Below are 52,750 nucleotides of genomic sequence, written 5' to 3' on the forward strand. Positions count from 1 at the left end.
TGACGGTGACGCGGGCGGGGGGGGGGGGGGGGGGGGGGGGGGGGGCCGCCGGCCGGGGGGGGGGGGGGGGGGGGGGGGGGGGTGGGGGGGGGGGGGGTGCGGGCGGCGCGGCGGACGGAGGCGGGACGGGCGCGGATGCGGATGCGGCGTCGGGACGCGAGGCCGGCGCCGGCGCCGCGTCGGGACGCGGGGACGCGGGCACGGCGACCGTGGGGGCGTCGCGGTCCGGGTGCGCGGCCGGGGCGGCGGCACCGGCGACTGCGGCGGCCGCGCCGACCGCGCCGACGGTCGGGAGGACGCGCGTGCGGTCCTCGTCGCCGTCCTGCTCGGGATGGTCGGCCTCGGTGACGCGGCGGTCCGCGTCCTCGTCATCGTCGACATCGCCGAAGAGGAGCGCGATGGCGTCGACGGGCTCGGCGTCGGACGCGACGGGATCGCGGTCGTCACGGTCGTCGGCGACGGGCGAGCCCGGGGCGTCACGGTGCTCGTCGGCGTCGGCCGGGGCGGGATCGCCGTCGGACGGGCGGGCCCCGTCCGCGACGGGAGCGGGGCCCGACGACGCGGCGTCCGCCGGGGCGACAGCGGCGACAGCGGCAGCGGCGGCTTCGGACGGAGCGGGCGCCGCCACCGGGGCACCGGCGGCCCACGCCATGGCGGCGGCACGCGCGGCTGCGGCGGCGGGCGCGAGCGGGGCGGAGGCGTCGTCGCGCTCCGCTGCGTCACCGTCAGCAGCGGCAGCGGCAGCGGCAGCGGCAGGCTCGGCGTCCCCGTCGTGCGCCGCCTCGATCGCGGCCGGCCCCGCGGTGTCGGCGCGGCCGGCGGCATCCGCCGCGCCCACCGGATCGTCGACGACCCCGGCGTCCTCGTCGAGGCCCTCGTCGACGCGGGGCGTGAGGTCCACGAGGTCGTCGGCGGGCGTCTCCGCGGGCATCTCGGCGGCCGGCTCCTCGACGAGCTCGGCGTCCACCACGGCGGACTCCACGGCGCCGTCGGCATCGGGCTCCGGGAGGCGCTCGACGCCGTCCCCGTCCGCGATGGGCTCGAGCACGAGCTCGGCGGTCGCGTCGTCGACGGGCTCGGGATCCGACTCCAGCTCGCCGGACAGCACCTCGCCGGACGGCGGCGCGTCGGACGTCGGCGCATCCGGCAGCGTGGCATCGGACGGCGGCGCATCCGCCGGCACGGTCCCGGCGGGCAGGTCCACGGGCGCCGGGACGTACCCGGGGTCGGGCTCGCCCGCGAACTCGAGCTCGTCGGCGATGCCGGGTGCCGCGGCGATCTCCGGCTCGGGCGCCGGGCCGGGCGCGTCGTCAGCGGGGTCGGCCTCGGCGGAGGCGTCCGCCTGGTCGAGCGGGGCGATCCGGTCGGCGTCCTCGGTCGCGTCGAGCGGGGCGATGCCGGCGAGGATGTCGTCCGCCGGGGCCTGCGGCGCGTCGGCGGGAGCGGGGTCGATGCCCTCCTCCTGCGCGGCGGCGATCTCATCGGCCTCCGCCTGCTCCGCGTCGTCGCGGTCGGCGGGCTCGGGCTCGACGCCCTCGATGCCGCCCCAGCCGGTCGGCGCCAGCGGGCGGACGGGCCGCTCCCGGTCGGCGTCCGTCGCGGGACGGACGGCGAAGGGGTCGTCGTCGCGGTCGCGGTCGCGGCCGGATCCGCCGCCGGGAGGCGCCTGCCCGTCCACTACGCGAGCCCCAGGTCCTCGAGGCCGATGGCGTAGAGGTAGCGGTGGCCGGCGGCCTCGATGACCGCGCGGGCGTCGGTCGAGCGGTCGACGACCACGGCGACCGCGGCGATCTCCGCGCCCACCTTCTCGAGCGCCTCGATGGCCTTCAGCGGGGATCCGCCGGTGGTGGAGGTGTCCTCGACGACGATGACGCGCTTGCCCTGGAGGTCGGGCCCCTCGACCTGGCGGCCGCGGCCGTGGTCCTTGGGCTCCTTGCGGACGACGAACGCGTCGTAGCCGCGGCCGACCGCGGCGCCCTGGTGAAGGATCGCGGCGGCGATGGGATCCGCGCCCATGGTCAGCCCGCCGACGGCGGCGACGTCGGGCACCTCGGCGATGAGGTCGAGCATGACCTGCCCGATGAGCGGCGCGACGCGGTGGTCGAGGCTCACGCGGCGCAGGTCGACGTAGTAGGTCGCCTTCTTGCCGCTCGTCAGGGTGAAGTCGCCGTGGAAGACGGCGTCCTCCTTGATGTGGGCGATGAGCTGCTGGCGCGCGTCGGAGGTCGTCACGCAGCCGATCCTACGGGCGGGGGCCCGCGCCGACAGGTGCGACGGGCGGGCGCGACGCGACGCGGATCAGCTGCCGGATGCGGTCGGCAGGCCGAACACCGTGCCCACCGCCGCCACGTCGTCGCCGCCGTGGCCCGCGGCGGACGCCTCCGCGTACGTCTCGCGGAGCGCCTCGAGCATCGCGGTGTCGAAGTCGTGCGCGTCGGCGCCGTCGAGCGCGGCGAGCATGAGCGTCACGTCCTTGAGCAGGCCGTCGAGCGCGAACGACGGCGCGAGCTCGCCCGCGAGCATCGACCCGCCCTTGAGGTGCGCGTACGGGGTGTCGGCGGCGCCGCCCGCGATCGCGTCGAGGAAGAGGCGCGGCTCGACGCCGAGCAGCTGCGCGAGGCCGAGCGACTGGCCCGTCGCAGCGGTGATGGACGCGATCCAGGCGTTGCAGGCGAGCTTGAGGGCGGATCCGGGACCGGCGGTGGACCCGGCGACCACCGTGCGCGAGCCGGTCGCCTCGAGGACGGGGCGCGCGACGGCGAGGTCGTCCTCGGATCCGGAGACGAGGTGCACGAGGAGGCCCTGCTCGGCGGGGCCGCGCGTGCCGAGGACGGGCGCGTCCACGAACCGGATGCCGTGCTCGGCGGCGAGCGCGGCGATCCGGCGGGTGCCCTCGACGCCCACGGTGGACGACTGGAGCACCACGGCGCCGGGGCGGAGCGCGGGCGCGACGTCGGCGAGGACCTCGAGCACGGCGTCGTGGTCGAACAGCATGACCACCACGATGTCGGCGTCGCGCACCGCGTCGGCGGCGCTCTCCGCGACGGTCGCGCCGTGGTCCGCGAGGGGCGCGGCCCTCTCGGCGCTGCGGTTCCAGACCGTGAGCGGGAGGCCCGCGCGGAGGATCGAGCGGCTCATGCCGGAGCCCATCACGCCGGTGCCGAGCAGCGCCACGCGGGGCGGCCCGTCAGATGCGGGGGCGGAGGCGGGCGCGGCAGCGGTGTCGTCGGTCATCCCCCGACGGTACGCCCGCCGGATCGGAGACCATCGCGCCCGCGCATGACGACGGGCCGCCGATCGCGGGGATCGACGGCCTGTCGGGCGGTGCGGACGGCTCAGACCGCGGGCGCCTCGGCGTCGTCGTCGGAGCCCTCGCCCGGCAGCACGATGTCGGCGATCGTCACGTCGACCCGCGTGACCGGCCGGCCCACGAGCTCGGTGACGGCGTCCGTGATGGCGGCGCGCACGTCGGCGGCGACCTGCTGGAGCGGCACGCCGTATTCGGCGACGAGCGTCACCTGGAACGCGACGCCGGACTCTTCGGTCTCGACCGAGACGCCCTGCGTGAGGTCGGTCTGGCCGATGCGGTCGCGGAGCTGGCCGATGACGCGGGCCGCGCCGCCGCCGAGCGCGTGCACGCCGGGGATGTCGCGGATCGCGAGGCCCGCGACCTTCGCGACGACGCCGTCGGCGACGACCGTGTCGCCCTCGGCGAGCGCCCCGGAGGAGACGGTGCCGGAGGATGCCGGCGCGACGCGCGTGACGTCGGCCGGGGTGGGAGCGGGGGTGCTGGGGCTGGTGCTGGGGTTCGTGTCGCTCATGCGGTTCCTCACCGTCGGGGCCCGTCGGACGGGCGTCTGCTGTGGTACTCATGGATCAGACGCGGCTCGTCCCCGGTTCGTCACGGACCGGACCCGGACCCGGCTCGTCTCCCAGCGCACACGGAGGTACGGCATGGCCCTCTCCTCCTCCCTGCAGGACGCGGGCGACGGGATCCTCGCCGAGCGCGCGGCCGACGGCGACACCCGGGCCTTCGAGGTCCTGGTCCGCCGGCACGCCTCCTACATGCGGGCCTTCGCCATCCGGCTCACCGGATCCCGCGCCGACGCGGACGACGCGGTGCAGGAGGCGCTCATCACCGCGTGGGACCGGCTGCCCACGCTCGAGAAGCCGGACCGCGTGAAGAGCTGGCTGCTGCAGATCGTCAGCCGCAAGTCCCTCGACCGGATCCGTGCGCGCCGCCCCGCCGACGACATCGACGACCACGAGATCGCCGACCGGCTCACCTCGCCGGAGCGCGATGCCGAGACGTCGTCGCAGATGCGCGCGCTGGCGGTCGTCCTCGACGCCCTGCCGCGCGAGCAGCGCGAGGTGTGGATGCTGCGCGAGGTGGGAGGCTTCTCCTACGAGGAGATCGCCGAGAGGCTGGGCGCGACGCCCTCGACCATCCGCGGCCGGCTGTCCCGGGCGCGCACCACGGTGATGACGAGCATGGAGGCGTGGCGATGAGCGGCACCGGACCGCACGGGGGACCCGCCCTCGACGCCGACGGCGAGCCCCTCGACATGGCTGCCCTCGCCGACTACCTCGACCGCGGGCGCACCCCGCGCATCGCCGCGTACGAGGACGACCCCGACATCCGCAACGCGCTCCGCGCCCTCGAGCACATGCGCGACCTCGGCCGCGAGCTCGTGGAGGCCGAGGCCGAGGAGGCCGAGGCCCCGGGCGACGACTTCTTCCGCGGCGTGCTCGCGCACATCAGCCGCGAGTCGCGCGCCGGACGCGACATCCCGCTCTCCCACCCGGATCCGGGGGTCAGCCTCGCGCTCACCGAGGGCGCCGTGCGCACCCTCGTGCGGCAGGCGGGCGACGAGGTGCCGGGCGTGCTCATCGGCCGCTGCACGCTCGACGGGGACGTGACGCGCGCCGGCGAGCCGGTCCGGGTCGCGCTCACCATGAGCGTCGTGTGGGGGGATCCGCTGCCCGAGCTGGCGCAGCGCGTGCGCGAGCGGGTCCACGCGGCCCTGCTCCGGCACACCGAGCTGCGCGTCGAGGGCATCGACGTGACCGTGGTGGACGTGCAGGCGCCACCCGCGCCCGAGGAGGAGGCAGCACGATGACCCTCGACGACGACGCGTCCGCGGCGCCCGGCACCGGCCCGCTCCCGGACCCCGCCGCCCTGTCCCGCGACCTCACCACGGTGCTCCGCGGGGTCGCGGGCGTCGCCGACGTCTTCGCGCCGCGCTCGCCAATGCTGCTCGCCGCCCAGCAGGTCGTGGAGGGCGTCGTCGCCGGATCCTCGACCGCGACCGAGCAGCTCGTCACCGTCGAGACCGGCGAGGGCACCGTGCTCGTGCAGGCGTCCATCGCGGTGGATGCGGCGGGCCGCGCCAGCGACACCGCGCGCGCCGCCGTCGACGCGATCCGCGCGCGCCTCGCCGAGGCCGTCGGCGCGGACGCCGCGGCGCTCGCGACCGTCACGGTGCGCGTCGGCAGCATCGGCTGATCACGAGGACGTCGTCAGAGGGTGACACCAGCTAGTCCGACGGTTTCTCCGCGTACACGGGGACTCGGCGGAGATAAATACGCCCGAAAGTAGTGCCGCGCAGCACCTCCACTGCCCTGAGGCAGTCCTTTGCTTGCGAATGCCGTCTTTCCAGCGCCGCGAGTTGCTGATCTCTCGCCGCGAGCTGCTGTTCTCTCGTCGCAAGCTGCTGTTCTCTCGTCGCAAGCTGCTGCTCTCCCGTCGCAAGCTCGATCTTCATCTCGTCAAGGCGACATGTCGCTTTCGCGAGATCTCCTTCAACGATCGAGGCGGAGCGAAGGGCAGCGTCACGCTCCTCGATCCTGTCTCGGATCTCTCTGCCCAGAGCACGGTTCCGACGCACGAGCGCCTGCATCATCTGAAGCCACTTACCGGTGCTGGCCCAGCCGTAATAGGCCGTGCGCTCCACGCCACCGGCGATGTCGTGGTGGAGCTTCCCTGCCAGGTACTGCTGGAGCACGAGCGCTAGCCCGAACTGACTGACTGCGGGCTGACGCAGCATCTGATGCCGATCGGGCTGGAGGATCCCGGCGTCGACTATCGCGCTCAGGCCGCCGACGTCGAGCGCGTCCTCCGGCCGGGAGGTGTCGGTCACGAGCCGCACTCCGAACGCGGGGATGCGCGTGTCGACCCAATGGCAGTCGTATGTCAGCCATAGAACCCTGGTGGAGCGCTGGGGCTCCCTGTACCGCCGGATGATGTCGTGCTCGCGGGCAGCTTCCTCCCCCTCGACGTTCTCCAGCTCGATTCGGATGAGGTGAAGTACCTGCGGCGTGCGCACAAGGAGATCGACATGCCCCGCCGCCAACTTCGGCGCGACGACGGTCTCGTATCCGAGGGAGCGCGCATGCTCGTCGACGGCGGAGACCAGCGCCCTCTTCCACCCTCCCCCTCGTCGTCTTCCGCGCATCTCCGCACACTGCTCCTCCGCGAGGCCCGGGCCCTCGTCCGGTCGCGGTGTGTGGGCCAGGATGTCGCGTTGAGAAGACGTCCCTCGATGAAGACGCCTCGGGTGCACAGGTCGATCGCAGTCCATGCATCTCAAGCCTTCGCGGGACTCCGTGGAATGCCAGCGGTCATACTGCCCAGGTCTGCGTATGTCGATCGCGGTCCCTCCGGGTCCGATCGCCACGACCATGTTCTGGGGATCCGCCCATCTGCTCATGCCCCTCATCAATAACGGAGACGACCGACAGTCCGTGTGTTCTGTCGACCGGGCACGCGCGCGGCCGGGCCGGTCCCCCGCTCCCGGTACCGTGGACGCATGCGCGTCGCCACCTGGAACGTCAACTCCATCCGCACCCGCGTGGGCCGCGTCGTCGACTGGCTCGTGCGCGAGGACGTCGACGTGCTGGCCATGCAGGAGATCAAGTGCAAGCCCGAGCAGTTCCCGATGGCGGCGTTCGAGGAGGCCGGGTACGAGGTCGACGTGCACGGCCTCAGCCAGTGGAACGGCGTCGCGATCGCGAGCCGCCTGCCGCTCGAGGACGTCGTGACGACGTTCGAGGGGATGCCGAGGTTCGGCAAGCCCGACGCGACCGGCCAGCCGCCGCTCGAGGCACGCGCGATGGGCGCGACCGTCGCGGGCATCCGCCTGTGGAGCCTCTACGTGCCCAACGGCCGCGGGCTCGACGACCCGCACTACTCCTACAAGCTCGAGTGGCTCGAGGCGCTGGCTGCCGACACGCGCGCCTGGCTCGCGGCGGATCCGGAGACGCCGCTCGCGCTCATGGGCGACTGGAACGTGGCGCCGCTCGACACCGACGTGTGGGATCCGGCGCTCTTCGAGGGCAAGACGCACACCTCGGAGCCCGAGCGCGCCGCGTTCGCCGCGTTCCTCGAGGCCGGGCTCGCCGACGTCGTGCGCCCGTCGATCCCCGAGGGCTACACGTACTGGGACTACCAGCAGCTGCGGTTCCCGCGCGACGAGGGCATGCGGATCGACTTCATCCTCGGCAGCGCGCGGTTCGCGGAGCTCGTGGACGCGCCCCGCATCCACCGCGACGAGCGCAAGGGCGACGGCCCGAGCGACCATGTGCCGGTGGCCGTCGACCTCGACGTGGAGACCGAGCTCGACGACGACCGGCCGATGATCTTCTGATCCGCGCCGCGGCCCCGGCCGGACCCGCGAGCCGATGGCCGCTCCCGATTCCGATTCCGGCGCCCAGGGGCGTGCCCCGTAGTCTCGTGGCGTGACCTCCGACGACGACGCGACCCCCGAGCGCGGTCGCCGCGCCGACCGCGGACGCCGCTCCGCCGTCGCGCCCGCCCGCGCCCGACGCCTGCCGACTCCGCCGAAGGCGGCCGTCCCCGCCGTCCCGCGCCGGACGGTCCGGGACCCGGCCGAGACCGAGGTCATCCGCCGCCCGTCGGAGCGGGACGTCGCGCGCGACGCCACCCGCGACCGCCGCGACGCCGCCCGCCACCGCCGCGACGAGGACCTGCCGGGCCCCGCCTGGCTGCCGCGCTGGATCCGCCGGGTGGACCGCCGCGTGCTCGTCACCACCGCGGTCGGCATGCTCGTGGCCGCCCTGATCGGCGGGGCCGTGGCCGCGTACGGACTGGGCCTCATCTTCGTCACCGACGCCTGCGACGTGGACGCGTACGTCTGCGACGACACCCTGTTCACGCTCGGCTACGGGCTCGCCGTCGCCGGCCCGCTGCTCCTCACGGGCATCGCGCTCCTCGTCGCCCTCGTCGGCATGATCCGGGGGCGCACCCGGCCGTGGCTCGTGCTCCTGATCGGGGTGGCCGCGTCGCTCGCGGCGTACGTCCTCGGCGCGGTGCTCGTGCTCGTGGCCGTGCCCGGATCCTCGCCCGTCACCTGACCCGGGAGCCGCATACACCGTCCCGAGCGGGCGCTCCGGCGGCGCGGGCGCCGCACCGCCGTTCCGCTAGCGTGGGAGGCCGGACGCGCTCGACGCGGATCCGGGGGATCGGCCGCACCACGCGGCATGCGAGGGGGCGTAGTGGACAGCGGACGAGTGGCTCTGGTCATCGAGGACGACGGCGACATCCGCCAGCTGCTCGAGGTGGTCCTGCGCCAGGGCGGCTTCGCGGTGCACTCCGCCGGGACCGCGTCCGAGGGCGTCCGCCTCGCCGCGGAGGTCGCGCCCGACGTCATCACGCTCGACGTGGGCCTGCCCGACTTCGACGGCTTCGAGGCCGCGCGCCGGATCCGCCTCGTGAGCGACGCGTACATCGTCATGCTCACGGCGCAGGGCGAGGAGGTCGACACCCTGCTCGGCCTCGAGGCCGGCGCCGACGACTACATCGTGAAGCCCTTCCGGCCGCGCGAGCTCCGCGCCCGCATCTCGGCGATGATGCGGCGCCCGCGCGGCGGCGGCGACTCCCCCGCGGCTCCGGCGGCTCCCGCCTCCCCGGCCGCCGACGCCGCGGATCCCGCGGACGAGCCCGTCCAGCCCGCCGCGTTCGCCACCACCACGACGGTGTCGCCCGCGCTCCCCACCGACGCCGCGCCCGACGACGACGCGGACGCCGACGTCCTCCGCCACAACGGCCTCGTGCTCGACGGGGGCACCCGCCACGTCACGGTCGACGGCGAGCAGGTCGACCTCACCCGCACGGAGTTCGACCTGCTCGCCTCCATCCTCGCGAGCGGCGGCCGGGTGCGCACCAAGGGCGACCTCGTGCGCGACATCCGCGGCGGCCCGTACGCCGTCTCCTCCTCCACCGAGCCGGAGGAGCGCGCCGTCGAGGTGCACCTCGGCAACCTCCGCCGGAAGCTGCACGACGACCCGCGTCAGGCGCGGTGGGTCCAGACGGTGCGCGGCGTCGGCTACCGGCTCGCGCCGCCGCGCGACTGACACCGGGGCGACCGGACGCGGGCGCGCGAGGCCGCCGCGGAGCCGGTGGGCTCCGCGGCGGCTGCGCCGTGGATCGGGGTCCCCTCGGGTGGGATCCCGGTCCCGTCATCCGATCCGGCCTGTCGCGGGAGCCGGTCGGGCGTGCACCTCGACCGTCGGGTCGGCCGCGGGCACGGGTCTGGTGGGGCGGCCTCAGTCGGGCGCGGCCCCGGACGAGGCGCGGATCCAGGACCGCATCGCGTCCATGCTCCGCTCCCCCGTCTCGCCGATGCCGGCGAGGAGGAACCGCGCCGCCTCCGGACGCCCGCCGCGGATGGCCGACTCGAGCTGGGCGGCCGCCGCGCTCAGGCGGAGCGCGCCCACCATCGCGGCCGAGGACTTGACGCTGAGGCAGGCGTCGAGGGCCGCGTCGCGGTCGCCGTCGGCCACCGCGTGCGCGAGGCGGTCCCAGCGGCTCGGCCACAGGTCGACGTAGAAGCGCAGGAAGGCGATGCAGGCGTGCTCGGCGTCCGGGAGCGCGTGCGGCTCGGCGGCCTGCAGCGCGCGCGAGGGGGCGCCGACCGGGCGGGGGGACCCGGCCGGCGCCTGCCCGCGTCCCGGTGCGGGGGCACCACGGGACGCGAGGCGGTCGTCCGGACGGGGGGATCCGGACGACGGGTTCCCGCGGCGCGGCTCGGGGTGGCCGCGCTGCGGGGTCACGTCTCCTGGTGCGGGTACGCCGGGAGACGCAGCGGGGGTGTCCGTCGGGGGGACGACGGACAGTCGGGCGGGACCGGGCACGTCCGACAGCTCGACCAGCAGCTGCTCCAGGACGCGGACGTCGAGGAGCGGGGGGAGCTGCGGGGCACGGGCGGCATGGGCGTTCACGCCCGGCCGCCGACGAGCGGAGCGGAAGGACCGGCCAGGCCGACGGCGGGTACCGTCAGCGCATCCGCGGACCCGGTACGGCACCCGGTGCGCGCGGCTCGGGTGCCGCTCGCGGGGTGGTCGTGGGGGGTCATCCGGTCCTTCGATCGCTCGTGTCGGACGGGTGGGAGGCCCGCCGTGGCACGAGCCTGCCAGCGCCGCATGCCGGTTCGACTCAAGTTGTGGACAAGATCAGCTCAAGTCGGCGCGCCCATGGCAGGGCGGACCGAGGCGGGGCACGCCGGGGCTCAGGATCCCGGGGCCGGCGGCCGGACGCGGAGCGGGATCCGGACCCGCATGGTGGTGCCGACGCCCACGGCGCTCTCCACCTCGATCCGCCCGTCGTGCGCGTCGACGATGGAGCGCGTGATGCTGAGGCCGAGCCCGACGCCCGCGACCGTGCTGGCGCGCGCGGAGCTGGTGCGGAAGAAGCGCGTGAAGAGCTGGGCCGTGTCGTCCTCGGACATGCCCACGCCGTCGTCGCTCACGCAGAGGTGCAGCTGGTCGCCTTCCACGCCGACCTCGGTCGTGACCGTGCCGCCCTCCGGCGTGTACTTCACCGCGTTGCTGAGGAGGTTGTCGAGCACCTGGCCGATGCGCACGGCGTCCACCTCGGCCACGAGCTCCTCGTACTCGGGCTCCACGAGCGCGACGCCGCTCGAGCGCGCATGCGGCCGGATCACGTCGAGCGCGTTCTCCACGATCTCGCCGACGTCGACGAGGTTGCGGTTCACGGCGAGCCGGTGCTGCGCCGCCGTGAGCAGGTCGCCGATGAGGCCGAGGAGGCGCTGCGCGTTCCGCTCCACGATGGCGAGGCGGGCCGCCGTGATGCGGTCCTCCAGGTCGTCCTCGACCAGGTCGTCGGCGATGAGCTCGATGTAGCCGAGGATCGAGGTGAGCGGCGTCTTCAGCTCGTGCGAGACGCTCGCCACGAACTCCTCGCGCTCGGTGACGGCTAGGGCGAGGGCCGTGACGTCGGTGCTCACGACGACCATGCCGAGGGAGCGCCCGTCCGCGGCGACGAGCGGCGAGACGGAGGCGAGCACGGCCTTCTGCGCGCCGCCGTCGCCCACCCAGTACACCTGCCGCGCCATGGCCTCGCCCGCGCGGGCCCGCGCGACCATCTGCCGCTCGGGCGGCACGACCGTGGTGCGGTCCTCCTCGTAGACCAGGCCGCCGATGATCGGGTCGGCCGGGTCGAGGGGGTCGGCGAGCGTCATCAGCTCCACCGACGCCCGGTTCCGCAGCATGATCCGCCCGGTCGGGTCGAGCACCACCACCGTGTCGTCGATGGCGTCGAGCACACCGTCGATGATCGTGTTCCGCTGCTGCAGGTCGTCGAGCGTGGCGGTCAGCTCGCGCTCGATCTCCTCCAGGCGCGCGTGCTGTCGGAACAGCTGCTGCGCGAGGAGGTTCACGGCGACGGCGACGAGCAGCATCACGACGGGCAGCACGACGAGGTGCGACCACTCGGTGGTGTTCGAGGGCAGCGAGCCGGATCGGATGAAGGGGAGCGCGAGGACCACCGCCGTGCCGATGGCGCCCAGCCAGAGCACGTGCAGCGCGAACGCGTACGCGAGCCAGACGACGGGGAAGACGAGGAGGAACGACGTCGACGGCACCTGCGCGCGGATGGCGTCGTGGCAGAGGGCGAGCGCGACGAAGTCGAGCATCGGCAGGAGCGCGACCCAGCCCCCGTCGACGCGGTGCCACGGCACGGCCGCGGCGGCCACCGTGACGAGGACCGCGATCACGGCGCCCACCACGAACCCCGGGTCGGCCACCGAGGCGAGGTCGCCCAGGCCCGCGACGAGCCCGACGACCGCGAGGCTCAGGATGAAGGGCATCTGCGCGTGCAGCGGCTTCGAGAGCGTCATGCTGCGGAGCGCGGCGGGGAGGCGGGAGGCACGGTCGCGCCGTACGGCGGAGGGGGCCTGCTCGCTCACGTGACCCCCCGGTTGCGGTCATCCCCGTGCCGCTCGTCGATCCTAACCGGCGGTGGAGGATCCGCCCCGGACGCCTGTACCCCGTGATAAGGGGGGCCGTAGGGTCGACGGATGACCGATCTGCCCCACGAGCGCCGCGTGGAGATCGCGCACCTCGTGGCCTCCCCCGTGCACCGCCTCGAGGGGCGGCCGGCGGACGGCCCTCGGGACGAGCCGGGAGAGCCCCCGTCGCGCCGCAGCGTGCGGATCCGGGCCGGCCTCGGAATCGTAGGCGACCGCTACTTCGGCCAGCGCGCGCACCGCACAGCCGCGGTCACGGTGATGGCGGTCGAGGCGGTGGAGCGCGTGGCGGAGGAGCTCGGTGTCGAGAGCGGACTGGATCCGGTCGAGACGCGGCGGAACGTGCTGCTCCGCGGCGCCCCCGTCGACGCGCTCCGCGGCATGCGCTTCAGCCTCGACTCGGGCGACGGACCCGTGGAGTTCCAGGGGCACCGGCCCGCGAACCCGTGCGCGTGGATGGACGTGATGCTCGCGCCCGGCGCCTTCCGCGCGCTGCGCGGCCGGGGCGGCGTGCGCTGCGAGCCGCTCGGGGACGGGATCCTCACGGTGGGACCCGCCGTCCTCCGCACCGAGCGGCCTGTGGAGGGCGTGCCCGGCGAGCCCGCCCCGCGCGGAGCGACCCGCGGGGACGCGCCGCGCGGGGACGCGCCGCGCGACGGGGTGCGCCTGTTCTGACGCGCCCCGCCGCGCGGCGGCCGACGCCCGTGCGCCGCGCCGCGCGGTTCCGCGGATCCGCCCTAGTGGACGGGCGTGCCGCCCGTGACCGCGATCGTCTCGCCGCTCGTGAAGCTCGACTCCTGGCTCGCGAGGAACACGTACGTCGCCGCGATCTCCGCCGGCTGGCCGGGGCGGCCGTAGACCGACTGGGATCCGAACTCCTCGACGTCCGACGCCGACTGGCCGACGGGCTGGAGCACCGTCCAGAACGGGCCGGGCGCGACCGAGTTGACGCGGATCCCCTTCGGCGCGAGCTGCTGCGCGAGCCCCTGCGTGAAGTTGCGGATCGCGCCCTTCGAGACGGCGTAGTCGATCTTGTCGGGGCTCGGCTGGTACGCCTGCGACGAGCTGGTCGTGATGATGCTCCCGCCCTTGGGCAGGTGCGGGATCACGGCCTTGCTCAGCCAGAACAGCGAGTAGACGTTCGTCTTCATCGTGCGGTCGAGCTGCTCGGAGTCGAGGTCGAGGATGTCGTCCTCGTTGCGCTGGTAGCCGGCCACCATCACGAGGCAGTCGAGGCCGCCGAGCGCGTCGACCGAGGCCTGGACGATGTCCTGGCAGGTCGTCTCGTCGGAGATGTCGCCGGGCACGAGCGCGGCGGTGCGCCCGTCGGCCTCGATGGTGGATGCGGTGTCGCGCGCGTCCTCGAGCTCCTCGTCGAGGAAGTTGAGCGCGATGTCGGCGCCCTCGCGCGCGAACGCGATGGCGACGGCCTTGCCGATGCCGGAGTCGGCGCCCGTGATGAGCACCTTGCGGCCCTTCAGGCGGCCGAAGCCGACGTAGCTGTCCTGGCCGTGGTCGGGGGTCGGCTCGAATCTCAGCTCGTCGCCGGGGCCCGTCTGCTCCTGCTGCGGGAACGGCGGGGACGGGTACTGCGCGATCGGGTCCTGGATCTCGTACTGGTTGCCGCCGTTGCGGATCTCGCTCATGGGATGCGCCTTCCTTGGTCGGTCGTGGGGTCCCTTCCACCCTGGCCCGGCGAGCGCGCGGCGTCCGGGGGAGGCGGAGGGGTCGTCGGCCGTGCGCTCCTACGATCGGTGCATGACGACGACGCCCGAGTCCGACCTCCCGACCGTCGAGTTCGCGTTCCCGGGGCCGCTGCGGGATCAGCTCGTGGCGGCGATCGTGTCGGGCGAGAAGACCTCGACGAGCTCGCTGCTCATCCAGTACGCGGTCGACGGCGAGGAGCTGCCGGTCGTCGGATCCCGCGGCACCGTCATCGACTCGGAGGGGCGGCCGGTGCTCGTGACCGAGACGACGGCCGTGGAGATCCGCCGGCTGGCCGACGTGCCGCTCGCGCACGCGGTGGACGAGGGTGAGGGCTTCACGACGGTCGCCGAGTGGCGGGACGGCCACGAGGAGTTCTGGACGTCGCCCGAGGTCGTGGCGGAGCTGCCCGCGGGGTTCCGCCTCGACGACGACACCGAGATCGTCATGGAGCGCTTCCGGGTGGTGGGCACGGCGGATCGACCCGCCTAGGGTCGGGTCATGCGCCCCCTCCTCTCCGCCGCCCTCGTGACTGCCGCTCTCGTCGCCCTGTCGGGCTGCGCGTCCGCGGATCCGCGCCCGGCCTCGGCCCCGACCGGCGAGGCCCGCTCGGCCCCGGCGACCGGCGTGCTCGCGACGGAGACCACCGTGGGCATCACCCTCCCGCCCGTGGGGACCGGCTTCGACTACCAGCTCGGCGGCGCCTCCCCCGTGCCCGCGGGCGCGGGCATCGTCGTGCGCGACAGCACGGACGAGCCCGCCGCGGGCGCGTACGGCGTCTGCTACGTCAACGGGTTCCAGACGCAGCCGGGCGAGACCTGGCCCGACGACCTCCTGGTGCAGGGCGACGACGGGCCGCTCGTCGACCCGAACTGGGACGACGAGTTCCTCCTCGACACCTCGACCGCCGCGAAGCGCACGGCCATCGCCGCCCGGCAGGCGACGGCGGTCGATCGCTGCGCCGACGCCGGCTTCCAGGCCGTGGAGTTCGACAACCTCGACTCGTGGAACAGGTCCGAGGGGGCGCTCGACGAGGACGACGCGCTCGCCCTCGCGACCCTGCTCGTGGATCACGCGCACGGGCGGGGCCTCGCCGTCGCGCAGAAGAACACCACCGACATCGGCGCGCGCGGCCGGGACGAAGCCGGCTTCGACTTCGCCATCGCCGAGGAGTGCGACCGCTGGAAGGAGTGCGCGGCGTACACGGCCGTCTACGGACCGCACGTGCTCGACGTCGAGTACACCGACGACCTGCGCGACACGGTCGAGGGCGCGTGCGCGCGGATCCTGGCGCTGGACCCCGCGCCCCGCGCCATCGTGCGCGACCGCGACCTGGTGCCGGCGAGCGAGGACGGATACGCGTTCGCCGCCTGCTGAGCGGATCCCGGCGCCCCGTGACACGATGCGGGGATGGACGACGACGACCGGCGCGCGGAGATCGCGGAGCTCGTGGAGCTGCGCCGCCGGGTCTTCGGGCCGGACGCGGAACCGGGCGACGCCGACGCGCTCGCGCGGCTCCGGGAGCTGGAGGGGCGCGGGCGCGCGCGACGCGAGCGGACGGCGGATCCCGAGGCCGGCGACGGCGACGATCCGCGCACGGATGACCCGGGCACCGACGACGACCCGCACGTCGACGACGCCCGCGACGGCGGACCCGCGGACGCGCCGCCGCGTCACGGTGCGCGCCGGCCGCGCATCCGCCCGCGCCTCGCCGCCGTGTGGGCCGCCTCGGTCGTGATCGCCGCGCTCGCCTCCGCGGGCGCGACCGCGTGGTGGCTCGACGACGATCGCGACACGGTCGCGGAGCTCGCGCTGGAGCCGCCGCCGGTGCCCGACAACGCGACCTACCTGTCGGTCGACACCGGAACCATCGCGAAGGGCTCCCTCTTCGCGCCGTTCCACGGGATCTCGGTGGCGCGCGTGCCGATGATCGAGTCGTCCACGGGGGTCGAGGAGATCTGCCTGGTCGCCGGGCCCGCGGAGCAGGACGGGGCGGTGAGCGGTCCGGCCGGCTGCGCGACCGGCGCCGTCCCCGCCCGCACCGCGATCGTCATCACGGCCGACCAGCCGCAGGAGCTCCGCGACGCGTTCCCGCTCGGCACCACGCTGACCTTCGAGCTGGAGGCCGACGGCGAGACGGTCCGGATGCGCACCGTCGGGTGACGCGGGACCGCGTCGTCCTCTCCCGATCCGCGGACCGGCGAGCGACGGCGGATGCGATAGGTTGTGTGCTGTTCGGGGAGCGCGCCTATCGGGGCGCCTCGTCTGGTTCGATTTCCGGAGCTCTCCACCACTGGCCGCCGTTGCGGCGCGCGCGCCCGCCGAACCGGATCCGGAAGGGGTCGGCTACTCCTCGGGTCGCGCGTACGAGACCGGCAGCAGGTCGCGGATCGCGACCATCTCCGGCCCGTCGGCACCGGGCACGGCCACGCGGATGCCGGGCTGGAGGTCCAGCATCACCTGGCGGCAGCGACCGCACGGCGGGGCGACGCCGCGACCGCCGTCGCCCACGGCCGCCATCGCCACGAGCGGTCCGGCGTGCGCCGCGACGGCGGCACCCAGCGCGACGAGCTCCGCGCACGGTCCGCCCGTGAAGTGCAGCACGTTGACGCCGAGGTGGATGCGGCCCGCCGCGTCGAGGGCCGCGGCCGCCATGGTGTGGTCCGGGTCGGCGCCCAGCGTCCGGGCGAGCGCCTCGGCCGCGTCGATCAGGCGGGCCTCGGAGTCGTGGAGGGGCATGCGCACATCCTGGCGCACGGGTGCGCGCCCCGCGTCACTTGTCGCCGACCCGCACCGGCGGCAGTCCGCGGTCGGCGCGCTCGGCGTTCACCAGCTCCTCCACGAGCGCGGTCTTGCCCGCCGTGTAGGCGAGCCCGTCCTCGGCGGTCGCGGCGAGCCGCGCCTTGAGCGCGTCGTAGCGGCGCCGGGCGTCGGGATCGCGCAGGAGCCGGTCGCGGAGGAGGCGCTGCGGGCACGTCGCCCACGTCTCGGCCGCGAACACGTGGAGGATGTGCGTCCGCACGCCACCCGCCATCCGCACGTGCACGCCGTGGTTCCGCGGGCCGGTGCGGTGCTGCGCGTAGCCGAGCGGATGCAGCTCCGGGTCGAGCCCGAACGGGTCGACGCCCGGTGCGGCGGCGGCGGCCAGGTCGAGGACGGGCTTGGCGCGGAGTCCCGGCACGGCCGTGCTGCCGATGTGCTCGACGGCCGTGAGCGCGTCGCCGGCGGCCCCGCGGATCCGCTCGGCCTCGGCGCGGAACGCCTCCGCCCACGCCGGGTCGTGCTCCTCGAGGCGGATCATCGCGCCCACCCTAGCGACGGACCCGGCCGCCCCTAGGCTCGACCACCATGCCCTCCTCCCCCTCCGCGCGGCGCGCGCTCCTGCTCGGCGGCACCGGCGCGATCGGCGGCGCGACGGCCGCCCGGCTCGCGCGCGACGGCTGGACGGTCGACGTGACCGGCCGGGATCCGCTCGGCATGCCCGCCGAGCTGACCGCGCTCGGCGTCCGCTTCCACGCGGTCGACCGCGCCGACGCGCGCGGCATCGAGCGGCTCGCGGGCGACGGGGTCGACCTGCTCGTCGACCTCGCGGCCTTCACCGCGGCCGACGTCGAGGCGCTGCTCCCGGTGATGCGGGCGAGCGGATCCGTGGTCGTCGCGTCCTCCCGCGCGGTGCACGTCGACGCGGAGGGCCGGCACGTCAACGGCGACGAGCCGCCGCGCTTCCCCGTGCCGATGCCGGAGTCGACGCCCACGCTCGCGCCCGCCGCGCCCGGCACCGACCCCTTCACGCGCGAGGGCTACGCGCCGTCGAAGGTGGCCGTGGAGCGCGCGGCGCTCGACAGCGGGCTCGCCGTCACGGTGATCCGGCCCTCCAAGGTGCACGGCCGGTGGGCGCGGAACGCCCGCACGCGCGGCATCGTCGAGCGGATGCTCGGCGGCGCCGGGACCGTCGAGCTCGCCGACCGCGGCGCCTCCGTCGACCACCTCACGGCCGCGGCCAACGCGGCGGCGCTCATCGCGCGGGTGGCCGACGTGCCGGGCGCGCGGATCCTGAACTCGGCCGACCCGGATCCGCTCACGGCCGCCGAGATCGTCCGGGTGATCGCCGATGAGCTCGGCTGGCGCGGCCGCATCGTGCCGCTGGAGCCGGGTGCCGAGGGCGGGGCGCACCCGTGGGCCGCGCCGCACCCGATCGTGCTCGACACCCGGGCGTCCCTCGCGCTCCGCTACGCGCCGGTCGGCCCGGGCGCGGAGCTCCTGCGCGAGGAGGTCGCGTGGGTCCGCGACGGGGTCCGTCGGCGCGACTGAGCGCGCATCCACGCGGTCGCGAGGCGCGGTCGCGGGGCGCGGGGCGCAGCCCGTGGACGCCCGACCCGTCGCCCGCGCCGACCTGCCACGATGCCGGCATGCCCGTCGTGACCGTGCGCCCCCAGACCCCGACCGAGCTCGCCGAGATGCTCCTCGCCGCGGAGGAGGACTACGCCGAGCGCCAGGTCGAGGCGGGGATCTGGTCCGCCGCGGACGCCCGCCGCCTCTCCGCCGCGGAGACCGCCCGGCTGCTCCCCGAGGGGATCGCGACGCCGCGCACCCTGCTCCTGCGCGGGCTCGACGAGGACGGCGTCGGGGTCGGCAGCGCCTGGGTCGCGCTCGACCACCCGAACGGCTCGCCGGACACGGCGTTCCTCTTCGAGTTCCTGGTGGACCCGTCGCGGCGCGGATCCGGGTACGGCCGGGCGCTCCTCGCCGCGGTGGAGGACGCGACGCGCGCCGCCGGCGTCCCGGCGCTGGCCCTCAACGTCTTCGGCGCGAACCGCGTCGCCATCGCCCTGTACGCGTCGGCGGGATACGGGGTGACGGCCCAGCAGATGCGGAAGGCGCTCTGACGCGCACCGCGACAGGCCTGGCCGATCCCCGTCGGATCCGCCGCCGACCCGGTCGTCGCGGGCCGTCCCTGGCAGGGTCGAGGAGCGGGCTCCCACCGGATCCCGCAGAGCACCCGAGGAGCACCATGCCGCTGATCCGCTTCCTGTTCGTCGCCGTCCCCGTCATCCGCCGGTTCCTGCGCAGCCGCCAGGGCAAGGCCGCCAGGGCCAAGGGCAAGGCCCAGCTGGCCAAGCGCTCGCAGAAGCGCGCCGCCCAGCGCGCCGCCGCGACCCGCCGCCGCTAGGTCCCGGGGGCGAGCAGCGCCGCGATCACCAGCAGCACCGGGATCGACGTGACGGTCGTGATGAGCACCGTGTCGCGCGCCAGCACCACGCCGCGCTCGTAGCGCGAGGCGAAGTTGAAGATGTTCTGCGCCGTCGGCAGTCCCGCGATCACGGTCGCGGCGAACGTCTGCTCGGCATCGAGGTGGAAGGCGAAGCGGGCCAGCAGGAACGCGGCGAGCGGCATGACCACGGTCTTGATCGCCGACGCCACCACGATCTCGCCCCGCCCCGATCCCGGCGCGAGCGGCTTCCGCCCCACGAGCGACATGCCGAACGCCATCAGCACGATGGGGATCGCCGCGCCGCCGATCAGCCGGAACGGCTCGTACACCGCGTCGGGCACCGGCAGCCCCGTCACCGCGATGAGAATGCCGAGCAGCGACGCGATGATCATCGGGTTCCGCAGCGGCTGCGTGAGGATGCCGACCACCGACGCGGATCCGCGGCTCGAGATGTCGAGGATGGTGAGCGTGGTCGGCGCGAGCACCAGCAGCTGGAGCAGCAGCACGGGCGCGACCAGCTGCGCGTCGCCGAGCACGTAGATCGCGACGGGCAGGCCGATGTTGTTGGCGTTCACGTAGCTCGCCGAGGCCGCGCCGATGGTGGTCTCCGCCACCGGACGGCGGAACAGGATCCGCGCCACGACGAGGTACAGCACCGCCGCGACGGCCACCGCGGACGCCGACGCGAGCAGGAACGACGAGAACACGACGTGCAGGTCGGCCTTCGCGAGCACCGTGAAGAGGAGCGCGGGCGTCGCGACGAAGAACGCGACGCGGTTGAGGGAGTGCTGCGCGCCCGGCCCCGCGAGGCCCGAGCGGCCGACGGCGTAGCCCACGGCGATGATGAAGCCGATGATGGCGAACCCGGTCAGCACCCCGATCATCCGGCTCCCCTCGCCACGCGTCGCCTCCACCCTACGGGCGCTCGCGGGCGGCGCCGACACGCGCGAGCCCGTCCGGCGTTCAGCGCCGGGACACCGGCCGGGCCCCGACGCGTCACCGTCACCGCATAGCGTCGGGAGCGTCGCGACCGCGACCGCTCCCCCGCCGGCGCCGTCGCGCCGCGCCCGCTCCGCCAGGAACCCATGCCCCTCCGCTCCCTCCGCCTGCCCGCCTCCCTCGTCCTCGCGCTGGGGCTCGCCGTCGGCGGATCCGCGCTACCCGCCCTCGCCGCCACGGGCGCGGGCGCCGGGACCGGCGCGGGGACCGCCGCGTCCGGCGACCGCCCGCACTACAGCAGCAAGACCCCGTACGCGCCGCAGGGGTCACCTGCCGACCTGGCGCCCGCGCCCGCCGGCTTCGTGCCGGTGTACACGGAGTCGGTCGCGCGCCACGGGTCGCGTGCGCTGTCGAGCTTCAAGTACGACTCGCTGACCACGCAGGTGTGGGAGCAGGCCCGCTCCGAGGGCGCGCTCACGACGCTCGGGCAGACGCTCGGCCCGGAGGTCCAGAAGCTCACGGCCGCGAACCGGAAGCTCGGCTACGGCAACCTCACCGGTCAGGGCGCGGACCAGCACCGCGGCATCGGGAGCCGGGTCGTCCAGCGGCTCCCGGCGCTGTTCGCCGGCGTCGACGCGGGATCCGACGCCATCGCGCTCGAGAGCTCGGGCGAGGCGCGCGCCACCGCGTCGGGGAAGGCGTTCGCGAAGGGCCTGACGTCGGCGGATCCGCTCCTCGCCTCGCACCTGCCGAAGGACATCGCGAAGGACCCGGACACGCTGTACTTCCACAAGTCGGACGCGAACGCCGACTACCAGGCGTACGAGGACGGCCCCGCGGTGACCGCCGCGGTCGCCGCCATCACCGACCAGCCGCGCAGCCACGAGGTCGCCCGCCGCACGCTCGAGCGCATCTACACGCCCGCGTTCGTCGACCGCCTCGCCGCGGGCAGCTACCGCTTCGTGGACGGCGGCGACGGGAAGACCACCGTCGACGACGAGGTCGACGCCGCGATGATGCTCTACAACCTCTACATCATCGCGCCCGACATGGCCGACGAGGTCTCCGTCGACTTCGACCGCTACGTCACGAGCGCCGACGCCGAGTGGTTCGCGTACCTGCTCGACGCGGAGGACTTCTACTCGAAGGGCCCGGCGTTCCAGGGCAGCGACATCACGTACCGGATGGCGACGCCGCTCCTCGACGACTTCCTCGACTCGATGGACGCGCGGCTCGCCGGCTCCTCCACCGCCGCGACGTTCCGGTTCGCGCACGCCGAGACGATCATCCCGTTCGCGGCGCTCCTCGGCCTGCCGGGATCGACGCAGCAGGTCACGCCCGAGGCGCCGTACGACTACGCGACGAACGCGTGGCGCGGCGAGACCGTCACGCCCATGGCCGCGAACGTGCAGTGGGACGTGTACCGCGCCGCCGACGGCCGGGCCGTCGTGCGCATGCTCTACGACGAGAGGGCGATCCCGTTCCGCGCGGGCTGCGCGCCCATCGCCGCCGGCTCCCTCTTCTACGACGTCGCCGAGGTGCGCCGCTGCCTCACGGGCGCCGCCGCGGCGCCCGTGGCGTCGGGCGCTCCCGCCGACCCCGCATCCGCGGCCGGGGTCGCTCCGGCCGGATCCGCGTCGTCGCACGGCGCGGAGCTGCCCGCCACCGGCATGTCGGCCGACGAGCTGCCGTTCCTCGCGGTGCTGGCCTTCGCGCTGGCGGCGGCGGGGATCACCGCGGTCGGCATGGTGCGGCGGCCTCACCGGCCCTAGTCGGCCCCGGACGCTCCGCCGTCGGCGCGACCAGCCCCTCCATCACGTCGAGGAACGGGCTCAGCCCCGGGGGCTCTGCCTCAGATGAGGATCTTCCGATTCAGGATGCGCAGCACTTGCTCGGAGCGGATCTCCAACCGATCGAGCAGCGTCTCGACCGTCGACGTCCGATGCGCCTCGGACAGGCCCTCCGCCACCGCCCGGAACACGACGGGCGCGATGGACACGAAGTCCGTGGCCCACTCGAGGAACGCATCCCCCAGCAGGCCCGCTTCTCGCGCGACGGCGGCCCATTCGAAGGCACCCATCGATTCCGCCTCGTACCGCCCGGCGATGGCCATGGACATCCGCGTCGCACCGAAGGCGCGGAGCAGGTCCCGCGGCGCATCCCCCCGGGGCCGGACGTAGGGCAACAGGGAGGAGAAGTCGTACATCTCCGTCAGGTCGGATGCGGGGGCCGCATGCCGCAGCGAGAAGTTCTTGCCGTGCGCATCCGTGTTCAGCAGGAACCACGACGCGAAGAACGCCTCGACGAAGCGGGACTTCGCGAGCGAGGAGATTTCCCTGTCGGGGATGCGGTCGAGCTGGTCGAGGATGTCGCGATATCCGGGGCCGCCGTCCCTCTGGTACTTCTTCAGCCGTGGCGTGCCGGTCGCTTGCACGAGATCCTCTTGATGGAAGCGCGTGATGCTGCCATCTGGCGCAGCTCGTCGATCGAAGCGGGTGACCACGAGGGATCTCTCACCACCGAAGTCCAGCATCTCGGTCCGCGCAGCGGGGATGCCGAGCAGCGGGAGCGCCGACATCGTCACGTGCTCGACGATCTCGCCATCAGCCAGGCCGACGACCTTGGGCTTGAAGATGTGGGTCGACGGGTGCACGCCGGTCGGCGCGAACCACTTTCCGTCGCGAAGGGCCAGAGCGAACTTGTCTTGCGCGCCGCCGAGAGAGAAACGTCCCGCCTCGCCGCCCACGAGCGCCGGGTCAGGGAGATCATCGCGAATGGCCCGGATGCGCTCCGCGATGGAATCGTGACGGAGCGGATGGGGGCTTCCGGCGGAGCGACGTCCGACCCCTGTCGGGTAGAACTCCAGGGCGCCGGCCACGTCTGCTCCGTGCACGGCGAGGAGCTGGAACGGCTCCGTGTCGTCGAGGCCCGCTTCCCTCGCCCATCGATCCCGCACAGGGCCGCTGTCCGGCAGCAGGTTGTCGACGAAGTGGAACACCAACCCCCCTTCATGCCGCCGCTGCACGACCGGTAGGGACAGGGAGACAGGCGGGCCCTCTGCGTCGCTCCACGCTTCGGCGTAGTCGAGGACGTAATGACGTGGACGGATCTGCTCCACCGTGGCGACGAGCTCGCCGTAGAGGTGCACGTCGAGGACGCGGATCACTCCATGTCCTCACGGTCTTCCCCGCGGCCAGGCCGGGTGCCGGAGGGGAGCTGTCCTTGTCCGCGCATCTGCTGCTGGGAGCGCGAGAGCCGTTCCAGCGCCCCTGCCATCTCGGCGTGCATGGCGGTCGACGTGGACGAGACCGCCTTCCCATCGGGCGCCTTCACCCGCGACGCAGGGCGGGAACGATGCTCGAGGGCGGAGAGGAGGTCCGACGCATCCAGGACGACGGGCTCGTAGACCGGGATCGTGACCCGCGGCCGCCGGGGCGCAGCACGCTCCTCCGGCGTGACATGCACGTGCAACTCGAGTTCCCGGAGGACGCGGAGCACCTTCGAGAGGGTGGGATCGCCTTTGCCCGTCTCGAAGCGCGTCAGCCATTGGCGCGTCACCTCCGCCTTCGCCGCCAGCTCCTCCTGCGACCAGGCCAGATCGAGACGTCGCTGGCGCGCGACGAGACCGAGATCCGACGGCCACGAAGCGCGCATGCCCGCTCCCCTCCCCTGCCGATGTAACGCAAGTGTCCCACAGGGCGCGTGGAACGCACGCGTGACACCTACCAGGTGGAATTCGTGTGTTCCAAGCTGACTACAGCACGAGGAGGCGGCGCACGAACGCCGCCCTCCCGATGGGGGGCGTCAGGCCGTCGGCGTGACCAGCCCCTCCATCACATCGAGGAACGCGCCCCAGCCCTGGATCGTCATCTCGCGCTGCTCGGGCGTGAACTCGCCCGCGGTCTGCGTCATGGTCATGCGCGTGGCGCCGCCCGCGACCTCCTCGAGGTCGACGGTGAGCGGCGGGCCGGCGGGCGCATCCGGCTGGTCGGTCATCGTCATCGCGAGGCGTGTCGGCCGGTCGAGCTCGACGTACTCGCCCACCCAGTCGATGGATCCGCCGTCGGGGAGGCGCATCACCGCGCTCCAGGCGCCGCCGACGCGCACGTCCATGCGCAGGGTGTCGAGCGGCACGTCGACCTCCGCGGTGCCGAACCAGGCGGCGAAGTCGGCCGGCGTGGTCCACGCGTCGAAGACGCGCTCCCGTGAGGCGGCGAACGTGCGGGTGATGACGATGGGCTCGCTCACGGCGACCTCCGGCGGCTCGTCGGGACGGGGACGGGCCGCCGCTCGTGGGACGACGGCCCTGCCGCGAGTCGACCACCCGCTCGCGCCCGTGTCAACGGGCGACCGCGGTGACGGGCGACCGCAGCGACAGGCGGCCGTAGCGACAGGCGACCCCGCAGCGACGAGCGACCGCGCGGACGAACCGTCAGCGCTCGGAGCGGCTGTCCCGCGCGTCGCTCGACGGCACCGCGATCCGCGACGCGTCGTCCGTCGCATCCGGCCCGGCCGCCTGCTCCGGGCGCGCACCCGGGCGCGCCCCGGCCCGCTGCTCCGCCTCGAGCCGCTCGGCCTCCTCGCCGCCCACCGCCTCGCCGCGGGCGACGAGCCCGGCGACGTCCGACAGCGGGATCTGCTTCAGCAGCAGCGAGAGCACGAACGCGATCGCGATGAACGGCACGAGGTACCAGAACACCGGCGCCAGCGCGTCGGCGTACGCGTCCACGATCCCGTCGCGCACCGCGTCGGGCAGCCCGTTCAGCGCCTGCGGGTCGATGCTGCTGGCCGAGGCCGCCGCATCACCCGGGGCCGCGCCCGCGCCGGCGAACACGCCCGTGAGGTTCTCGGTGAGGCGCGTCGTGAACAGCGTGCCGAACACGGCCGTGCCGAGCGCCGCGCCCACCTCGCGGAAGTAGTTGTTCGTGCTGGTCGCCGTGCCGATCTGCGCGGCGGGCACCGCGTTCTGCACCACGAGCACGACCACCTGCATGATCAGGCCGAGCCCCAGCCCGAAGATGAAGAGGAACACGCAGATCAGCCACACCGGGGTCTGGGCGGTGAGCGAGGTCATCAGCACGAGCGCCAGCATCGTGAGCAGCGTGCCGACGATCGGGAAGATCCGGTACCGGCCCGTGCGGGTGATCAGGATGCCCGAGGTGATCGACATGCCGATGAGGCCCACCATCATCGGCAGGAGCAGGAGGCCCGAGACCGCCGCCGAGGTGCCGGTGGACATCTGCAGGAACGTGGGCACGAAGCCGATCGCCGCGAACATCCCGATGCCGAGCGCCAGGCCGATGGCCGTCGCGTTCACGAAGACGGGGTTGCGGAAGAGGCTGAGCGGGATGATGGGGTCGTCGGCGCGCGCCTCCGTGAACACGAACAGCGACGCAGCCACGACGAGCCCGATCCCCCAGGCCCAGGTCGCGAGCGAGCCCCAGCCGTAGGCCTTGTCGCCGCCGAAGTCGGTGAAGAAGATGAGGCACGTCGTGGCGGCGGACAGGAACAGCACGCCCGCCCAGTCCACCTTCTTCGTGGCCCGCTTGCTCGGCAGCGTCAGCGTGACGAACGCGATGGCGAACGCCGCGATCCCCACCGGGATGTTGATGTAGAACGCCCACTGCCACGTGAGGTGGTCGACGAAGAAGCCGCCGAGCAGCGGGCCGCCGACGGCCGAGAGACCGAAGATGCCGCCGAGCGGGCCGAGGTACTTGCCGCGCTGGTTGGCCGGGACGATGTCGGCGATGATCGACTGCGACAGGATCATGAGCCCGCCGCCGCCGAGGCCCTGGGCCGCGCGGAACACCACGAACGACCAGAAGTCGCCCGCGAACGCGCAGCCGACCGACGCGAGCGTGAAGATCGCGATGGCCGCGAGGAACAGGTTCCGCCGCCCGAGCACGTCGCCGAACTTGCCGTAGATGGGCATCACGATCGTGGTGGCGAGCAGGTACGCCGTGGTGATCCAGACCTGGTGGTCGACGCCGCCGAGCTCGCCGACGATGGTCGGCATCGCGGTGGAGACGATGGTCTGGTCGAGGCTCGACAGCAGCATGCCGGCGATGAGCGCCGAGAAGATGATCCAGATGCGCCGCTGCGTGAGGAGGAGGGGCGCGGGGGCGGTGGCGGTCATGGGGTCCGTTCGTGCTGGCGGGTGGTCACGGTCGTGGGGTGCGCGATCTCGCGGAGGGCGTCGAGGCGCCGCCGCAGGATGGTCGGCATGGGATCGGCGTTGCCGGGGGCGAGGAACTCGCGCGCGCTCGCCCGGCCGAGCGCGGCCATGACCTGCACCACCACGGATGCGCGGAGATCGCCCTCCGGCAGGCCCTCGCGGCGCTCGACGAGGCGCACGTCGCTCGCCTCGTCCTCGATGGACGCGTCGAGCGCGCGGACGAGCAGGCCGGGCTCCCGGCGGAAGGCGGCGTGCATGTCCTTCATGGAGGTGCCGTCGGTGTCGAGGCGGGCCCACCGCTGGAGGCAGAGGTCGGCGAGGTCGGCGAGGAGGTCGGGCGAGGTGGCGCGGGACGGCTTCCCCGCGGCCACGAAGGCCTCCTCGAGGTCGGCGGTGTCGAGGCGCGCGGGACGCCCGAACACCGCGTCCTCCTTGGAGGCGAAGTAGTTGAAGAAGGTGCGGCGCGCGACGCCCGCCCGCTCGCACAGCTCCTCGACCGTGAAGCCGGCGAGGCCGTGCTCGGCGGTGAGGCGACGGGCCAGGGTCGTGAGCGTGGCCGAGGTCTCCGCCCGGCGTCGCTCCCGTAGTCCTGTTGCACCATCAGTCACGGAGTGCATGTTTGCACCATCTGGTGCTCAGTGCAAGTGGCGGATCCCCGTCGGGCTCAGATGCGGAAGCCCTCCGGCCAGCCGTGCGCCTCGAGGTACGCGCGGACGCGCTCGACGTCCTCGTCGGACGGCATCTCCGAGGTGACGCCCGCGATGGCGTCGGCCACGTCGAGGCGGCTGGCGGGCAGCCCGCCCTCCGAGGCGAGCCGGGCGCTCACCTCCTGCACCTCCTCGTCGCTGAGCCGCCGGCGCAGCAGGGCGAGCAGCGGCACGAAGTCCTGCTCGGGGAGCCCGGCTGGGTATCCGGCGCGCAGCCACGCGACGATGCGCGAGACGAGACCCGTGCGCTCGGTCGCACGCGCGTCGGCGCTGTCCGGCTCGTGGAGGTCGTCGGGCGATCCGAGCGGCCAGCCCGCCGCGGCGAGACGGGCCGAGACGCGCACGAGGTCCTCCGGCATCGCCGGCCCGAGGAGCAGCTCCTCGACGCGCTCGCGGAGCTGACGGCGGCCGATCTCCTCGCCCGCCGCGTCGGCCGCGGTCGCGTCGTCGACGAGCTGGTCCACCACCTGCTCGAGCTCCTCGGCGGTGAGGCTGCGGCGGAGGATCCCGAGCAGCGGCACGTAGTCCTGGTCGGGCACGCCCGACGGGTAGCCCGCGCGGAGCCAGCCGACCACGCGCTGGACGATGCCGCGCTCGGGGGCGGGGCCCTCGGCGGGCCCGTCCTCCGTCGATGCGCTGGTGGTCATGGTCAGCCCTTCGAGGTGAAGGTCGGGATGACGTGCTCGAAGCTCACGGTCTGGCCGAGGCCCGTCGCGATGATGAGCGTGAGGCCCGCGACCACGGCGAGGACCACGACGGCGTAGCAGACCGCGCCGACGAGCTGCAGGAGCGGCGCCGGGAGGCCGGGACCGGATCCGGTCGCCCGGCCGCTCGTGTCGGGGCTGGCGAGCGCGAAGGAGCGGACCCCGAGCGCGAAGAGGGCGGGCAGGCCCGCGCCGAGGAGGACGGCGACCACGGCGACCTGGCCGACGGCGGAGAGGAAGAGGGGGAGCATGGCGTGGCCCTTCAGGCGTCGGCGGGCTGGGTGGCGGGGCGGGCGGGCGCGTCGTCCGACCACTCGTCGTTGACGTTGTGGGCGCCCACGTCGTCCTTGCGGGAGCGCACGTAGACCGTGATGGCGACGGCGAGGAGCACGATCGTCATCGCGATGCCGCCCGCGGCGCCGCCGATGAGGTGGCCGAGCCACCACATGACCGCGCCGACGAGGGCCGCGGCCGGGAGGGTGATGATCCACGCCACGACCATGCGCAGCGCCACCTTCCAGCGCACCTGCGCGCCCGGGCGACCGAGGCCGGAGCCGAGGATGGATCCGGTGGCCACGTGCGTGGTGGAGAGCGCGAAGCCGAGGTGGCTGGACGCGAGGATGACCGCGGCCGACGAGCTCTCGGCCGCCATGCCCTGGTGGGTGTCGATCTCCACGAGGCCCTTGCCGACCGTGCGGATGATGCGCCAGCCGCCGATGTAGGTGCCGAGCGAGATGGCGAGCGCGCAGCTGATCTTCACCCAGAACGGCACGGAGGAGGTGTCGGTCCAGCCGCCGGCCGCGATGAGCGCGAGCGTGATGACGCCCATCGTCTTCTGCGCGTCGTTCGTGCCGTGCGCGAGCGAGACGAGCGAGGCGCTGCCGATCTGGCCGATGCGGAAGGTGCGGTCGAGCCCACGGCCTGCGAGGTTCCCGATGATCCGGAACACCAGCCAGGTGCCTATCGCGGCCACGGCGCCGGCGAGGAGCGGCGACATGAGCGCCGGGAGGATGACCTTGCCGACCACGCCGTCGAGCTTCGATCCGTCGCCGGCCCAGTTGACGCCGTTGACGCCGAGACCCGCGAGCGTGGATCCGATGAGGCCGCCGAACAGCGCGTGCGACGAGCTGGACGGCAGGCCGAGGAGCCAGGTGAGGAGGTTCCAGACGATGCCGCCGATGAGGCCGGCCAGCACGATGAGGAGGAGCGCGGATCCGCCGCCCTCCAGCAGCGCCGGGTCGGGCGCCCCTGTCTTGTCCTGGATCTTGACCACCGCGTTCGTGACCGTGAGCGCGACCTCGATGCTGAGGAAGGCGCCCACCAGGTTGAGCACGGCGGAGAGCGTGACCGCGACCTTGGGCTTCAACGCGCCGGTCGCGATGGACGTGGCCATCGCGTTCGCCGTGTCGTGGAAGCCGTTGGTGAAGTCGAAGGCGAGCGCCGTGATGACGACGAGCACGAGGAGAATGAAGGGATCCACGGCGACGAGCATGCGCCCTGCCCGGGCGTCCCCTCTACGGGGGGCCCTCGGGTTCACCCGCTGTTCACCCGCGGCTGTGGAGAAGCGCGTCGCTCGGACCACCCGGAAGGACCCCATGTCCGACACCCCACCCGCATCCCCGACCGTCGCGCTGGTCCCGGTCGACGTCGACCAGGACCGCGCGGCTCTCCGGGAGTTCCTCACGTCGAACGCGTTCCCGTTCCACATGCGGTCGGCACCGACGGCCGCGGAGGTCGACGCGCGCATCGCCGACGGCGACTTCGCCGGGCCCGAGCACGCGGCGCTGTGGGTGGAGGTCGAGGGATCCGGCCGCGTGGGCCTCGTCGTGCTCGACGACCTCGAGGACCCGGGCGTGCTGTTCGACCTGCGCCTCGCGGAGCCCTGGCGCGGCCGGGGCCTCGGCGTGCCCGTGGTGCGCGCGCTGACCTCGCACGTGTTCGGCTCGTACCCGCACGTCACCCGGTTCGAGGCGCAGACCCGCGACGACAACCGGGCGATGCGCCGGGTGCTCGTGCGCGCGGGCTTCGTGAAGGAGGCGCACTACCGCGACGGCTGGCCCGTCGCGGGCGGCGAGCCGCGCGCGTCCGTCGGCTACGCGATGCTGCGGCGCGACCACGAGACGGGGACCACGACGCCGGTGCCGGTGGACGATGAGGCGTAGGCCCCCGCGCCCGCGCACGGATGCTGCGCGGGCGCCGGGATCCACGCGCGGAACCCGCTAGCGGGACACGATCTGACGCCCACCCCGCGGATACGGTGGAGGCACCGCACGCACCCGCACGATCGGAGGTCGATCCATGTCCAGCGCCGCAGCCCCCGCAGCCGTCATCGGCGAGCCCGAGGTCGTGGAGGACGTGCGCTCCGTCGCCTCCTCCCCCGCCTGGCTCGCCCTCAAGGACGCCGCCGTCGCGCTCCAGCCGATGCAGGTCAAGGACGGGTCGGTCCCCGACGCGGCGCACCACGCGGAGGCGACCCGCCTGATCACGACCATCCGCGACGGGATCCGCGCGCTCGCCCCGCTCTTCCCGCACGACGCCGCGTACCTCGCGGCTCTCGACGTGGACTTCGCGCGCTGGGTCGACGCCGGCCTCGGCGTGCCCGACTTCCTCGACTCGCTCACCGCGTTCCAGCCGCAGCGGGACCGCGTCGACGGCATCCGGCACTTCGTCGTGTTCCCGATGACCACGCAGAACGGCAGCGCGAGCCGGCTCGTCGAGGCCGTGCTCATCGAGGTGGTCTGGCCCGAGTTCGTCGCCGAGTTGGAGGTGGGCGACTACGGCAACGCGCTCTTCGTCCCCATCCGGTTCGTCGACTTCACGCCCGGCTACGACACCAACTCGGCCGTGCTGTTCCCGGAGACCGTCGCCATGCGCGAGGTGCCGACCTTCACATGGGGCGCGATCTTCGCCGACCGCGAGGCCGCCCGCTTCCGCCGCGTGGTGCGCCACGCCGCCGAGGTCACGAAGCTGGAGCTGCCGGACGACGCCCGTCGCCTGCTGGAGGACCAGCGGCTCGCGGAGGAGACCTTCGTGATGTGGGACCTGATCCACGACCGCACGCACATGCGCGGCGACCTGCCGTTCGATCCGTTCATGATCAAGCAGCGGATGCCCTTCTTCCTCTACTCGATCGAGGAGCTCCGCTGCGACCTCACCGCGTTCCGCGAGGCCGTGCGCATCCAGCGCCGGCTCGCGGCGACGGATCCCGAAGAGCGCACCGCCGCCGACGACGCCCTGCTGGAGCGCGCCGGCATGGTGCAGCACGCGGTGATCTTCGACCGCATCTTCCGCTTCGCCATCACCGGATCCCGCGTCCGCAACTACGACGGCCTCGGCGGCCAGCTGCTGTTCGCCTGGCTGCACCAGCACCACGTGCTGCACTGGACGGACACGCGCCTCACGATCGACTGGGACGAGGTGGCCGACGTGGTCGTCGCGCTCGCCGACCGGGTCAACGACCTCTACTGGCGCTCCATCGACCGGCCGAAGACCGCGCACTGGCTGGCCGCCTACGCGATGGTCACCGAGACGGTCACGCCGCACCCCGCGTCCACGTGGGCGAAGGGGCCGGACGCGCTGCCGCTCGACGGGCCGCCCAAGGGCCTGACGGATCTCGTGCTCGACGACGAGTTCCCGCTCAGCATGTTCTTCGAGGCGCTGGAGAAGAAGATGCGCGACGTGATCGGCTCCACCGCCGGCATCACGGGGCAGGCCGCATGAGCGTCGACGGCCGCGTGGTCGTGGTCGCCGGCGCGTCGAGCGCAGCGGGCCGGGCGGTCTGCGCCGAGCTGACGGCGGCGGGTGCGCGCGTCGTCGCGGTCGGCTCGGACGCCGGCCGGCTCGACGGCGTGGACGCGTCGCGTCGCGAGGTGTGCGACCTCGCCGACCACGCGGCCGTCGTGGAGCTGGCGGCGCGGATCCGCGCGGACCTCGGCGGCGTCGACGGGCTGATCCACCTGGTCGGCGGCTGGCGCGGCGGCAACGGCCTCGAAGGCCAGACCGACGACGACTGGGACTTCCTGCACGAGCGGCTCGTCACGACGCTCCGCAACACGACGCGCGCGTTCGACGCCGACCTGCAGGCGTCCGACGCCGGCCGCCTCGCGATCGTCTCCTCCACCGCCGTGCAGCGCCCGTACCCCGGCGGCGCCAACTACTCGACCGCGAAGATCGCCGCTGAGACGTGGGTGCGCGCGGTCGACCGCGGCTTCTCGAAGGCGGGCTCCCCCGCCCGCACGACGATCTTCCTGGTCAAGGCGCTCGGCGGCCTCGAGCGCGCGCTCGCCCGTCGCGTGGTCGGGCTGTGGACCTCGGTGCCGCCCGAGCGCGATCTGATCGAGGGCTGACCGGGGCTCGCCGCCGGCTCCGGCGGCGGTCCACCGCATCCGCCGCGTAGCACACGTCCGGGCTCGGCACGAGGCCCGCCCCCGTCCTCGATCCGAGCCCGTCGCCGGTATAGCGTCGCTCCGTGACCCCGCCCGCCAGAACCGCCGAGCACGACGCCTTCGGCCCGTGGATCGACACCGTCCGCACCCTCGACCAGGTCCCGCGCCTGTTCCGCCCGCACGGCGCCGACCCGTTCACGGCCCGTCTCGTGCTCAAGGTGCCGCGCGACATCGCGCGCCGCGACACCGATCCGACGATGGACCTCTACGAGCACCTCATCGTGGTCGGCGACCGCGAGCTCGAGGTGCTCTCGCGACGCGGACCCACGTTCGTCGCCCGCCGCATCCCCTACGCCGACGTCGTGGCCGTGCGCGACCGCGTCGACCTCCTCGACGGCCTGCTCACGCTGCACACGATCGACGGCACCGCCCTGGAGATCCCGTTCAACGGAGCGTCGGCGGACGTGGTCGTCGACCTCACCGAGCTCCTCGTGGGCCTCGCGGGGGCGGCGGGGGGCGTCCCCGTCCACGCGCCCGGGCGGGCCGAGCGGGTGGCCCCGCGCATCGACATGGGCACGGACGAGGCGGGCATCGCCTCCGCGTACGACGACCTCACGGCGCGGGATCCGCAGCTGCGGTACCTCTCCTCGCGGCCGCGCACGCCGCTGCGGACGACCGCGACGGGCCTGGTCGGCGCGCTCCAGCGGCTCCGCCCGATGAGCCTCGCCGGAGCTCTGGCCGCGTGCACGCCGCGCGAGCTGCTGATCGTCTCGCGCCGCGACGCGGTGCTGCGCCGCCGGACGGCGACCCTCTCGATCGACCGGCTGCGGATCCTCCGCCACGCCATCACCTCGACGACCTCGGAGCCGCACCCGCGCTGGCGGGGCATGTCGACCCTCACGATCCGGGCGGGTGCCGCGACGTTCGAGCTGATCGCGGAGGCGTCCGAGCCGCTGGAGTGCGACCTGCTCACGGTCAGCCGCTGACGCGGCCCGCGGCCTCGTGGTCATCGCCGTCGGGATCGCGATCCTCGCGACCGCGGATGACCCCTTCAGGGGGACGGGCGCGCACGACGACGCCCGCCCGTAGGGTCGAGGCATGACCGACGCCGTGATCCTCACCGGCACGGTCGGATCCGGCAAGACGTCGACGATGCACGCTCTCGGCGCGCTCCTCGGCGAGCGCGGTGTGCCGCACGCGATGGTCGACGCGGACGCCGTGCGCCTGCTCCGTCCGTCGCCGACCGACGACCCGTTCCACCGGGAGCTCGAGCTCCGCAACCTGCGTGACCTGTCGCGCAACTTCCGTGACGCCGGGGCCCGCGTCGTGATCGTGGCCGCCGTGGTCGAGCGGGCCGCCGACCTGCCGCGCTACACGGAGGCGCTCGGGTCCCGGGAGCCGCTCCTCGTGCACCTCACCGCGGATCCGCGGATCGTGAGCGCCCGCCTCGACGCCCGGCACGACGGCGATGCGGACGCGCGCGCCTGGCATGCGGCCCGCGCGCCGGAGCTCGCGACCATCCTGGAAGCGGCCGACCTCGGGGGCACGGAGGTCGACACGACCACGCGCTCGCCCGCCGAGGCCGCCGCGCTCATCGCCGAGGGCCTGCGGTGGTGAGCGCCCGTAGGGTCGAGGGCATGACCGACGACCTGCCGCTCGCCTTCACTGCGCCGCTGTGGGCGTGGGAGGCGCGGCGGGAGCTGTGGACGTTCGTGTCCCTGCCCGCGGAGCTGACGCCGATGCTGCGGGAGCTGGGGCAGGCAGGCCGCCGCGGGTTCGGATCCGTCCCCGTGCGGGTCCGCGTCGGCACCACCACCTGGCGCACCTCGGTCTTCCCGCAGGGCGACGGCACCTGGGTGCTCCCCGTCAAGCGGCAGGTCCGCGACCGTCAGGGGCTCGAGGTCGGCGACGACGTGCACGTCGACCTCGAGCCGCTGCCGTGAGCGGCGACCTCCGCTAGCCGCCGGTCGGCGGCGTGTAGAGCTGGAGGTCGTTGCCCTCGCTGTCCTGGAACGGGAGGATGCGCCCCCACTCGTGGTCGCTGATCTCGCCCGTGATCTCGGCGCCGCGGGCGCGGATCCGCTCGAGCTCGTCCTCGATGGACCCCTCGGGCGTGAACGAGATGACCGCGCCGCCGCTCGTCGACCCGCTCGTCTCCTCGCGCGCGTTGAGCCCGATCATCAGGCCGTCCGCGTCGATCTCGCTCCAGTCGTCGTCCTCGCTCGTGACCGTGAGCCCGAGCGTGTCGCGGTAGAACGCCACCGCGCGCGTCATGTCCTGCACGGGCAGCCAGACCGTCGCCACCGAATCGACCATGGGATTCCTCCTCGCATCGAGACCGGTCGGTCGACCGGCTCTCCCCTCCTGCCTACTCCGGGGGCGGGGATGCGGCCGCCGGCCGCGGCGATCCCCGGGAACCGAGATGGTTGACAACTGTCCACCACAGTCATATGGTTGCTTGCAGTCAACTACCGGAGGAACATGTCCCAGCACCACACCGACGCGGCACCCGCGAAGGCCCCACGCCGCACCGTCTCCGCCGACGGATCCATGTCGAAGCGCCAGGTCCTCGAGTCCCTCTCGGGCCTCCTGCTCGGCATGTTCGTCTCGATCCTCGCCGGCACCGTCGTCTCCACCTCGCTGCCGATCATCATCAGCGACCTCAAGGGCGACCAGTCCGGCTACACCTGGGTCGTCACCGCGACGCTCCTCGCCACCACCGTGAGCACGCCGCTCTGGGGCAAGTTCGCTGACCTCTTCAACCGCAAGCTGCTCATCCAGCTCGCCCTCGGCACCTTCGTGCTGGGCTCCGCGCTCGCCGGCTTCTCGCAGAACACGGAGACGCTCATCGTCTTCCGCGTGCTCCAGGGCCTCGGCGCCGGCGGCCTCGCCGCGCTCAGCCAGATCATCATGGCCGACATCATCAGCCCGCGTGACCGCGGCCGCTACGCCGGCCTCTTCGGCGCCGTCATGGCCGTCGGCACCGTCGGCGGCCCGCTCCTCGGCGGCGTCGTGACGGACGCGATCGGCTGGCGCTGGAACTTCTTCATCGCGCTGCCGATCGCCATCATCGCCATCATCCTGCTGCAGGTCACCCTGCATCTCCCCGCGCACCCGAAGCGCAAGGTGCACGTCGACTACCTCGGCGCGGTCTTCATCGCGAGCGGCGTCTCGCTCCTGCTCATCTGGGTCTCCCAGGCCGGCAAGCAGTTCGAGTGGGCCTCGGGCACCTCGTACCTCATGGTGGGCGGCGCGGTCGTGCTCCTGATCGCCGCGGTCGTCACCGAGCTCAAGGTCGCCGAGCCGATCATCCCGCTCACGATGTTCCGCAACCGCACCTTCACGCTCTCGGTCGTCGCGAGCCTCGCGGTCGGCATCTCGCTGTTCGGCACCTCGGTCTTCCTCGCGCAGTACATGCAGCTGTCGCGCGGCGCCACGCCGACCCAGTCGGGCCTCCTCACGATCCCGCTCATGGCGGGCCTGCTCATCTCCTCGACCGTGTTCGGCAGCCTGATCAGCCGCCGCGGCAAGTGGAAGACGATCATGATCTCGGGCGCCGTCCTCATCGTCGCCGGCACGGCGCTGCTGTCGACGCTCCGCTACGACACCGACTTCCTGCTCGTGGGCATCTACATGTTCGTGCTCGGCGCGGGCCTCGGCATGCTCATGCAGAACCTCGTGCTCGTCGTGCAGAACGCCATCGAGGTCAAGAACCTCGGCGTCGCCACCAGCGCGGTCACGTTCTTCCGCAGCCTCGGCGGCACGGTCGGCGTCTCGGTGCTCGGCTCGGTGCTCGGCACGATCGTCGCGTCGGAGATCACCGCCGGGATCATGGGACTCGCCCCCGCCGACCAGGCCGCCGCCGCGCAGGCGCTCGGCTCGGGCGTCATCCCGCAGGTGTCGCAGCTCAGCCCCGCGGTCCGCACCGTGGTCGAGAGCGCGTACGGCGTCGGCATCGGCGACGTGTTCCTCTACAGCGTGCCGCTCGCGATCGTGTCGCTCATCGCGGTGATCTTCCTGCCCAACGCGCAGCTCGGCAGCAAGAACGCCGTGCAGATGAAGAACGAGAAGGCGGCGAAGGACGTGCGCCGCGTGGACGCCGAGGACGCGCTCATCGCCGCCTCCGCCGGGGCCGTCGCGCTGACGCCGGCCGGCGAGGCGAACCCGACCGGATCCATCCGACTGCCCGAGCACGAGGACGCCGGGGTCGACGCCCGCCGATGACCGATGACGACCGCCCCGTCGCGGACGGGGCATCCGGCGGAGGCTCCGACGTCGCTGGCGGCTCCGGGGACGGGATCGCGGCGGGCATCGCCGAGGTCGAGGAGCAGATGACGGCCCTGGCCGCGCGGATCCGCGCCACGACCCGGGAGGCCGCCGCCGCGATCCACCCGGAGCTCCCGCCCATCGGCTACAAGATGCTCCGCGTGATCCGCCGCTGCGGCAGCGCCCACGCCAGCGCCGTCGCCGACCAGCTCGGCGTCGACCGCAGCGTGGTCAGCCGGCAGCTCCGCCAGCTCCAGGACCTGGGGCTGGTGGAGGTCGGGGCCGACGCGCAGGACGGCCGGGTGCGCGTGCTCGCGCTCACGAACGCCGGCCGCACCGGGATCGACGCCGACGACGCGCAGGGCAGCCGCCTCGTCCGCGTGCTCGGCCGGTGGGAGCGCTCCGACCTGGAGGCATTCGCCGGCTACCTCGCGCGGCTCAACGTGGCGGCCGAGGCCGACTCCGGGCCCGCGACCGGTGCGGTCGGCTGCGAGGCGGACGCCCCCGGCGCCGCTCCCGCGGCCGAGGCCCCGCGCGCGCCCGTGCACGCGGCCTGAGACCGAGCGGCGCGACCGCTCGGAGGATCACGACGCGGCAGGTGCCGGCGCCGACGCGGGCGCGCCGCCGATCGCCGCGTGCAGGGCTTCCATCGCCGGCAGCGCGCGGGCGATGGCGCGTCGCTCCTCGGCCGTGAGCCGACGCAGGGCGCCCACGAGCACGCCCTCGGCGGAGCGGTCGAAGGCGCGGAGCAGATCCCGCGCGCGATCCGTGAGCCCCACCTCGGTGCTGCGGCCGTCGCCCTTCACGAGCCGCCGGTCGACGAGGCCGTCGCGCTCCATGGCGAGCACCAGGTTGCTGACGGTGGAGCGCGCGAGCCCGAGCGCGCGGCCGAGGCCGGTGGGCGTGGCCCAGCCGATCGCCTCGAGCCGGCGGAGGACCTCGACCTGCGCGTCGGGGAGGTCGGGCAGGTCGGCGGCGCTCCGGGAGGCGTTCATGAGGCGGCGGCGGAACGGCCCGAGCTCGGAGCCGAGGCGCCGGGCGACGGCCCGCAGCTCCTGGTCGGACGCGTCGGCTGGCATGCACCGAGGATACCCAGGTAGATGCGCTTGTGACAAACGCATTCCGGTGTCAGGATCGGCGGCATGGACAACATCACCACGAGCGTCGAGCACCCCGTGCCCGCTCAGGACCTCAGCCCCCTCGTCGGACACCGCCTCATCTACACGTACGCCAACGGCTGGCAGTACGAGATGTACGTGAAGAACGCCACGACCATCGACTACCGGATCCACTCCGGGATGGTCGGCGGCCGCTGGGTCAAGGACCAGACGGTCGACCTCGTCGCCCTCGCCGACGGCGTCTTCAAGGTGTCGTGGAACGAGCCCACCGGCACCAGCGTCGTCGTCAACATCATCCCCGCCGCGCGCGTGCTGCACGGCACGATCTTCTTCCCGCGCTGGGTGGAGGAGGACGGCTCCAAGACCGTGCTCTTCCAGAACGACCACCTCGAGCAGATGCGCGCGTTCCGCGACGAGGGCCCCACGTACCCGATCTACGTGGTGCCGGAGTTCGCGCACATCACCCTCGACGAGTTCGTGGGCGCCGACGACGAGACCGTCGTCGACACCGCCCCCGGCGACCTCCCGGCCGGCTTCGCCGACCGGCGGAACTGATGGCAGCGGCCGGAGCGCCGCGCGTCACCCCGCTCGCCCTCGACCACGGAGGGCACACGATCCGCGGCTGGGAGCACGGCACCGTGCGTCCCGGCGCGCCCGCCGCGCTGCTCGTGCACGGCTTCGGCGACTCGGGCACCGGCGGCCACGGCCTCTGGGTCCCCGTCGCCCGGGCGCTGGCCGCGTCCGGCACGGCGGCGCGCGCCTACGACCGGCTCGGGCACGGCGTGAGCGACGGCGACTTCGCCGACGTGCGCCTGCTCGACGAGGTCGACCAGGTGACCGCCATGATCCGCGCCCTCGCCGAGGACGTGGACGGGCCCGTGCACGTGGTCGCCCACAGCCTCGGCGGCGTCGAGTCCGCGCTGGCCGCGGCCCGCGTCCCGGAGCTCGTCGCGAGCCTCACGCTGTGGTCGCCGGCCGGCGTGGTCGTCGACGACATCACGGCGAACGACCGCGTGATGAGCGTGCCGCTGGCCGCGGCCCGCGAGCGCGGCGTCGTCGACGTCCAGGGCATGGGCCTCGGCCTGGGCTTCCCGGACGAGGTGCTCGCGGGCGTCGACGTCTACGGCCCGGTGTCCGGCTATCCGGGCCCGGTCGACGTGGTGCACGGCACGGCCGACGAGGTCGTGCCCGCCGCGTACGGCGCCCGGTACGGCGAGCTGATGCCGGACGCGACCTTCACGGCCGTGGAGGGCGCGGATCACGGCTGGTCGTCGGTGGACCTCCGCCGGATGCTCATCGAGCGGCTGCTCGCGCACGTGGCGCGGGCGTCGGGGCAGGCCCGCCCGGCATCGGCCTGACGCGCCCGGCGCGCATCGGGGAGGATGGGGGCGTGCTCGCACCCCTCCTCCTCCCCGTCCCCCTCCCGGCTCGCGTGGACGGGGTCACCCTCCGCCGCGCGACGGCCGCCGACCTCGCGCCCGTCATGGACCTGATGGCCGACGACCCGGTGGGCGCCGCACGAGGCGACCGGGCGGATCCCGCCGACGCGGACCTCTACCGCGCGGCGCTCGACCGCATCGTCGCCGACCCCGCGAACGACCTGCTGGTCGCGACCGACGCGGAGGGCGCCCTCGTCGGCACGCTGCAGCTCACCCTGATCCCGGGCATGTCCCGCCGCGGCAGCTCCCGCCTCCAGGTCGAGTCCGTGCACGTGCGGAGCGACCTGCGCTCCTCCGGCATCGGCGGCGCGATGATGCGCTGGGTCGCGGACGTCGCCGCGCCCGCCCTCGGCGCGACCCTCGTGCAGCTCACCTCCGACGCGGTGCGCGTCGACGCGCACCGCTTCTACGAGCGGCTCGGGTACGCCCGGTCGCACCTGGGCTTCAAGCTGCGGATCCCGCCGGCGGGCTGACCGCCTCAGTCCTCCACGCGCACGCGGAAGTGCCGCGCGAACACGGGGCCGAGCGCCATGAGCTGGGTCGAGTCGAGCACGGCGCCGCGGAGGCCGTCGGGGGTGTCGAGGTCGTGGATCTCGGCGCCGCGGAGGTCGAGGTGCGTGAGCGACGAGTCGGCGAGGTCGAGCGTGCCGATGGTGGTGCGCGCGAACGCGACGCGCATGCCGGACGTGCCGCGGAGGTCCAGCTCCTCGATGGCGCAGTCGGTGAGGAGCAGGTCGGTGATCTTGGAGCCGCGCAGGTTCACGAAGCCGAGGCGGCAGTCCGCGATGTGCACCGAGGAGAGGGACGCGTCGTAGAGCTCGGCCGATCCGACGCGCGAGCCCTCGAGGCGCACGTCGCGCATCCGGATGCGCGGCGCCTTCAGCACGGGCGCGTCGAGCCGGGAGGCGAGCACGTCCACGAGGCTCGCGGCCGTGAGGTCGGCCTCGTGCAGGCGGATGCGCTCGAGCACGCACTCCTCGAACCCGATGTCGACGAGGTCGGCGTCGCTCAGGTCGGCGTCGGCGAAGCGCAGGCGCTCGAAGGACGCGTGCGCGTCGAGGTCGGACGGGTCGCCGTCGGCGAGGCCGTCCAACCGCGGGTCGCTGATCCGGGGCGGGAGGATGCGGGTCGATGCGGCCATGCGGTGCCTCCGGGGGCGGGTCGATTCGGGTGCGGGCGCGCCGTCGGCGGGCCTCGCCCCACGGTACGGGAGACCCCCGCGATCGCCCCTTGACGCCATTTCCCCAGCCGCAGGATCATCGGTGCATGGTCGCTGTCGAGCACTTCGAGATCCCCGCCGACGACATGGCGCGGACGTGCCGCACCCCACCATCGTGATCACGGTCGGCTCCATCGAGGAGACGGTCGCGCAGGTCGAGGCGCACGGCGGATCCGTGCTGGGCGCCATCCAGATGCTCGACGAGCGCGACCGCTGGGCCTACGTGCGGGACAGCGAGGGCAACGCGATCGGCCTGTTCGACCACGGGCCGGGCACGGCGGACGGCGACGCGACGGACGCGACCTCCGCGACCGCCGACTAGCGGAGGTCGCGGCCCGACGCCGCGCTACGCGTTGTCGTCGCCGGTGTCGATCGCCGTCTGCCGCGACGGATCCGCGAACGGCAGCCCCTCCGCACCCGACACGTCGGCCATGTCCTCGCCGAACTGCCGCGTGTGGACCCGGTGCGCGATCCGCTCGTCGTCCATCCGCTGCGACAGCGCCGCGTAGGCGGTCTCGAGGTGCGGCACCCGGCGGATCACGTCCATCACGAGCCGGAACCGGTCGAGGTCGTTGAGCATCAGCATGTCGAACGGCGTGGTCGTGCCGCCCTGCTCCACGAAGCCGCGCACGTGGATGTTCGCGTGGTTCGCGCGCTTGTACGTGAGGCGGTGGATGAGCGACGGGTAGCCGTGGAACGCGAACACCACGGGCTTGTCGCGCGTGAACAGCGCGTCGAACGAGCCGTCGTCGAGGCCGTGCGGGTGCTGCGTGGAGTCCTGCAGCCGCATCAGGTCCACCACGTTGATGAACCGCACGCGCAGCTGCGGGATCTCCCGCTTGAGGATCTGCACGGCCGCCATCGCCTCCACGGTCGGGATGTCGCCCGCGCACGCGACGACCACGTCGGGCTCGAGCCCCGGCACCTCGGTGCCGGCCCACTCCCAGACGCCCACGCCGCGCTCGCCGTGCGCCCGCGCCTCCTCGAGCGACAGCAGCGTCGCGGTCGGCTGCTTGCCCGCGATCACGACGTTGATGAGGTCGGTGCCGCGGAGGCAGTGGTCCATGGTCACGAGCAGCGAGTTCGCGTCGAACGGCAGGTAGACGCGCACGATGGACGCCCGCTTGTTCACGACGTGGTCGAGGAAGCCGGGGTCCTGATGCGAGAAGCCGTTGTGGTCCTGCCGCCACACGTGCGAGGAGAGCAGGTACGTGAACGACGCCACCGGCCGCCGCCACTCCACCTTCGAGCTCGACTCGAGCCACTTCGCGTACTGGTTGAACATCGAGTCGACCACGTGGATGAACGCCTCGTACGAGGTGAAGAGCCCGTGCCGGCCGGTGAGGAGGTACGCCTCCAGCAGCCCCTGCGTGAGGTTCTCGTTGAGGATCTCGATGACCCGGCCCTGGTGCGCGAGGTGCTCGTCCGCGGGGGTCACCTCGCCCTGCCACGCCTTCGCCGTCACCTCGTAGACGTCGTCGAGCCGGTTGCTGGCGGTCTCGTCGGGGCCGAAGATCCGGAAGTCGAGCGGGTTGCGGGCGATCACGTCGCGGAGCCAGCCGCCGAGCACGCGCGTCGGCTCGGCGAGCGCGCCGCGCCCCTCGCTGAGGTCGACGGCGTTGACCTCGAGCGGCGGCAGCGCGAGGTCGCGGCGCAGCAGGCCGCCGTTCGCGTGCGGGTTCGCGCTCATCCGCCGGTCGCCCTCGGGCCGGTTCGGCTGGAGCGCGGGCGTCGGCCGGCCGTCGCGGTCGAAGAGCTCGTGCGGGCGGTAGCTCTCGAGCCACTCCTGCAGCTGGCGCAGGTGGTCCGGGTCGTCGCGGACGCCGGAGAGCGGCACCTGGTGCGCGCGCCACGTGCCCTCGACCTGCTCGCCGTCGACCTCCTTCGGCCCGGTCCAGCCCTTGGGCGTGCGGAGGATGAGCATCGGCCACGCCGGGCGCTCCTCGCTGCCGCCCGTGCGGGCCGCGAGCTGGATCCGGCTGATGTCGTCGAGCGCCTCGCCGAGCGCGAGCGCGAACCGCTCGTGCACCGCGAAGTGGTCCTCGCCGTCGAAGCCGCCCGAGACGATCCGCGGGGAGTAGCCGTAACCGGTGAAGAGCGCCAGCAGCTCCTCCTCGGGGATGCGCGCGAGCACCGCGGGGTTCGCGATCTTCCAGCCGTTGAGGTTGAGGATCGGCAGCACCGCGCCGTCCGACTCTGGGTCGAGGAACTTGTTCAGGTGCCAGCTGGAGGCGAGCGTCGCGGTCTCCGCCTCGCCGTCGCCGATCACGCAGGCGACCACGAGGTCCGGATCGTCGAGCGCCGCGCCGTACGCGTGCACGAGCGAGTAGCCGAGCTCGCCGCCCTCGTTGATGGACCCGGGCGTCTCCGGCGCCGCGTGCGACGGCACCCCGCCGGGGAACGAGAACTGGCGGAACAGGTGCCGCATGCCGGCCCGGTCCGGCGTCGCGGCCGAGAACAGCTCCGAGTACGTGCCGTCGAGGTACGCGTTCGCGACCATCCCGGGGCCGCCGTGGCCGGGACCGGCGATGTAGATCATGTCGAGATCGCGCTCGATGATCACGCGGTTGAGGTGCGCGTAGACGAAGTTGAGCAGCGGCGTCGTTCCCCAGTGCCCGAGCAGGCGCGGCTTGATGTCGTCGCGCGTGAGCGGACGCTCGAGCAGCGGGTCGTCGAGCAGGTAGATCTGGCCGACGGAGAGGTAGTTGGCGGCGCGCCACCAGCCGTCCACGACGTCGAGGTAGAGGGGCGCGGCGGGGTCTCGGGGTGCGGTGTCGGAGGCCATGCATCAGCCTACGGCGGTGGTCCGCCGGTGACCCGGGTGAGGCGGATCCGATCAGCGGGCACGCAGGGGCGGGCGGTGGTCCGTCGGTCCGTCAGCCGAGGCAGGCGCGGTCGTCGAGCGGCGTGGCCGTGGTGCGGGCGACCACCATCTCCTCGCCCGCGAGGATCTCCGAGTTCCCCGCGTTCGCCGCCTGCAGGTCGGCGACGCAGAGGCCGAAGCGGGCGGCGACGCCGGTCATCGTGTCGCCGGGTGCGGGCGTGTAGTAGGTCAGCCCGCCCACCACGGAGGCGATCTCGCCCTGCGCCTGGGAGCGCGGGCCGCCGTCGGTCGGCACGACGGGCTCGGGTGCCTCGGGTGTGCGCGTCGCCGGGGATGCGTCGGCGCTCGCCGACACGGTCGCGGCCGGCGCCGGTGCGTCATCCGTGGACGTGCACCCGCCGAGGGCGATCGCCGCCGCCGCGAGGAGGGCGGCGGCGAGGAGCGGACGATGCGTCATGATCGCGAGGCTAGCGGTCGCGGGGGCGCCGGTCACCGTACGCAGACCGACTCGGCCGAGAGGTGGAGGCCGTCGGAGGCGCCGCGGATGCTCGCCGAGGCGACCCCGTCGGCGCGCCCGTCGCCCGCCGTCCAGTAGTCGCGGCCCATCGCGCGGCCGGCGGGGACGAACCCGGCGTCCGTCCACGACCTCGTGATCGCGTCGAACGGGGGCTGCGGCTCGTCCATCGCGGTGAAGATCGGGATGAGCACGCTGCCGGTCGCCTGCGTCCCCTCGGCGCCGTCCTCGCACTGCGTCGCGACCGTGGTCACCTCGGCGGGCACGCCCGTGGTGGCGGCCGCGGCCTCGAGGAAGGCGCGCACCCCCGCCTCCTGTTCGCTGACGTCGACGAGGTCGTACGGCGGCGCGGGCGTCGCCGGGGCGGCCGGGGTCGAGGTCACGTACGGGTCCGGGAGGTCGTCGGGCTCGGGCGACCCGAGCGGGAGGCCGAGCCAGCCCGTGAGATCCGCGCTCGGGCCCGTGTCCCGGCCCGCGGAGTACGGGGCGCGCACCAGGAAGTCCAGCCTCGGCGCCGCGCCCGCGTCCGCCGCCTCGTCGGGCGTCGCGGCGAGCACCGCGGCCACGCCCGCGGGATCCTCGGACTCCACGAATACCCCGCCGCGGCTCGCCGCAGACCCCAGCGTCGCGGACAGCTCGGAGACGTCCGGCCGCGCGTCGATCCGATCCAGCAGATCGAGGACGCCAGGCGCGGGTGCGGTGGCCGAGACGTCGGCGCTCGTCGTGCCGCGCCGGATCCGCATCTCGCCCGGGCCGAGGGACGGCCGGAGGAGGTCCGCCGCCGCCCGCATCGTCGTGCCCTCCCGGAGCTCGACGTACGGGTGGCCGCCCGTGACGTCCACGGAGGCGACGACCGGGATCCGTCGCCACACCTCCGCGAGGTCGACGGACACCGGATCCCGCGGGTCGAGCGTGACGGGCGCCTTCCCGTCCCCCGCGGGCAGCGCGAGCGACAGCACCAGATCCGCCCCCGTGATCCCGTCGGCGAGGGCGGCGCGGACGGCGACGGCGACGGCCGGATCCGGGGTGTCGGCGGTCGCGTCGACCTCCGCGGTCCACTCGTCCGTCACGAACCCCTCGCCGCCCGGGATCAGGCGCGTCGTCACATTCGCGATCCCGTCGACGGCGGCCAGCCGCACGCGCAGCTCCTCCATGGACGACACCGCGGCCTCGGGCGGATCCGGGTACAGCCACGAGCACCCGCTCAGCGCCGAGGCGAGGATCAGGACCGCCGCGAGCGCGGATGCCGTCCGCCGCCGTGCCCGCATCCTCATCCCCATGCCCTCACCGTACGGAGCGCGGTCGCGCGCCGGCATCCGCCGGAGGCACCACCGGCATGCCCCGGGAGGATGGCGCGCGCCGACGAGCGCAGGGAACGGCCGAGGAGCGGCGGCGATTCTCCCCAGCCCCGGGCACGGCGTGCCCGCTGAGGAGGATCCGCCCGCCCGTCGCCCGCATCCCCCTATGGTCTCCCCGATCCGACCGGATGGACCGCGCGGACGCCTGAGATGCCCGGAGGCACCATGACCCCCCTGCTCCCCCGACGCCGCACCCGCTCCACCGCCATCACCAGCGCCTTCATCCTGGCGTTCTCCTGCGCCGTGGCGCTGGCCGGCCCCGTCACCGCCCACGCCGCGGGCGGCGGGACCGTCAACGAGATCACCGTCCCCCGCAACGACGTCTCCGGCTTCGGCGGCGGCACGATCTTCGCCCCGAAGGTGGACGCCGGCACGAAGCTCGGCGCCGTCGTCGTCACGCCGGGCTACAGCGACACGCAGGCCGACATGCGCTGGTACGGCACCGACCTCGCCGCCGCCGGCTTCGTGGTCTTCACCATCGACACGAACGACACGCAGGATCCGCCGCAGGCCCGCGCGAACGAGATGCTCGCCGCCGCCGACTACCTCACCGGCTCCAGCGCCGTCGCCGACGAGGTCGACCCCGCCCGCGTCGCCGAGCTCGGCTACTCCATGGCGGGCGGCGGCGTGCTCGCCGCGGCCGAGGCCCGCCACACGCTGAAGGCCGTGATCGCCCTGATGCCCTTCGACGTGCGCGTCAACTACACGAAGGTCACCACGCCGTCCCTCATCATCACCGGCCAGTCCGACCACGTGGCATTCCCGTTCCTCATGGGCAAGCGCATGTACCGGTCACTCCCGGGCGCCACGCCCAAGCAGTACCTCGAGCTCCGGGGAGTCGGGCACGCCGGCGGCGAGCGGACCCCGAACGACACCATCCGCACGGCCGTCACGACGTTCCTCGACCGCTACTTGAACGACGACGAGTCGGCGGCCGCGAACATCTGCCCGGCGCCCGCGGCCACCGGCCCGATCAGCGCCTCGATGAGCTACTGCGGCTGACACGCCCCGCTCGCTCGCGCGCTACGACGGCGCCGCCTCCGCGAGGAGACGGCGCCGTCGTCATGCCCGGAAGGGCGGGTCAGGCCGTCTTCGTCGGCCCGTAGAACGCCTCGATGTCGGCGAGCTCGCGCTCGGCCGTCTCCTGGATCAGCGCCATCAGGTCCTTGTCGAGGCCCGGCGCGAACTCCTCGAGCCGCTCGGGCGCGATGGTCGACGGGACGCCCGCGGGCGCCTGCTCGGTGGCGGTGAGGTCGGTGCCGTCGTTCGAGGGTGATGCGCCCTGGAAGATCCGGCCGGCCTCGCTCTTGCCGTCGAGGTCGAAGCTGTACTGCTTGCTCTGGAGCCCCAGGTCGACCAGCTTCTTGACCTCGGGGAACTGCTCCGCGTTGGTCTTCGGGATCGGCAGCAGCTTGCCCCAGTCGACGCCGAGCGTCTCGAGCGCCTTCGCGTACGCGTTCTCGTGCGCCTGGTCGCGCACGATGAGGTACGCGACGGTGGCACGGGCGACGGGATTGTCGGTCATCTCGTAGATGCGGCACTTCTGCAGGCGGCCGGTCGACTCGAGCATGACGTTGTAGAGCAGGTCGAGCGGGAGGTTGCCCGAGTTGTAGACGTAGCTGCCGCTCCACGGGTTGCCGGCGGAGTCGACGGGCAGCGCGCCCTGGGCGCCCACGAGGTGGTGGTGGATGTTGCCGTGGTCGAGCGCGATGCTCAGCGGCGTCGCGCCGCCCTGGCCCGGGGTGTCGAGCGGGTCGGTGAGCTTGCCGCTGTACTCGGGCGCGCCGTCGAGCAGGCGCGAGATGGTCGTGCCGATGAGCTCGACGTGGCTGATCTCCTCGGTGCCGACGCCCTGGATCAGGTCGCGGTACGGCTTCGCCGCCGCCCCGCGGAAGTTCATGGCCTGGAAGAGGTACTGCATCATCGTGCGCATCTCGCCGAACTGGCCGCCGAGGCCCTCCTGCAGCGCGTTGGCGGCGGCGGGGTCGGGCTCGCCGTCGGCGATCTCGTTGATCCAGGTCTGTGCGTGGAAGTACATAGGGGCTCCTATTTCTTCGTGCGGCGGAATCGCCGTCCCCTTCACCCTGCTCCGGGCGTCGAGGAGCGACCGGCAGCACGGAGGTCGTTCCCAGGGTCGGACGGGCGAGGCCGAGGGAGGGGGCCGACGGGCGTCGCGCCCGGGGCCGCGCGGATCCGCCCTCGGACGGGACGTGCGTCGCAGCAGGCGATCCGACCGGCCTGCGATCCGACGGCCGGGCTTGCAGGTGACGCGGCGTCATGTGGTCCAGTGGGGTCACACGCCACGACGAGGAAGGCCCGTCCATGCACCCGTCCCCCACCCCGCCCCGCTCGGTCAAGATCGGCGACGCCGCCGCGTTCGCCGGCACGACCCCGCGGGCGATCCGCCACTACCACCGCATCGGCCTGCTGCCGGAGCCCGAGCGCGGCGCCGACGACCGCCGGCGCTACGGGCACGACGACATGATGCGGCTGCTGTGGGTCCTGCGCACCGTCGACGCCGGGATCGCCCTGGCCGACATCCGCGACGCGTTCCTCGACACGGGGCCGACGGACGCCGGTGCGCGATCCGGCGACGCGGAGGCGGACGCGCGCCCCGCCACCGACGCGATGCTGGAGCGGCTGGACGCCTCGCTCGCCGAGCGCGAGGCGGAGATCGGCCGACAGCGCCTCGCCGTGCAGCGCATGCGCGCCCGCGGCAGCCGGCTCGGGCTCCTCTCCGACTTCGTCGCGCGGCGGCTCGACGGCCTGCCCGCCGGATCCGTGCGCCCGGCCGACCTCGACGCCCTCCTGGTGATGGAGCGCATGTACGGTCCGCTGGGCGCGGCCGTGCACGCCTCGCGGGCGATCGCCCTCGCCACCCGCCCGGAGCTGCGCGCGCAGGCCGACCGGGTCGACGCTGCCGAGGAGGCGCTCGACGACGCGGTCGCGGTGGACGATCCCCGCGTCGCCCAGGTCGCCGCCGAGCGGCACGCGTTCGAGCGCGCGCTGGACGCGGCCATCCGCGAGTCGGGCCAGCACGAGGACGACGAGGCCCTCTTCGCCGAGTGGGAGCGGCTGCACCCCGACGGCTCCGACGGCAGCGAGGACGAGCCCGGCGCCGGTCCCTCGCGCGGGCACGGCTCCCTGACCGCGGCGCAGGCCCTCACGCGGATGCCCTACGACCTGTCCCCCGCCCGCCTCCGCTGCATGGAGCTGGTCGTCGAGCTGAGCATGCCCGACTGGGCCGACGCGTAGGGGCCGAGCGCGCGGCGCGCGTGGTCGGCGCCGTCGACCCGGGAGGAGGATGGCCCCACCCGCCATCCGCCCGCACGTGAGGAGCGACCATGACCACCCCGATCCCCCTGCACGTCACCGACGCCGACCTCGACGACCTCCGCGACCGGATCCGCCGCACGCGCTGGACACCGGAGTGGCCGGTCGAGCCGTGGGAGGCCGGCACCGACCAGGCCCTGCTGCGCCGCCTCGCGGGCGTCTGGGCCGACGGCTTCGACTGGCGGGCGCGAGAGCGGGAGATCCGGGCGCTGCCGTGGGCGGTCGCCGACCTCGACGGCACGCCGATCTCCTACCTCCGCTTCGACGCGGAGCGGCCCGGCGGGATCCCGGTGCTCCTCACCAACGGCTGGCCGAGCTCCGCGCTCGAGCTGGTGCCGCTCGCCGAGCGGCTGTCGCAGCCGTCCCGCTCCGGCGGCGACGCAGACGACGCCGTCACCGTGATCGTCCCCGCGCTCCCCGGCTTCCCGTTCTCGCCGGCCCGGCCGCGGATCGACGAGCCGACGCACGAGCTCTGGCACCGGCTGATGACGGAGGAGCTGGGCTTCGCGCGGTACGCGGCGCACGGCGGCGACCTCGGCGCGGGGATCACGTCGCGGCTGGCGGAGGCGCACCCGGAGGCGGTGGCGGGGATCCACCTGATGGCGGTCGCCGCGCCCGCGGACCTCGACGAGGCGACGCTCACGGAGGAGGAGCGCGCGTACCAGGACGAGGTGCGCGCGTGGGAGTCGACCGAGGGCGGCTACGAGCACCAGCAGCAGACACGTCCGCTGACGCTCGCGCCCGCGCTGCAGGACTCGCCCGTCGGGTTGCTGTCGTGGATCCTCGAGAAGCACCGCGCCTGGAGCGACTGCGGCGGCGACGTCTCCACGCGCTTCAGCGACGACCACCTGCTGACGCTCGCGTCGCTCTACTGGTTCACGGGATCCATCGGCGCGTCGCTCCGCCCGTACTTCGCGTACGGCTCCGGACGCACCGCGCCGGTGGAGCGCGTGCGCGTCCCGACCGCGGTCGCGGTGTTCCCGCATGACCTGGTGCACCCGCCGCGGAGCTGGGCCGCGCGCACCTACGACGTCGTCCGCCACACGACCATGCCGCGCGGCGGCCACTTCGCCCCGCACGAGGAGCCGGGGCTGCTGGCGGACGACATCCGCGCGTTCCTGCGGATGCTGCGGTAGGGGCCACCCGCCGCCCGCGTCCTGCGCGTGGGGCAGCTGCTCGCGGAGACCGGATCCCCATTCCCTCGACCGGCGCGACGTTCCTGACGATAGACTTCCCGCGTCAAGATCGGAGCCCCCATGTCCCACGCGCATTCACCGCAGGATCAGCCGATCCCCGCATTGGCCGCCCTGAGCGCCGACCAGCGCCGCGCGCTCGGCGCCTACATCCGCTCGGTCACGACGGATGCGCCGGAGGACTTCGAGCGCTTCATCGCCCGGCAGACCGCCATCTATGCGGAGACCGCCGCCCTGTCCGAGGCCCTGTCCCGGCAGGCCGAGCAGCTCCCGACGGGAGTCGTCAGCAGCCTCAACGACACCGAGCGCTTCTGGCGGAGCATCGAGGCGGAGTTCGGGTTCCTCTCGAGCGTCGACGTATCGGCGGCGCTCGGTGCGCGACCGAACCGCGCCTACGCCAGCGAGTTGCGGACAGCGGGCAGGATCCTCGGACTCCGACGCACGAACAGGTACGTCTACCCGGGCTTCCAGTTCCACGCGGAGGCCATCCGGCCGGTGGTCCCCCGGCTCATCTCGCTCGGACGGGAGAACGGGCTGGAGTCGCGGGACGTGGTGGCCTGGCTCTGCCGCCCGACCACCTACCTCCGCGGGGACGCGCGACGGCCGGTGGACCACCTCGATGACGTCGAGCTGGTCGTCGACGCCGCCGCGCGCGCCTGGGCCGTCGTCTGGTGAGCGTGCCCGCACCGCCGACGCCGTTCACCGCGATCCCCGAGGTCGTCGCTGCCGGGTCGCGCATCCACCGGATCCACTCCGACCGGTTCGGACCGGCGGAGTTCAACCCCGGAGCGGGGGCGCCGACCCGGTTCGCGTTCTTCGGCGACCCGGTCGTCCCGGTGCTGTACGCCGGCGACACCGAGGACGTCGCGATATGCGAGACGATCCTCCACGACGTCCCGCTCTCCGGCGGCGTCGTCGGCGGCCGGGATCTCGCGGGCCGCCGCTGCTCTCGCCTGATCGCGACGCGGGACCTCCGCCTCGCGTCGCTCGTGGGCGGAGGACCCCGAGCGCTCCGCGTCCGTGCGGCCTCGGTCTGCGCGACCGACGCCGCGGACTACACGCAGACCGTCGCATGGGCGGAGGCATCCCACGCCGCGGGGTTCGACGGGCTGGCCTATCCGTCGCGACAGGCAGCCGGACGACGGGCCATGGTGCTCTTCGGCGACCGCGTGGGCACCCGCGACCTCGAGCCCGACCCGGCCTACCGCTGGTGGTTCGACGACCCCGACGGCTTCGCGCGGCTCTACGAGATGTGCCGCCCGCTCGGCGTCACCGTGCTGCGCCTCGCCTGACGCACTGCTCACGCACGAAGGCGGGACGCCCCGGGATGCGGGGCGCCCGCCGTGGGCGGATCGGCGAGTCAGCGCTTCTTCAGCGCCCCCGTCGACCACAGCGCGACCGCGATGAGCACCGGCTGGAAGAACAGGCGGCGGAAGCGCTTGGCGTCGGTGTCGAGGCCGAACGCGTCGCGCTTGTGGACGTACTGCGCGATGTTGCCCGGGAAGATCGCCGTGAAGAACGCGGCGGCCGCCCAGCCCGCGAGGCCGCGGCGCGAGCGCGCGAACAGCAGGGCCGAGCCGAGCGTGATCTCGGCCACGCCGGATCCGATGACGGTCACGTCCTCGGGCACCGGCAGCGACTTCGGGACCTGCGCGCGGAACTCCTCCCGCGCGACGGTGAGGTGCGAGACGCCGGCGAACGCGAGGAACGAGCCGAGCACCACGCGGGCGGCGGTGCGCGGGAAGGACGTGCGGGTGAGGCCGGCCATCAGTCGTCCGAGACGGTGACGACGACCTCGATGTTGCCGCGGGTCGCGTTCGAGTAGGGGCAGACCTGGTGGGCCTGGTCGGCGAGCTCCTGCGCGAGGTCGTGCTCGACCCCGGGGATGACGACCTCGAGGTGCACGGCGAGCTGGTAGCCGCCCTGCCCGTTGGATCCGATGCTCACGCGGCTGCCCACGCTCGAGTCGGCGATCGAGACCTTGCGGCCGCGCGCGACGCCCTGGAGCGCCGAGTGGAAGCACGCGGCGTAGCCAGCGGCGAAGAGCTGCTCGGGGTTCGCGCCCTCGCCGGATCCGCCCATGGCCTTGGGGATGGAGAGGTCGAGGGCGAGGTCGCTGTCGCTGACGGCGACGCGGCCGTTGCGGCCGGCTCCCGTGGCGAGTGCCTCCGCGGTGTACAGGGCGTCCATGTCGGTTCCTTCCGTTCGTGGCCGCGCGCGGCGGCCGGGATTCTGAGGTGGGTGGTGCGGATCAGGGGGTGCGGGCCGATGCCTCGGCGGGCCGAGTCCACGGCTGCGCGAGCGCCTCGGTCGTGGTCTCCTGCATGCCCGCGGTGAGCAGGTGCAGGGTGGCGAGCAGCTGACGGGCGCGCTCGAGGTCGAGGCCCATGCCGCGGATGATCGCCGCGGGCACGTGCGCGAGATCGACCCGCACGGTGCGCCCGCGCTCGGCGAGCGACACCGTGACGACGCGCTGGTCGGCGGAGATCCGGCGGCGGACGATGAAGCCGGCCTCCTCCATCCGCGCGAGCAGCGGCGACAGCGTGCCCGAGTCGAGATCGAGCTGCTGCCCGAGCTCGGTGACCGTGCGGTCGTCGCCCGACCACAGCAGCACCAGCACGAGGTACTGCGGGTAGGTGAGGCCCCACGGCGCGAGGAGCGCGCGGTAGGCCTGCGTGGTCGACCGCGACGCCGTGTAGAGCGAGAAGCAGACCAGCTCGTCGGCGATGCGCGCGGGCGGCGCGGTCTCGTCGGCGGGGGCGCAGGAGTCGGTCGGGGTCATGCTCCGACCCTGCCACGAAACTAGGTTGTGCGCAATCCAGTTCGGCCGATGCTCAGGCGAGGGGCCTCGCCGCGTACCCTGGCCCGACATGATCACGAGACGAGAGGCCGCGCTGCGGCTGGGCATCCCGCTGGAGATGGCCACGCGCCACGGCATCCCGGGGCGCGTCCCGGAGTCCGAGATCGCCGCGATGGACCAGGATCCGCCCGCCTGGCTCGCGCAGTCCCGCGCCAACGCCACCGGCAAGCGGCCCGTCTGGGTGCAGCTCACGTGCGAGGTGTGCGGCTTCACGGAGGCCGTGCGCCCGAAGAAGTGGTGGCCGGAGTTCAGCTACCTCTCCTGCGAGCGGCACTCCCCCGACGAGCTCCCCGAGCCCGCGCTGGGCCTCGCGCGCCGCGAGGTCGACGGGATCGGCAGCCGGTTCGTGGGCGTGGTGGACGAGCGGCCATAGGGGCGCCATCGGTCCCGAACCGTCGCATGCGACGTTCCGGCCAGCGTGTCCGCCACGACGAGAGGGACCCCGCCGTGCGGCGGGGTCCCTCTCGTGTCGATCGCGAGCTACGCGCTCGTGGCCAGCTTCTTGATCCAGTCCTC

The 52,750-nt window shown here is 73.8% G+C and carries 62 protein-coding genes (1 of these 62 cut by a window edge); 32 read left to right on the forward strand and 30 right to left on the reverse strand.

Annotated elements, in window-relative coordinates:
- From PED38_RS07115 to PED38_RS07130, 4 genes are all read right to left on the reverse strand, one after another.
- Positions 1-1,678: large membrane associated protein (locus PED38_RS07115; RefSeq protein ID WP_270980540.1), on the reverse strand; the 1,678-nt coding region annotated here is incomplete at its 3' end.
- Positions 1,678-2,232: an orotate phosphoribosyltransferase gene (pyrE, locus tag PED38_RS07120; protein ID WP_270980542.1), complete on the reverse strand. Its 555-nt coding sequence runs from the start codon at positions 2,230-2,232 to the stop codon at positions 1,678-1,680. The genes PED38_RS07115 and pyrE, both read right to left, overlap by 1 nt.
- 66 nt (positions 2,233-2,298) lie before the next feature.
- Positions 2,299-3,234 (reverse strand): NAD(P)-dependent oxidoreductase, encoded by a 936-nt coding sequence (locus tag PED38_RS07125; RefSeq protein ID WP_270980544.1) that lies wholly within the window; start codon positions 3,232-3,234, stop codon positions 2,299-2,301.
- Between the two features lie 101 nt (positions 3,235-3,335).
- Positions 3,336-3,821: an Asp23/Gls24 family envelope stress response protein gene (locus PED38_RS07130; protein WP_270980547.1), complete on the reverse strand. Its 486-nt coding sequence runs from the start codon at positions 3,819-3,821 to the stop codon at positions 3,336-3,338.
- Positions 3,822-3,954: 133 nt separating this feature from the next.
- On the opposite strand from PED38_RS07130, the gene PED38_RS07135 reads away from it, so the two are divergent.
- The 3 genes from PED38_RS07135 to PED38_RS07145 are packed head-to-tail and all read left to right on the forward strand — an operon-like array spanning position 3,955 to position 5,506.
- Entirely contained in the window at positions 3,955-4,509 is a 555-nt protein-coding gene (locus PED38_RS07135; RefSeq protein WP_063070351.1) for an RNA polymerase sigma factor, read from the forward strand.
- On the forward strand, positions 4,506-5,120 hold the full coding sequence (locus PED38_RS07140; RefSeq protein ID WP_270980549.1) for an Asp23/Gls24 family envelope stress response protein: 615 nt from the start codon (positions 4,506-4,508) through the stop codon (positions 5,118-5,120). The genes PED38_RS07135 and PED38_RS07140 overlap by 4 nt, the downstream gene beginning before the upstream one ends.
- Positions 5,117-5,506: a hypothetical protein gene (locus PED38_RS07145; protein WP_270980550.1), complete on the forward strand. Its 390-nt coding sequence runs from the start codon at positions 5,117-5,119 to the stop codon at positions 5,504-5,506. Before PED38_RS07140 ends, PED38_RS07145 begins: the two co-directional genes overlap by 4 nt.
- Before the next feature lie 31 nt (positions 5,507-5,537).
- On the opposite strand, the gene PED38_RS07150 is transcribed toward PED38_RS07145, so the two are convergent.
- On the reverse strand, positions 5,538-6,455 hold the full coding sequence (locus PED38_RS07150; protein WP_270980552.1) for a hypothetical protein: 918 nt from the start codon (positions 6,453-6,455) through the stop codon (positions 5,538-5,540).
- 354 nt (positions 6,456-6,809) lie between these two features.
- Here PED38_RS07150 and PED38_RS07155 point away from each other — a divergent pair, with 354 nt between their 5' ends.
- From PED38_RS07155 to PED38_RS07165, 3 genes are all read left to right on the forward strand, one after another.
- Positions 6,810-7,646 (forward strand): exodeoxyribonuclease III, encoded by an 837-nt coding sequence (locus PED38_RS07155; protein WP_270980554.1) that lies wholly within the window; start codon positions 6,810-6,812, stop codon positions 7,644-7,646.
- A gap of 91 nt (positions 7,647-7,737) precedes the next feature.
- On the forward strand, positions 7,738-8,373 hold the full coding sequence (locus PED38_RS07160; RefSeq protein ID WP_270980555.1) for a hypothetical protein: 636 nt from the start codon (positions 7,738-7,740) through the stop codon (positions 8,371-8,373).
- Between the two features lie 141 nt (positions 8,374-8,514).
- The gene (locus PED38_RS07165; protein WP_270980556.1) at positions 8,515-9,372 is read left to right on the forward strand and encodes a response regulator transcription factor; all 858 of its coding nucleotides are present in this window, start codon (positions 8,515-8,517) and stop codon (positions 9,370-9,372) included.
- A 192-nt stretch (positions 9,373-9,564) separates the two neighbouring features.
- Here the strand turns inward: PED38_RS07165 and PED38_RS07170 are convergent, their stop codons facing one another.
- Together PED38_RS07170 and PED38_RS07175 are read right to left on the reverse strand one after the other, a co-directional pair.
- Entirely contained in the window at positions 9,565-10,071 is a 507-nt protein-coding gene (locus PED38_RS07170) for an Hpt domain-containing protein (RefSeq protein WP_270980557.1), read from the reverse strand.
- A gap of 455 nt (positions 10,072-10,526) precedes the next feature.
- Complete coding sequence (locus PED38_RS07175; protein WP_063070358.1) at positions 10,527-12,224, reverse strand: sensor histidine kinase; 1,698 nt, start codon at positions 12,222-12,224, stop codon at positions 10,527-10,529.
- A gap of 111 nt (positions 12,225-12,335) precedes the next feature.
- On the opposite strand from PED38_RS07175, the gene PED38_RS07180 reads away from it, so the two are divergent.
- Entirely contained in the window at positions 12,336-12,959 is a 624-nt protein-coding gene (locus tag PED38_RS07180; protein ID WP_270980558.1) for an MOSC domain-containing protein, read from the forward strand.
- Positions 12,960-13,021: 62 nt separating this feature from the next.
- Here PED38_RS07180 and PED38_RS07185 read toward each other — a convergent pair whose 3' ends face one another.
- Positions 13,022-13,930 (reverse strand): SDR family oxidoreductase, encoded by a 909-nt coding sequence (locus PED38_RS07185; protein WP_081234757.1) that lies wholly within the window; start codon positions 13,928-13,930, stop codon positions 13,022-13,024.
- 112 nt (positions 13,931-14,042) lie between these two features.
- On the opposite strand from PED38_RS07185, the gene PED38_RS07190 reads away from it, so the two are divergent.
- The 3 genes from PED38_RS07190 to PED38_RS07200 are packed head-to-tail and all read left to right on the forward strand — an operon-like array spanning position 14,043 to position 16,151.
- Positions 14,043-14,480 carry an ASCH domain-containing protein gene (locus PED38_RS07190; RefSeq protein WP_063070359.1) on the forward strand — a complete coding sequence of 146 codons (438 nt, stop codon included), beginning with the start codon at positions 14,043-14,045 and terminating at the stop codon, positions 14,478-14,480.
- A gap of 9 nt (positions 14,481-14,489) precedes the next feature.
- Positions 14,490-15,365, forward strand: a complete 876-nt coding sequence (locus PED38_RS07195; protein WP_063070360.1) for an endo alpha-1,4 polygalactosaminidase — start codon at positions 14,490-14,492, stop codon at positions 15,363-15,365.
- A gap of 33 nt (positions 15,366-15,398) precedes the next feature.
- The gene (locus tag PED38_RS07200; RefSeq protein WP_270980560.1) at positions 15,399-16,151 is read left to right on the forward strand and encodes a hypothetical protein; all 753 of its coding nucleotides are present in this window, start codon (positions 15,399-15,401) and stop codon (positions 16,149-16,151) included.
- Positions 16,152-16,334: 183 nt separating this feature from the next.
- Here PED38_RS07200 and PED38_RS07205 read toward each other — a convergent pair whose 3' ends face one another.
- Both PED38_RS07205 and PED38_RS07210 read right to left on the reverse strand, forming a co-directional pair.
- Entirely contained in the window at positions 16,335-16,727 is a 393-nt protein-coding gene (locus tag PED38_RS07205; RefSeq protein WP_063070362.1) for a hypothetical protein, read from the reverse strand.
- 34 nt (positions 16,728-16,761) lie between these two features.
- Positions 16,762-17,289, reverse strand: coding sequence for a GrpB family protein (locus tag PED38_RS07210; protein ID WP_063070363.1), 528 nt, complete (start codon positions 17,287-17,289; stop codon positions 16,762-16,764).
- 47 nt (positions 17,290-17,336) lie between these two features.
- Between PED38_RS07210 and PED38_RS07215 the strand changes: the two genes are divergently transcribed.
- The 3 genes from PED38_RS07215 (at position 17,337) to PED38_RS07225 (ending at position 19,158) form a co-directional block, all read left to right on the forward strand.
- Positions 17,337-18,299, forward strand: a complete 963-nt coding sequence (locus PED38_RS07215) for an NAD-dependent epimerase/dehydratase family protein (RefSeq protein WP_270980563.1) — start codon at positions 17,337-17,339, stop codon at positions 18,297-18,299.
- 98 nt (positions 18,300-18,397) lie between these two features.
- Positions 18,398-18,874: a GNAT family N-acetyltransferase gene (locus PED38_RS07220; protein ID WP_270980564.1), complete on the forward strand. Its 477-nt coding sequence runs from the start codon at positions 18,398-18,400 to the stop codon at positions 18,872-18,874.
- 125 nt (positions 18,875-18,999) lie between these two features.
- The gene (locus tag PED38_RS07225) at positions 19,000-19,158 is read left to right on the forward strand and encodes a hypothetical protein (protein ID WP_270980565.1); all 159 of its coding nucleotides are present in this window, start codon (positions 19,000-19,002) and stop codon (positions 19,156-19,158) included.
- Here the strand turns inward: PED38_RS07225 and PED38_RS07230 are convergent.
- Positions 19,155-20,084, reverse strand: a complete 930-nt coding sequence (locus PED38_RS07230) for an AEC family transporter (protein ID WP_063070366.1) — start codon at positions 20,082-20,084, stop codon at positions 19,155-19,157. The genes PED38_RS07225 and PED38_RS07230 overlap by 4 nt on opposite strands.
- A gap of 201 nt (positions 20,085-20,285) precedes the next feature.
- Between PED38_RS07230 and PED38_RS07235 the strand changes: the two genes are divergently transcribed.
- Entirely contained in the window at positions 20,286-21,911 is a 1,626-nt protein-coding gene (locus tag PED38_RS07235; protein WP_270980566.1) for a histidine-type phosphatase, read from the forward strand.
- Between the two features lie 80 nt (positions 21,912-21,991).
- Here the strand turns inward: PED38_RS07235 and PED38_RS07240 are convergent, their stop codons facing one another.
- From PED38_RS07240 to PED38_RS07275, 8 genes are all read right to left on the reverse strand, one after another.
- Entirely contained in the window at positions 21,992-23,305 is a 1,314-nt protein-coding gene (locus PED38_RS07240; RefSeq protein ID WP_270980567.1) for a HipA domain-containing protein, read from the reverse strand.
- Positions 23,302-23,793, reverse strand: a complete 492-nt coding sequence (locus tag PED38_RS07245; protein WP_063070369.1) for a helix-turn-helix transcriptional regulator — start codon at positions 23,791-23,793, stop codon at positions 23,302-23,304. The genes PED38_RS07240 and PED38_RS07245 overlap by 4 nt, the downstream gene beginning before the upstream one ends.
- Before the next feature lie 150 nt (positions 23,794-23,943).
- Positions 23,944-24,387 (reverse strand): SRPBCC family protein, encoded by a 444-nt coding sequence (locus PED38_RS07250; RefSeq protein ID WP_270980569.1) that lies wholly within the window; start codon positions 24,385-24,387, stop codon positions 23,944-23,946.
- A 184-nt stretch (positions 24,388-24,571) separates the two neighbouring features.
- A complete protein-coding gene (locus PED38_RS07255) occupies positions 24,572-26,275 on the reverse strand; it encodes an MDR family MFS transporter (protein ID WP_270980570.1) in 1,704 nt (567 codons plus the stop codon).
- Positions 26,272-26,931: a TetR/AcrR family transcriptional regulator gene (locus PED38_RS07260; RefSeq protein ID WP_270980571.1), complete on the reverse strand. Its 660-nt coding sequence runs from the start codon at positions 26,929-26,931 to the stop codon at positions 26,272-26,274. Before PED38_RS07260 ends, PED38_RS07255 begins: the two co-directional genes overlap by 4 nt.
- Before the next feature lie 47 nt (positions 26,932-26,978).
- A complete protein-coding gene (locus PED38_RS07265) occupies positions 26,979-27,668 on the reverse strand; it encodes a DUF3349 domain-containing protein (protein WP_270980572.1) in 690 nt (229 codons plus the stop codon).
- Positions 27,669-27,670: 2 nt separating this feature from the next.
- Positions 27,671-27,976 (reverse strand): hypothetical protein, encoded by a 306-nt coding sequence (locus PED38_RS07270; RefSeq protein ID WP_063070374.1) that lies wholly within the window; start codon positions 27,974-27,976, stop codon positions 27,671-27,673.
- Positions 27,977-27,987: 11 nt separating this feature from the next.
- On the reverse strand, positions 27,988-29,205 hold the full coding sequence (locus tag PED38_RS07275) for an inorganic phosphate transporter (protein WP_063070400.1): 1,218 nt from the start codon (positions 29,203-29,205) through the stop codon (positions 27,988-27,990).
- Positions 29,206-29,320: 115 nt separating this feature from the next.
- On the opposite strand from PED38_RS07275, the gene PED38_RS07280 reads away from it, so the two are divergent.
- The 6 genes from PED38_RS07280 to PED38_RS07305 all read left to right on the forward strand — a co-directional run bounded on the left by PED38_RS07280 (position 29,321) and on the right by PED38_RS07305 (position 34,053).
- Complete coding sequence (locus PED38_RS07280) at positions 29,321-29,887, forward strand: GNAT family N-acetyltransferase (protein ID WP_270980575.1); 567 nt, start codon at positions 29,321-29,323, stop codon at positions 29,885-29,887.
- A gap of 136 nt (positions 29,888-30,023) precedes the next feature.
- Positions 30,024-31,445: a DUF6421 family protein gene (locus PED38_RS07285; protein WP_270980577.1), complete on the forward strand. Its 1,422-nt coding sequence runs from the start codon at positions 30,024-30,026 to the stop codon at positions 31,443-31,445.
- A complete protein-coding gene (locus PED38_RS07290) occupies positions 31,442-32,071 on the forward strand; it encodes an SDR family oxidoreductase (RefSeq protein ID WP_270980578.1) in 630 nt (209 codons plus the stop codon). The genes PED38_RS07285 and PED38_RS07290 overlap by 4 nt, the downstream gene beginning before the upstream one ends.
- A gap of 122 nt (positions 32,072-32,193) precedes the next feature.
- Positions 32,194-33,096: a hypothetical protein gene (locus tag PED38_RS07295; RefSeq protein WP_270980580.1), complete on the forward strand. Its 903-nt coding sequence runs from the start codon at positions 32,194-32,196 to the stop codon at positions 33,094-33,096.
- A gap of 112 nt (positions 33,097-33,208) precedes the next feature.
- Positions 33,209-33,727: an AAA family ATPase gene (locus tag PED38_RS07300; RefSeq protein WP_270980582.1), complete on the forward strand. Its 519-nt coding sequence runs from the start codon at positions 33,209-33,211 to the stop codon at positions 33,725-33,727.
- Between the two features lie 20 nt (positions 33,728-33,747).
- Entirely contained in the window at positions 33,748-34,053 is a 306-nt protein-coding gene (locus tag PED38_RS07305; protein ID WP_081234759.1) for a DUF1905 domain-containing protein, read from the forward strand.
- 13 nt (positions 34,054-34,066) lie between these two features.
- Here PED38_RS07305 and PED38_RS07310 read toward each other — a convergent pair whose 3' ends face one another.
- Entirely contained in the window at positions 34,067-34,426 is a 360-nt protein-coding gene (locus PED38_RS07310) for a VOC family protein (protein ID WP_270980585.1), read from the reverse strand.
- A gap of 138 nt (positions 34,427-34,564) precedes the next feature.
- Between PED38_RS07310 and PED38_RS07315 the strand changes: the two genes are divergently transcribed.
- Together PED38_RS07315 and PED38_RS07320 are read left to right on the forward strand one after the other, a co-directional pair.
- Positions 34,565-36,334, forward strand: a complete 1,770-nt coding sequence (locus PED38_RS07315) for an MDR family MFS transporter (RefSeq protein ID WP_270980587.1) — start codon at positions 34,565-34,567, stop codon at positions 36,332-36,334.
- Complete coding sequence (locus tag PED38_RS07320) at positions 36,331-36,933, forward strand: MarR family winged helix-turn-helix transcriptional regulator (protein ID WP_270980589.1); 603 nt, start codon at positions 36,331-36,333, stop codon at positions 36,931-36,933. The genes PED38_RS07315 and PED38_RS07320 overlap by 4 nt, the downstream gene beginning before the upstream one ends.
- A gap of 27 nt (positions 36,934-36,960) precedes the next feature.
- On the opposite strand, the gene PED38_RS07325 is transcribed toward PED38_RS07320, so the two are convergent.
- Positions 36,961-37,455: a MarR family winged helix-turn-helix transcriptional regulator gene (locus PED38_RS07325; protein ID WP_063070382.1), complete on the reverse strand. Its 495-nt coding sequence runs from the start codon at positions 37,453-37,455 to the stop codon at positions 36,961-36,963.
- A 63-nt stretch (positions 37,456-37,518) separates the two neighbouring features.
- Here PED38_RS07325 and PED38_RS07330 point away from each other — a divergent pair, with 63 nt between their 5' ends.
- From PED38_RS07330 to PED38_RS07340, 3 genes are read left to right on the forward strand one after another with little or no spacing between them, the layout of a single operon-like run.
- Complete coding sequence (locus PED38_RS07330; protein WP_063070383.1) at positions 37,519-38,049, forward strand: phenolic acid decarboxylase; 531 nt, start codon at positions 37,519-37,521, stop codon at positions 38,047-38,049.
- A complete protein-coding gene (locus PED38_RS07335; RefSeq protein ID WP_063070384.1) occupies positions 38,049-38,852 on the forward strand; it encodes an alpha/beta hydrolase in 804 nt (267 codons plus the stop codon). Before PED38_RS07330 ends, PED38_RS07335 begins: the two co-directional genes overlap by 1 nt.
- A gap of 32 nt (positions 38,853-38,884) precedes the next feature.
- On the forward strand, positions 38,885-39,406 hold the full coding sequence (locus PED38_RS07340) for a GNAT family N-acetyltransferase (protein WP_063070385.1): 522 nt from the start codon (positions 38,885-38,887) through the stop codon (positions 39,404-39,406).
- Between the two features lie 5 nt (positions 39,407-39,411).
- Here the strand turns inward: PED38_RS07340 and PED38_RS07345 are convergent, their stop codons facing one another.
- Positions 39,412-40,074, reverse strand: coding sequence for a pentapeptide repeat-containing protein (locus tag PED38_RS07345; RefSeq protein ID WP_270980594.1), 663 nt, complete (start codon positions 40,072-40,074; stop codon positions 39,412-39,414).
- Between the two features lie 175 nt (positions 40,075-40,249).
- Between PED38_RS07345 and PED38_RS07350 the strand changes: the two genes are divergently transcribed.
- Positions 40,250-40,474 carry a VOC family protein gene (locus tag PED38_RS07350; RefSeq protein ID WP_270980596.1) on the forward strand — a complete coding sequence of 75 codons (225 nt, stop codon included), beginning with the start codon at positions 40,250-40,252 and terminating at the stop codon, positions 40,472-40,474.
- 24 nt (positions 40,475-40,498) lie between these two features.
- On the opposite strand, the gene PED38_RS07355 is transcribed toward PED38_RS07350, so the two are convergent.
- The 3 genes from PED38_RS07355 to PED38_RS07365 all read right to left on the reverse strand — a co-directional run bounded on the left by PED38_RS07355 (position 40,499) and on the right by PED38_RS07365 (position 44,770).
- Positions 40,499-42,937: a phosphoketolase family protein gene (locus PED38_RS07355; protein ID WP_270980597.1), complete on the reverse strand. Its 2,439-nt coding sequence runs from the start codon at positions 42,935-42,937 to the stop codon at positions 40,499-40,501.
- Positions 42,938-43,028: 91 nt separating this feature from the next.
- Positions 43,029-43,433 carry a LysM peptidoglycan-binding domain-containing protein gene (locus PED38_RS07360; RefSeq protein ID WP_131798087.1) on the reverse strand — a complete coding sequence of 135 codons (405 nt, stop codon included), beginning with the start codon at positions 43,431-43,433 and terminating at the stop codon, positions 43,029-43,031.
- A gap of 32 nt (positions 43,434-43,465) precedes the next feature.
- On the reverse strand, positions 43,466-44,770 hold the full coding sequence (locus PED38_RS07365; protein ID WP_270980598.1) for a hypothetical protein: 1,305 nt from the start codon (positions 44,768-44,770) through the stop codon (positions 43,466-43,468).
- A 243-nt stretch (positions 44,771-45,013) separates the two neighbouring features.
- Here PED38_RS07365 and PED38_RS07370 point away from each other — a divergent pair, with 243 nt between their 5' ends.
- Positions 45,014-45,850, forward strand: a complete 837-nt coding sequence (locus tag PED38_RS07370) for an alpha/beta hydrolase (protein ID WP_131798089.1) — start codon at positions 45,014-45,016, stop codon at positions 45,848-45,850.
- A gap of 79 nt (positions 45,851-45,929) precedes the next feature.
- Here the strand turns inward: PED38_RS07370 and PED38_RS07375 are convergent, their stop codons facing one another.
- Positions 45,930-46,886, reverse strand: a complete 957-nt coding sequence (locus PED38_RS07375) for a manganese catalase family protein (protein WP_270980600.1) — start codon at positions 46,884-46,886, stop codon at positions 45,930-45,932.
- Between the two features lie 284 nt (positions 46,887-47,170).
- On the opposite strand from PED38_RS07375, the gene PED38_RS07380 reads away from it, so the two are divergent.
- The 4 genes from PED38_RS07380 to PED38_RS07395 all read left to right on the forward strand — a co-directional run bounded on the left by PED38_RS07380 (position 47,171) and on the right by PED38_RS07395 (position 50,666).
- Positions 47,171-48,103 carry a MerR family transcriptional regulator gene (locus PED38_RS07380; RefSeq protein ID WP_270980601.1) on the forward strand — a complete coding sequence of 311 codons (933 nt, stop codon included), beginning with the start codon at positions 47,171-47,173 and terminating at the stop codon, positions 48,101-48,103.
- Positions 48,104-48,192: 89 nt separating this feature from the next.
- On the forward strand, positions 48,193-49,317 hold the full coding sequence (locus PED38_RS07385; protein ID WP_270980602.1) for an epoxide hydrolase family protein: 1,125 nt from the start codon (positions 48,193-48,195) through the stop codon (positions 49,315-49,317).
- Positions 49,318-49,437: 120 nt separating this feature from the next.
- On the forward strand, positions 49,438-50,049 hold the full coding sequence (locus PED38_RS07390) for a hypothetical protein (protein WP_131798090.1): 612 nt from the start codon (positions 49,438-49,440) through the stop codon (positions 50,047-50,049).
- Between the two features lie 2 nt (positions 50,050-50,051).
- Positions 50,052-50,666 carry an RES family NAD+ phosphorylase gene (locus tag PED38_RS07395; RefSeq protein ID WP_270980604.1) on the forward strand — a complete coding sequence of 205 codons (615 nt, stop codon included), beginning with the start codon at positions 50,052-50,054 and terminating at the stop codon, positions 50,664-50,666.
- Between the two features lie 68 nt (positions 50,667-50,734).
- Here PED38_RS07395 and PED38_RS07400 read toward each other — a convergent pair whose 3' ends face one another.
- The 3 genes from PED38_RS07400 to PED38_RS07410 all read right to left on the reverse strand — a co-directional run bounded on the left by PED38_RS07400 (position 50,735) and on the right by PED38_RS07410 (position 52,156).
- Positions 50,735-51,142: a DoxX family protein gene (locus PED38_RS07400; protein WP_063070404.1), complete on the reverse strand. Its 408-nt coding sequence runs from the start codon at positions 51,140-51,142 to the stop codon at positions 50,735-50,737.
- Positions 51,142-51,564, reverse strand: coding sequence for an organic hydroperoxide resistance protein (locus tag PED38_RS07405; RefSeq protein WP_063070405.1), 423 nt, complete (start codon positions 51,562-51,564; stop codon positions 51,142-51,144). Before PED38_RS07405 ends, PED38_RS07400 begins: the two co-directional genes overlap by 1 nt.
- A gap of 61 nt (positions 51,565-51,625) precedes the next feature.
- Complete coding sequence (locus PED38_RS07410) at positions 51,626-52,156, reverse strand: MarR family winged helix-turn-helix transcriptional regulator (protein ID WP_063070406.1); 531 nt, start codon at positions 52,154-52,156, stop codon at positions 51,626-51,628.
- Between the two features lie 88 nt (positions 52,157-52,244).
- On the opposite strand from PED38_RS07410, the gene PED38_RS07415 reads away from it, so the two are divergent.
- The gene (locus tag PED38_RS07415) at positions 52,245-52,607 is read left to right on the forward strand and encodes a hypothetical protein (protein WP_063070407.1); all 363 of its coding nucleotides are present in this window, start codon (positions 52,245-52,247) and stop codon (positions 52,605-52,607) included.
- A gap of 107 nt (positions 52,608-52,714) precedes the next feature.
- Here PED38_RS07415 and PED38_RS07420 read toward each other — a convergent pair whose 3' ends face one another.
- Positions 52,715-52,750, reverse strand: the final stretch of a protein-coding gene (locus PED38_RS07420) for a hypothetical protein (RefSeq protein ID WP_254654438.1). Its footprint extends 144 nt past the window's final position; only the last 36 of its 180 coding nucleotides appear in the window; its start codon lies off the right edge, out of view; the stop codon is at positions 52,715-52,717.

The sequence above is a fragment of the Clavibacter sp. CT19 genome (genome assembly GCF_027858075.1).
Classification (GTDB): Bacteria; Actinomycetota; Actinomycetes; order Actinomycetales; family Microbacteriaceae; genus Clavibacter; species Clavibacter tessellarius_A.

What these genes read in the sequence shown, in the direction of transcription:
- PED38_RS07235 (WP_270980566.1), top strand. Translation starts at nt 20,286, where the DNA reads ATGCCCCTCCGCTCCCTCCGCCTGCCCGCCTCCCTCGTCCTCGCGCTG.
- PED38_RS07280 (WP_270980575.1), top strand. Translation starts at nt 29,321, where the DNA reads ATGTCCGACACCCCACCCGCATCCCCGACCGTCGCGCTGGTCCCGGTC.
- PED38_RS07190 (WP_063070359.1), top strand. Translation starts at nt 14,043, where the DNA reads ATGACGACGACGCCCGAGTCCGACCTCCCGACCGTCGAGTTCGCGTTC.
- PED38_RS07385 (WP_270980602.1), top strand. Translation starts at nt 48,193, where the DNA reads ATGACCACCCCGATCCCCCTGCACGTCACCGACGCCGACCTCGACGAC.
- PED38_RS07355 (WP_270980597.1), bottom strand. Translation starts at nt 42,937, where the DNA reads ATGGCCTCCGACACCGCACCCCGAGACCCCGCCGCGCCCCTCTACCTC.
- PED38_RS07300 (WP_270980582.1), top strand. Translation starts at nt 33,209, where the DNA reads ATGACCGACGCCGTGATCCTCACCGGCACGGTCGGATCCGGCAAGACG.
- PED38_RS07245 (WP_063070369.1), bottom strand. Translation starts at nt 23,793, where the DNA reads ATGCGCGCTTCGTGGCCGTCGGATCTCGGTCTCGTCGCGCGCCAGCGA.
- PED38_RS07220 (WP_270980564.1), top strand. Translation starts at nt 18,398, where the DNA reads ATGCCCGTCGTGACCGTGCGCCCCCAGACCCCGACCGAGCTCGCCGAG.
- PED38_RS07215 (WP_270980563.1), top strand. Translation starts at nt 17,337, where the DNA reads ATGCCCTCCTCCCCCTCCGCGCGGCGCGCGCTCCTGCTCGGCGGCACC.
- PED38_RS07155 (WP_270980554.1), top strand. Translation starts at nt 6,810, where the DNA reads ATGCGCGTCGCCACCTGGAACGTCAACTCCATCCGCACCCGCGTGGGC.
- PED38_RS07410 (WP_063070406.1), bottom strand. Translation starts at nt 52,156, where the DNA reads ATGACCCCGACCGACTCCTGCGCCCCCGCCGACGAGACCGCGCCGCCC.
- PED38_RS07330 (WP_063070383.1), top strand. Translation starts at nt 37,519, where the DNA reads ATGGACAACATCACCACGAGCGTCGAGCACCCCGTGCCCGCTCAGGAC.
- PED38_RS07195 (WP_063070360.1), top strand. Translation starts at nt 14,490, where the DNA reads ATGCGCCCCCTCCTCTCCGCCGCCCTCGTGACTGCCGCTCTCGTCGCC.
- PED38_RS07125 (WP_270980544.1), bottom strand. Translation starts at nt 3,234, where the DNA reads ATGACCGACGACACCGCTGCCGCGCCCGCCTCCGCCCCCGCATCTGAC.
- PED38_RS07255 (WP_270980570.1), bottom strand. Translation starts at nt 26,275, where the DNA reads ATGACCGCCACCGCCCCCGCGCCCCTCCTCCTCACGCAGCGGCGCATC.
- PED38_RS07185 (WP_081234757.1), bottom strand. Translation starts at nt 13,930, where the DNA reads ATGAGCGAGATCCGCAACGGCGGCAACCAGTACGAGATCCAGGACCCG.
- PED38_RS07415 (WP_063070407.1), top strand. Translation starts at nt 52,245, where the DNA reads ATGATCACGAGACGAGAGGCCGCGCTGCGGCTGGGCATCCCGCTGGAG.
- PED38_RS07370 (WP_131798089.1), top strand. Translation starts at nt 45,014, where the DNA reads ATGACCCCCCTGCTCCCCCGACGCCGCACCCGCTCCACCGCCATCACC.
- PED38_RS07390 (WP_131798090.1), top strand. Translation starts at nt 49,438, where the DNA reads ATGTCCCACGCGCATTCACCGCAGGATCAGCCGATCCCCGCATTGGCC.
- PED38_RS07305 (WP_081234759.1), top strand. Translation starts at nt 33,748, where the DNA reads ATGACCGACGACCTGCCGCTCGCCTTCACTGCGCCGCTGTGGGCGTGG.
- PED38_RS07210 (WP_063070363.1), bottom strand. Translation starts at nt 17,289, where the DNA reads ATGATCCGCCTCGAGGAGCACGACCCGGCGTGGGCGGAGGCGTTCCGC.
- PED38_RS07140 (WP_270980549.1), top strand. Translation starts at nt 4,506, where the DNA reads ATGAGCGGCACCGGACCGCACGGGGGACCCGCCCTCGACGCCGACGGC.
- PED38_RS07380 (WP_270980601.1), top strand. Translation starts at nt 47,171, where the DNA reads ATGCACCCGTCCCCCACCCCGCCCCGCTCGGTCAAGATCGGCGACGCC.
- PED38_RS07150 (WP_270980552.1), bottom strand. Translation starts at nt 6,455, where the DNA reads ATGCGCGGAAGACGACGAGGGGGAGGGTGGAAGAGGGCGCTGGTCTCC.
- PED38_RS07335 (WP_063070384.1), top strand. Translation starts at nt 38,049, where the DNA reads ATGGCAGCGGCCGGAGCGCCGCGCGTCACCCCGCTCGCCCTCGACCAC.
- PED38_RS07345 (WP_270980594.1), bottom strand. Translation starts at nt 40,074, where the DNA reads ATGGCCGCATCGACCCGCATCCTCCCGCCCCGGATCAGCGACCCGCGG.
- PED38_RS07135 (WP_063070351.1), top strand. Translation starts at nt 3,955, where the DNA reads ATGGCCCTCTCCTCCTCCCTGCAGGACGCGGGCGACGGGATCCTCGCC.
- PED38_RS07320 (WP_270980589.1), top strand. Translation starts at nt 36,331, where the DNA reads ATGACCGATGACGACCGCCCCGTCGCGGACGGGGCATCCGGCGGAGGC.
- PED38_RS07270 (WP_063070374.1), bottom strand. Translation starts at nt 27,976, where the DNA reads ATGCTCCCCCTCTTCCTCTCCGCCGTCGGCCAGGTCGCCGTGGTCGCC.
- PED38_RS07290 (WP_270980578.1), top strand. Translation starts at nt 31,442, where the DNA reads ATGAGCGTCGACGGCCGCGTGGTCGTGGTCGCCGGCGCGTCGAGCGCA.
- PED38_RS07360 (WP_131798087.1), bottom strand. Translation starts at nt 43,433, where the DNA reads ATGACGCATCGTCCGCTCCTCGCCGCCGCCCTCCTCGCGGCGGCGGCG.
- PED38_RS07310 (WP_270980585.1), bottom strand. Translation starts at nt 34,426, where the DNA reads ATGGTCGATTCGGTGGCGACGGTCTGGCTGCCCGTGCAGGACATGACG.
- PED38_RS07285 (WP_270980577.1), top strand. Translation starts at nt 30,024, where the DNA reads ATGTCCAGCGCCGCAGCCCCCGCAGCCGTCATCGGCGAGCCCGAGGTC.
- PED38_RS07205 (WP_063070362.1), bottom strand. Translation starts at nt 16,727, where the DNA reads ATGCCCCTCCACGACTCCGAGGCCCGCCTGATCGACGCGGCCGAGGCG.
- PED38_RS07230 (WP_063070366.1), bottom strand. Translation starts at nt 20,084, where the DNA reads ATGATCGGGGTGCTGACCGGGTTCGCCATCATCGGCTTCATCATCGCC.
- PED38_RS07400 (WP_063070404.1), bottom strand. Translation starts at nt 51,142, where the DNA reads ATGGCCGGCCTCACCCGCACGTCCTTCCCGCGCACCGCCGCCCGCGTG.
- PED38_RS07325 (WP_063070382.1), bottom strand. Translation starts at nt 37,455, where the DNA reads ATGCCAGCCGACGCGTCCGACCAGGAGCTGCGGGCCGTCGCCCGGCGC.
- PED38_RS07225 (WP_270980565.1), top strand. Translation starts at nt 19,000, where the DNA reads ATGCCGCTGATCCGCTTCCTGTTCGTCGCCGTCCCCGTCATCCGCCGG.
- PED38_RS07145 (WP_270980550.1), top strand. Translation starts at nt 5,117, where the DNA reads ATGACCCTCGACGACGACGCGTCCGCGGCGCCCGGCACCGGCCCGCTC.
- PED38_RS07260 (WP_270980571.1), bottom strand. Translation starts at nt 26,931, where the DNA reads ATGCACTCCGTGACTGATGGTGCAACAGGACTACGGGAGCGACGCCGG.
- PED38_RS07375 (WP_270980600.1), bottom strand. Translation starts at nt 46,886, where the DNA reads ATGTACTTCCACGCACAGACCTGGATCAACGAGATCGCCGACGGCGAG.
- PED38_RS07180 (WP_270980558.1), top strand. Translation starts at nt 12,336, where the DNA reads ATGACCGATCTGCCCCACGAGCGCCGCGTGGAGATCGCGCACCTCGTG.
- PED38_RS07365 (WP_270980598.1), bottom strand. Translation starts at nt 44,770, where the DNA reads ATGGGGATGAGGATGCGGGCACGGCGGCGGACGGCATCCGCGCTCGCG.
- PED38_RS07130 (WP_270980547.1), bottom strand. Translation starts at nt 3,821, where the DNA reads ATGAGCGACACGAACCCCAGCACCAGCCCCAGCACCCCCGCTCCCACC.
- PED38_RS07200 (WP_270980560.1), top strand. Translation starts at nt 15,399, where the DNA reads ATGGACGACGACGACCGGCGCGCGGAGATCGCGGAGCTCGTGGAGCTG.
- PED38_RS07405 (WP_063070405.1), bottom strand. Translation starts at nt 51,564, where the DNA reads ATGGACGCCCTGTACACCGCGGAGGCACTCGCCACGGGAGCCGGCCGC.
- PED38_RS07265 (WP_270980572.1), bottom strand. Translation starts at nt 27,668, where the DNA reads ATGACCACCAGCGCATCGACGGAGGACGGGCCCGCCGAGGGCCCCGCC.